We start from the raw sequence: 56146 nt of genomic DNA on the forward strand, positions 1-56146 counted from the left end.
CCAGCATGACAGCCATGCCCGCATCGCCTGCACCATGGCAGCTTCTCACCACCAATAGCGCTGCGAAAAGGGGTAAGACGGCATGACCCTGTTTGAGCGCTGGCTGAGCCTGTGGGTCGCGCTGTCCATCCTGGCCGGGCTTGCGCTTGGCGCGCTGGCGCCGGACCTCTTTGCCGTGCTGGCCGGGCTTGAATACGCCTCGGTCAACCTGGTCGTGGCGGCGCTGATCTGGTCGATGGTCTATCCGATGATGATCGCCATCGACTTCGCCTCGATCCGGGATATCGGCAAGAGACCGCGCGGCCTGATCATCACGCTTGTCGTGAACTGGCTGATCAAGCCCTTCACCATGGCCGCGCTGGCGGTGCTGTTCTTCGACCACGTCTATGCCGGGCTGATCGACCCCGCCCGCGCGCCCGAATACATCGCGGGCCTGATCCTTCTGGGGGCCGCACCCTGCACCGCGATGGTCTTCGTCTGGTCTCAACTGACCCGAGGCGATCCGAACTACACGCTGGTGCAGGTCTCGGTGAACGATCTTGTCATGATCGTGGCCTTCGCGCCCATCGTGGCCTTTCTTCTGGGCGTGACGCAGATCAACGTGCCGTGGCAGACGCTGATCCTGTCGGTGGTGCTGTATGTCGTCATCCCGCTGATCGCGGGTGCGCTAACGCGGCGGACGCTGATGGCCAGGGGCGGTGCGCAAGCGGTCGAGACCTTCACCGCGCGCATCAAGCCTGCCTCGATGGCGGGGCTGCTTGTGACGGTGGCGCTGCTCTTCGGGTTTCAGGGACAGGTGATCCTGGGACAACCGCTGCTGATCGCGCTGATTGCAGTGCCGATCCTGCTGCAATCCTATGGCATCTTCGCGCTGGCCTATGCCTGGGCCTGGGCCTGGCGCGTGCCGCACAAGATCGCTGCCCCCTGCGCGCTGATCGGCACCTCGAACTTCTTCGAGATGGCGGTGGCCGTAGCAATCGGCCTTTTCGGCCTGAATTCGGGTGCGGCGCTGGCCACGGTGGTCGGCGTGCTGGTCGAGGTGCCGGTGATGCTGTCGCTGGTGGCTTTCGCCAACCGCACCCGGGCGCGCTTTCCCGCCTGAGCCGCCCGCAAGGCCGCCCCTTGCGATACGTCCAGACGAGAAAACGTTAAAACGCTTGCCAGCCCGCCCCGCGGTGACGTGATGCCTCCCGCCACGGCACAGGGTCCGGTTTCGCCCGATCCTCTTGCCCTTGGCCCGGCCATCATCGCGCCCGGCGCGCCCGCCCCAAGGACATGCACAAGGGTGCCGCCGTCCTTGCGACCTCCAACCTGACGGAAGCCATGAGCGAGGTGGCCGAGCGATGACCGATCACCTCGGCGGGCACAGGGCCAGCCTGCTACCGGCGGGCGGTTTGTCACACTCGCTCTGGCCATGCCCTGGGATCAGGGCATGGCGCCCGATGCGCGTCTGCGCTAGGTCTGCGCCTGGATTGTCGGCGAGGAAGGCATGAAGGACGATCTGGACCGGGCCGAACAGGCCGCGCGTGCGGCGGGTGCCGCCCTGATGACGCATTGGCGTGCCCGCGACCGGCTGGATGTGCGGGCCAAGCGGCGGGGCGATTATGTCTCGCAGGCCGATGCCCAGGCCGAACGGATCCTGCGCCAGCACCTGCTGCGCCCCGGCGAGGGATGGCTGGGCGAGGAAAGCGGCGCCCTGCCCGGCGCGCGGCGCTGGATCGTCGATCCGCTGGACGGGACCACGAATTTCCTGCGTGGGATCGGACATTGGGCGGTCTCGGTCGCGCTGGAGGATCGGGGCCGGCTGGTTCTGGGCGTGGTGCTCGACCCGGTCAGGGACGAGATCTTCACCGCGCATCTGGGCGGGGGGGCGTATCTGAACGGCCAAAGACTGGACCCCGCCCCGCCTGCGGGCTTCGACACGGCGCTGTTCGGCACCGGGCTGCCCTTTGGCGACATGGATCATATCGACGACCATGCCGACGACCTGCGCTGCGTGCTGCCGCAATCGGCGGGTGTGCGTCGGATGGGTGCGGCGGCGCTGGATCTGGCTTATGTCGCGGCAGGGCGGCTGGACGGGTTCTGGGAACGCCGCCTGCGCCCTTGGGACATCGCCGCGGGGCTGGTCCTGCTGCGCGAGGCCGGTTGCCGGGTCGAGGGCTGGACCGCCGAAGATCGCCCCGAGGACAGCGGCAACGTCATCGCGGCGCCCGCGCCCCTGTTCACGGCCCTGGCCGGGGCGCTCAGACGCTGACAAGGCGCGCGTAAAGATCGCCCGACCGGGCATCCGGCGCCAGCCCTGCCAGAAAGGCCCGCGCTGCGGCCGCGTCCTGCCATTCCGGCCACAGAAAATCCGCCCGCTCACCCAGAACCGGGTTGAAACGGTATGCGCCCAAGGCCTCGAGCCGGTCGATCACCGCCAGCGTGCGGTGACGAAAGCCCGGCAGATATTCGACAGACAACATCGGCAGCGGCTGGCTGAGACCTGCCAGAACGTCCAGTTCAAACCCCTCGACATCAATCTTGACGTAATCGGGCAGACCATGATCCGCGATCAGCCGGTCCAATGTGGTCATGCGAACCTGCTGGCTGCGATCCCACCGGACATGCCCGAAACCGGGCGCCAAGGGCGCCTCGCCGGTGAAACTGGCGCTGAGCGAGGACACCGTCGGGTGCAGCGACGAAACCGCCATCCGCGCCATTGTCTCGACCGGGCCCACGGCCTCGCGGCGCAGCACGATGTCGCGCGGCAGGCTCAGCGCCAGGAATGCGGCGAAAGGCTCTTGCGGCTCGCAGGCCACGACCCGCGCACCCGCTGCCCGCATCGCCCGCGACCGGCTGCCGACATGAGCCCCGATGTCAAAGACCAGGTCGCCGGGCCGCAGAAGCCTTGCGTGGAAACGGTTGCTCGCGATGCGGCGCAGCGGATTGTAATAGATCACAAGGGACCGCATCAGTCCCAGACAGGCGCGCAATCCCATGATTTCTTCCCGCTCTCACCACGTCCAGAGCCTAAGGCACGCATCGCAGCAAGATCCAGTGCGCAGGCCACCGCCAGCCCGTGTGACATCCTGTCACGCATCACGCCCTTGAGAGGAACCGCCGCCTGTGCGGAAGTGTTGAATGCTGCGACCTTTTCGTTCCGCAGGTGGGGGGGCCTTGGAAATGATGGCTGGGCAATCAGAGGTTCAGATTGCGGGACAGGTGGCGGAAAGCAGTAGGGCAAGGAAGGCGCAGGGCGATCCTTTCGCCCCTGACGGCGGCCAGAAAATTGCCCGCGCCTTGACTGACCTGCGCCTCGGCCTGCCGGTCCTGCTGAGCGAGGCGGCGGGCGCGGCCATCGTCCTGCCCCTGGAGACCGTGCAGCCCGACCGTCTCGCGGCGTTGCAAGTGTCAGCTCTGCTGGTGCTGACCGCCCGCCGGGCCGAGGCGCTGCGCCTGCCCGCCAAAGGGTTCGATGTGGCCGCCCTGCCCGTGCCCGCCGATGCACGGCTGGACTGGCTACTGGCGTTGGCGGACCCTTCGCGGACGCCGCCCCCCTCGGCCGCCATTCCGCAAGCCGCGACGCAGAAAACCGGCAATCTGCACCGCGCAGCGATTCGGCTGGTCAAGGCCGCGGAACTGCTGCCCGCCGCGCTTGTCACAAGCGACGCGGCAATGGTCTCGGCCGCGCTGCGGTCGGGGCTTCAGCCTCTGGCGGCCGATGAGGCCCTGTCGCAGACCATTCTGCCGCGCGACCCGCGCCCGGTCTCGAATGCGCGCGTCCCGATGCTGGCCTCGCCCAATGGGCGGCTGCATGTCTTCCGCGATCCTGGCGGGGCCGAGCATTACGCCGTCGAGATCGGTCAGCCTGACCGCGCCACGCCGGTTCTGGTGCGCCTGCATTCGGCCTGTTTCACCGGCGACGTTCTCGGCAGCCTGAAATGCGATTGCGGCCCGCAACTGCGCGCGGCCCTTGCCGCGATGGAGGATCACGGTTCTGGCGTCCTGCTGTATCTGAACCAGGAAGGACGAGGCATCGGGCTGGCCAACAAGATGCGCGCCTATAGTCTGCAGGATCAGGGGCTGGACACGGTCGAGGCCAACCACCGCTTGGGTTTCGAGGATGACGAGCGTGATTTCCGCACCGGCGCGGCGCTGCTGCGGCGGATGGGCATTTCCCGCGTGCGTCTGATGACGAACAATCCTGCCAAGATCGCGTGGCTGGACCGCGACGGGATCGAAGTCGTCGAACGCGTGCCCCTGCGCGTCGGACGCGGCCCGGAAAACAGCGCCTATCTGGACACCAAGGCCCGGAAATCGGGGCATCTTCTGGCATGACGCCCCGCGCTCTGTGGTGCATCGGCCCAGACCGGGCCGAACTGCGTCCCGCCTCGGAAGGCGAAGGGGTCGGGGTGCGTGCGCTGTTTTCGGGCATCAGCCGGGGCACGGAACGTCTGGTCCTGGCAGGCCGCGTCCCTGCGGGCGAACGGACCCGGATGCGTGCACCCTTCCAGGAGGGCGACTTCCCCTTTCCGGTGAAATACGGCTATGCCTCGGTCGGGCTTGCAACCGAGGGCGAACTGGCGGGACGCCCGGTCTTTGCGCTGTTTCCGCATCAGGACGCCTATCGCCTGCCCGAGGACGCCCTGATCCCCCTGCCCAAGGGCCTGCCACCCGAACGCGGGGTGCTGGCCGCGAACATGGAGACCGCGCTGACCATCCTGTGGGACAGCGGCGCGGGGCCGGGCGACCGGATCGCGGTCGTCGGCGGCGGGTTGGTCGGGCTTCTGACCGCCAGCCTGGCCGCGCGCCTGCCGGGGGCCGAGGTCGTCGTGATCGACCTGCTGGACCGCGCCGCGCTGGCACGCAGTCTCGGCTGCGGCTTTGCCCATCCCGGTGACGCGCCCGGCGGACAGGATGCGGTGATCCATACCAGCGCCTCGCAGGCCGGGCTGGCACTTGCCCTGTCTCTGGCCGGCCCGCAGGCGACCATCACCGAGGCCAGCTGGCACGGCGAGGGCAGCGTCGCCCTGCCCCTCGGCGCGGCCTTTCACAGTCAGCGCCTGCGGATCGTCAGCAGCCAGGTCGGCGCGATACCGCCTGATCGCGCACCGCGCTGGACCTATCGCCGCCGCCTGACCAAGGCGCTCGACCTCTTGCGCGACGACCGGCTGGACGCGCTGATCTCGGGCGAGACCGCCTTTGCCGACCTGCCCGACGCCTATGCCGCGATCCTGTCGGACCCGGCCACCCTTTGCCACCGCATCCGCTACTGAGGAGCCAGCATGTTCGCCGTCGAAGTCCGGGACCATATCATGATCGCCCATTCCTTTCCCTCACCCACCTTCGGGCCGGCGCAGGGGATGCATGGCGCCACCTTCACCGTCGATGCGGCCTTCTTCGCGACCGAGATGGACCACGAAAGCCTCGTCGTCGATATCGGCCTTGCAACCGAGGAACTGGCGCGGACGCTGGCGCCGCTGCGCTACAAGAACCTCGACGAAATCCCTGAATTCGCAGGGAAAATGACGACGACGGAATTCCTGTGCAAACATATCTTCGACCAGATGGCCGCGACCGTCCGGGCGGGCGGCCTGAAGGATGGCGGGCGCGTTCGCAAGCTGCGGATCACGCTGCATGAAAGCCACATGGCCCGCGCCTGGTTCGAGGGGGACATCTGACATGGGCTTCTCCGCCGCCTGGCTGGCCCTGCGCGAACCGGCCGACCGGGCGGCGCGCGATGCGGGGCTTCTGGCCCGCGCGGCGGCGCTGGCCGGGCCGCGCCCGGTGATCCTGGACCTTGGCTGCGGCACCGGCTCGACCCTCAGGGCGATGCGCCCGCATCTACCCGGTCAGACGCTGTGGCGCCTTGCCGATCTGGACGCGGACCTCCTGGCACGTGCCGCGACCGAGGCGCCGGGCCGCGCGACCACGCACAGGCTGGACCTGCGCGATCTGAACGCCCTGCCCCTGGGGGAGGTGACACTGGTCACGGCCTCGGCGCTCCTGGACCTGATGCCCGCCTATTGGGTCGAGGCGCTCGCCGCCCATCTCATGGCCGCGCGGCTGCCGTTTTACGCGGCCCTGTCCTATGACGGGATAATGGAATGGCAACCGCCCTTGCCCGACGACGACGCAATCACGCGCGCCTTCAATGATCACCAGAGACGCGACAAGGGACTTGGCCCCGCCCTCGGCCCCGCCGCCGCGTCCCGCGCGCCCGCAATCTTCGCCGCCGCGGGGTTTGCGGTCACGACAGCCAACAGCCCTTGGCGCATCGGCGCCGATCAGCAGGATCTGCACAATGCCCTGGTCCAAGGCATCGCGTCGGCTGCCGCCGAACAGGGTGCATCCAATGCCGAGGCCTGGGCGACGCGCCGCGCTCCTCTTGCCGCGTCCGAGCGCTGCGTCATCGGGCATGGCGACATGCTGGCCGTGCCGCCCGCCTCTGCCCATCCCGAACCCAACTGAGGAAAGACCATCATGCACGCCATCGACCTCACCCCTCGGGTCTGGGACAGGATCCTGGCGGTGCGCAAGGGCACCGCCTGCGCCTGCTGCGGCCGCTTCACCCCTGCGGAACGGGCAGCACTGGAACTTTACGGTCCTGTCGCGCGCCGCGACCTGGGGCCGGTCACGGTCGCTCAGATCGGGCAGTCGCTGGACGGGCGGGTTGCGACATGTTCGGGAGATGCCCGCGACGTGTCGGGCCCCGAGGGCCTTGCGCATCTGCATCGCCTGCGCGCGCTGGTCGATGGGGTTGTGATCGGCGTCCGCACCGCGCTGCACGACCATCCAAGGTTGACCGTGCGCCTGTGCAGCGGGCACGATCCGGCGCGCATCGTTATCGACCCGCAGGGGCGTTTGCCTGATGATGCGATGTTGCTTCGGCCCGGTGGTGCCCGCAGGGTGATCGTGACCGCCTCTGACCGCGCCCGCGCTCCGGGCGTCGAGGTTCTGCGACTGCCTACCTATGGGGGCCGCCTCGACCCGGCACAGATCCTTTCGGGACTGCGCGAGATCGGCCTCGGCTCGTTGCTGATCGAAGGTGGGGGCCTGACGATCACAAGCTTCCTCGAGGCGGGTCTGCTGGACCTTCTGCAGGTCTCCATCGCGCCGCTGATCATCGGGTCCGGCCCGCAGGGCCTGACCACGCGCAATCCGGTCGCGAGGCTCGCCGACGCACTGCGTCCCGACACGCGCGTCTATGGCCTGGGCACCGACATCGTTTTCGATTGCGGCCTGGGCGCCCATGCCGAACTGGCGCGGCGACCCCTGCACGACCGACCGGCGACCCGATACGCCCATTAACACCGGGCGTTCAGTGCACTTGTAGGGATGCAGCGCGCAGCAGGTCATCAACCGCAGCAAGCAGTTCGGTCAGCGTGAAAGGCTTTGGCAGGAAGGCCGAATTGGCCATCGGCTGATGCCCTTCGGCAAAGATGTCCTCGGTATAGCCGGACATGAAGATCACCGCCGCATCCGGCCGGGTCTCGCGGGCTTTGGCAACCCAACCAGGCCCGTCCATGCCCGGCATGACGACATCGGTCAGGAACAGATCGACGCGCAAGGCCGGATCGGCCAGGATTGCCAGAGCGGCCTCGGCGCTGTCGGCTTCGATCACGTCATATCCCTTGAGCTTGAGCGCGCGGGCGGCGAAGGCCCGAACCGGAGCCTCGTCCTCGACAAGCAGAAGGCGCGGCTGACGCTGCCGCTCCAGGCGCGGTGCGATCACGTTGCGGGCTTCGGACCGAGGCGCAACGGCGGATAGCGCCTGGTGCTGAAGGGCGGGCAGGTAGATCGTGAAGCTCGTTCCCGCACCTGGATGGCTATCGCAGAAGATATAGCCACCCGTCTGCTTCACGATGCCATAGGCCGTTGATAGGCCCAGTCCGGTCCCTTCACCCGTGCGCTTCGTCGTGAAGAATGGCTCGAATATCTTGGACAGATGCTCGGGCGCGATCCCGCAGCCCTGATCGCTGACCGCGATGCGCACGTAATCCCCTGCCGGCAACGCGACACGATCGCGTCGAAGCGGCCGATCCAGGAGGGCGTTCTCGGTCCGGATGGTGATTTCACCGCCCGAGGGCATGGCATCACGCGCATTCACGACAAGATTCATGATCACCTGCTCAAGCTGGCGCTTGTCGGCCCGGATAGGACGCAGCGCGGGGTCGTGGCTGACGGTGAGGGTGATCCGCTCACCCACGAGACGATTCAGCAGATGGGTCAGATCGGCAACCGTGTCACGCAGGTCCAGCGTCTCCATCCGCAAGTTCTGCTTGCGCGAGAAGGCCAGCAACTGCCCGACCAACGCGGCGGCACGATTGGTGTTCTGGCTGATCTGGTCCAGATCCGAATAATCCGGATCGCCCTTGTCGCGACGCAGCATCAGCAGATCGCAATGACCACGAATTGCGGTCAGAAGGTTGTTGAAATCATGCGCGACCCCGCCCGCAAGTTGACCGATGGCCTGCATCTTCTGGCTCTGGACGAATTGCGCCTCGAGTGTCTTCATGGCGCTGATATCGGTCAGAACGGCCACCAGGCCGCCGCGCTCGGCAGGGTCCGGCGCCAGCGCCACCTGGAAATGCCGATCCTGGTCGCCACGCGCCTGGCCCCGCAGACGCAGGATCTCGGTCGAGTTGTCGAGGTTGCCGGCGCTGACCTCCTTCAGCCACTGGATCAGCGGGCGGCCCGGCCCCTCGAACAGGGTCGCAAGGTTCAGACACTGCCCGTTTGAAAAGGCCATGTCACGGTCCAGAAGACGTCGCGCTGCAAGATTGGCCTGACGCACGCGGCCATCGGGGGCAATCCGCAGCATGGCGACGGGTAGCGCCTCGATATCGCGGCTGCTGTCTGACTGATCCATCGCGGCTGCGATCTCGAACTGGTCGGGTGCGGCACCGGCCGCGTGATAGGCCCAGATCTGCAAGGGCGCGTCGGGCGCACCGCTGAGCGACAGTGCATCGCCGTTGCCAAGTTCGATTTCGGCCGAGCCAAGGCGCATGGCCCGCGCCGAAAGCTGCGCCATCTCGGCTGCTGCATCCGCGCGCAGCCGCGACAGCACATCCAGGACCGAGGCTGCATCGCCTTCATGCATCTCGCGCGCCGCGCTGTTCTGAAACAGGATCCGACCCTCTGCATCGCAGACCCAGACGGGTTCAGGCGCCGCCGCGACCTCTCCCCTGATTGCAGACAGCGCCCGCCTGGCACGGTGATCGCGCAGGATATGGGCCAGCGCTACCGCGCCCCCCAGCAGATACCACGCAACCGCGATCGTCGCCACGATCACAGCCGCTTGCCCAGCCACCGCCCCCGGCATCACCAGAAGCGCCGCCGAGCCCAGCACCATCGGCAAAACCAGCAACGGCACCGCCGAGACCGCACCACGCGGCAGCCCAACACGTTCGTCCCAATAAGCCATGCGAATCGCCCTTCTGGCCCCTCGATCCGACAGGCGTAGCCGATCCAATCTTAAAAGAGCGTTAAGTCGGGTCTTTCGCCTCATCCATCCTCATGCCGCAGCAAGGAGAGAAAGAAGCCATCGCCCGCCTCAAGCGGGGTCCAGAGGCGCTGCGTGACCACATGGAATTCTGGACGTTCAGAAATCAATCCACTGACTTGGCTATTGTTTTCATCATCAAGAAGTGAGCAGGTCATATAGGCGAGGTGTCCGCCCGGCACGACCCTGCCGGCTGCGTCGCGCAGAATCTGCGCCTGCGTCGCACGCAGCCGGTCCAGATCCCGCGGCGTCATGCGCCAACGCGCATCCGGGCTGCGCCGCCATGTGCCGCTGCCCGAACAGGGCACATCCGCCACGACCAGATCGAAACGCCCCGTGACCCGCGGCAGGATCGACACGCGCGCCCCTGCGCGCGCGGCGCGCGCATTCAGATCCTTGAGCCGCTGCGGAGCCGCGTCATGCGCGAAGAATATGGCGCCAGGTTGCCGCGCGGCCAGCGCCAGCACCTTGCCGCCCCCGCCCGCGCAATAATCCAGAACGCGCATCCCCGGACCCAGCGGAAGCGCCTCGCAGGCCAGTTGCGGCGACAGATCCTGCAACTCGACCAGCCCCTCGCGATAGGCGCTGCTGGCGGCCAGGCGCCTTTCGCCCTGGGTCACGCGCAGGGAGGCCGTGCCCTCGCCCGGCTCGGTCAGCACGCCGTCCCGGGCCAGGGCCGCGGCAGCGGCCTCGCGCGGGCCGCGAGCCAGGTTCGCGCGCAGCCAGACCGGCGCGCGCTGCGCCATCCTTGCCGCGACCGCCTCGGCCCTCTCGCCGAGCGAGGCTTGCCAAGCCGGATGCAGCCATTCGGGCAGATCGGCCAGCGCACCGAGAGGCGCGGCGGTGTGGGAGGCCTCGGCCTCGGTCAGAGGCGCGGGGGCGTGGCCGGCGCCGGTGAACAGCGCCCGCGGATCGCGGCCTTCGGCGCGGGCCAGACCGATCATCAGGCCGCGGCCCGTCAGCGCCCCGCCCAGGGCCGCCAGCGTGTTGCGCTGCCGCAGCGCGCCAAAGACCAGATCGCGCACTGCCGCCCGATCACCCGAGCCCGCAAAGCGCGAGGCCCGCGACCAGCGCAGCAGCGCGGCCTCGGCCGGGTCGCCGGCAAGGATCCTGTCCAGAACCTCGATGGCGGCGGCGATCCGGGCGCCCGGCGTCACCAACCCCCCCCATCACAATGTCTCATTCGGCAGCCTTCCAGATCGTTGCAAAGGTGCAGAATGCTACAGGCAGGTCGAGGTCGCAATGACCGGGAACAGCGTGAACAGGGTCGAGCCCAGCCCGATCCAAGCCCCTGCCACGATCAGCCAACGCGACCGCCCCGGCGGCACGCCCTGCGGCATCGTGCGCAGCAGGATGACGTGCAGCACCAGGCCCACGCCCCAGACCAGCCACATCGCCAGGTGGTGCCAGTCCGTGAACAGGACCGGCACGCGCCGCCAGCCCAGGGCACAGCCCGCCCCATGCAGCCCATAGACCGCCGAGAACAGCACCGCCCACAGGATGAGCCCCGCCAGCGCACGCCAGAGCCAGTTCATGTCAGCACCTCCTGCGCGAGGATCAGGATGAACGACGCGGCCGATGTGCCCAGCCAGAACAGCTGGAACAGCTGCCAGATGGGCGAGGCGCCGACGCGGGCGGCGCTGACCCGGCCCTGACGGTGATCGGCCAGGCTGCGCAGCGCCAGAAGCGATGCGACAACGCCGTGAAAGACCGCAAAGCCCAGCACGACTCCGCGCAGCGCGTCGCGCGCGTGGCGTGTCGGATCGTCAAGGCCATAGGCCAGCACGGCCAGCGCCGCCAGCGCCAGCACGCCCGTGCCAAGCCCCACCATCGCCCAGGTGGCACCCATCGGCGTGGTCCGGGTGGTCTCGGCCCGGAACGAGGCAACAAGGCCCAGAGCCATTGCCCCAAGCGCCACAAGCGCGGCGAGCAGATTGGGCAGCGTGGCGATGCCGCTTTCCGGGGCGGGCCAGTTGGGCGCCACCACGGTCAGGAAGCCCACCCCGAACATCAGCGAGGCATAAAGCGTCCCATCCGCCAGAAGCAGCGCCAGCGTGCCGGTCCGGGCCAGCGTGTTACGGCGCTGAAAGTGCAAGGGTAGCGCCAGGCCGGGCGCCACCTGGGCAGGCGGATGGTCGCGATCCGTGCCCATGATGTCGCCCCATTTCCACCCCGCCCAGATCGTCAGCAGGATACCGACCGGCGCCAGCCAGTAGAACCCCGACAGCATCGCCGCAAAGAAGCTGCCGATCGCGGCCGAGGTCTGCAATGGCAACAAGGTGCTGTGGGCCAGCACCGCCACATGGTCGGGCTTGCCGCTGCCCGGCTCGACCACCAGCGTCTCGCGCCAGCCGCGCGGGGCGCCGGGCAGCAGCCCCTCGCCGCGGGCCAGAGGCAGAAGCGCGGTTGCATCGCTATGCCGCGGACCGGGCAATGAGGCGAAGTTGTAGGACGGCGCGGGCAACGGCATCGCCCAGTCCAGCGTCGGCGCGCGCCAGGGATTGCGCCAGCTGCGTCGCCCGAACAGCCATTGCATCACCACATCAAAGGCAAAGAGCGCAAAGCCCGCCGCCATGACCATGCCGAAGATCGACGAGATCAGGTTAAGCCATTCCCATTCCGGATTGGCCGGATAGATCGCGATGCGGCGCGGCATCCCCAGAAGCCCGGTCAGGTGCATCAGGAAAAAGGTTCCATGAAAACCGATCAGGATCAGCCAGAACGCAGCTTCGCCCAAGCCCCTCACGCGCCAGCGCCCGCAGATCAGCGGCATCCAGTAGCTTACGGCGGCCAGCATCGGAAAGACGAAGCCACCGATCAGGACATAATGCAGATGGGCCACCACGAAATGCGTGTCATGCGCCTGCCAGTTGAAGGGCACCATGGCCAGCATCACGCCCGTCAGCCCGCCCATGACGAAGGTCGCGAAAAAACCCATGATATAAAGCATGGGCAGCCGGAACTGCACCTGTCCCATCCACATCGTGCCGATCCAGGCAAAGATCTGGATCGCCGTCGGCACGGCCACCAGCGCCGAGGCCGCCGAAAAGAAGGCCAGCGCCATATGCGGGATGCCCACGGTGAACATATGGTGGACCCAGAGCCCAAAGGACAGAAAGACCAGCCCCGCCACTGCCGCCACGATGGCACCATAGCCCAGGATCGTGGTCCGCGACAGGATCGGGATGATCGTGGACAGCGCGCCTGCGGCGGGCAGGAAGATGATATAGACCTCTGGGTGGCCGAACAGCCAGAAAAGATGTTGCCACAGAAGCGGGTCGCCCCCCCGCGCGACCTCGAAAAAGGGCCAGTCGAAGGCGCGCTGCACCTCAAGCAGGATCGAGCCCAGGATCAGCGGTGGAAAGCCTACCAGCATCATCACCGCCGTCCCCAGAAGATACCACCCCATCAGCGGCATCCGGGTCAGGGCCATGCCCCCCGCGCGGCAACGCAGAATCGTCACGGTGATTTCGATGGCGGCGGCTATGGCGCTGATCTCGACGAAGGTGACGCCCAGAAGCCAGACATCCGCGTTCACGCCGGGGCTATGGGTGCGGTCCGACAGGGGCGTGTACATGAACCAGCCGTCATCGGGCGCGACCCCGAAGACCAGCGACAGCACGATCACGCTGCCGCCGAAGAAATAGCACCAATAGCCCAGCGCGCTCAGGCGCGGAAAGGCCATGTCCCGCGCGCCGAGGATCTTGGGCAGAAGCCACAGCGCCAACCCCTCCAGCATGGGGATGGCGAAAAGGAACATCATGATCGTGCCATGCATGGTGAAGATCTGGTTGTAGAGGTCCAGATCCAGGAACGCGCCCTGCTGCGTGGCCAGCTGCGCGCGGATCAGCATGGCCAGAACGCCGCCGATGGCGAAGAAGACGAAGGCCGTCACCATGAAGCGCAGCCCGATCGTGCCGTGATTGACCGAGGTGAAGAACCCTCTCCAGCCCGGCTCGTCGCGCCAGACCGCGTCCAGTTCACGATGTAGCGCCAGCGCGCGGCGCGGCGGGTTGGCGGCGATGTCCAGCGCATCGACCATCGGCTCGGAGGGGGCGATGGCACGGGGATCGGCGGGTGACGTGACGGTCATGGAAGCATCTCTGCCTGATTGTCTGCGAAGGGGGCCATCGCCTCGGACATGTCCGGCATGGGCAGGGCGGGGTCATAGGCAATGACGGTAAAGCGCATGAAATTATGGCCGATGCCGCAGAATTCGGCACAAAGCCCCTCATAGACGCCCGGAGCGTCGGCGCGCAGGCGGTGGCGATTCACATGGCCCGGAATGGCATCCATCTTGCCGCCAAGCTGCGGCACCCAGAAACTGTGGATCACGTCCTCGGAGGTGATGACGACATCGAAACTGGTGCCGGCGGGGACATAGAGCGTGTCCAGCGTTGCGACCGGCTGACCGTCGGGACCAGGCTGGATGAAGCGCCATTCCCATTGCGCCGCATGGGCCGAGACCTCAAGCGCGTCATCGGCCCGCGCCAGCATCCGCTCGCCCAGCCATAGCGAAAAACCGACCAGCACGGTCAGCACGCTCAGCGTGAAGCCCAGACCCCAGCCCCAGATCCAGTGCCGTTCCGAGGCTCGCCCGCCCTTGTTGCGGATCGCCAGGACCAGCATCGCGCCGACCATCAGCGTGATCAGCGTGGAACCCGCCAGCATCGCCCACCACAGGATCGCCACATCCCGCGCCGCCGGCCCCGAAGGTTCGAGCGTGCTCAGGGGCCCATCGCAAGCAGCCAGCAGCGGAACCGGCAGCATGGCCGCCTTGTTCCCCAATCGCCGACCCCAAAGGAGAGACCGAAGATGCGCCAGAAAAGAAGCTGGAAACAGCGCCGCCGCCTTGCCGACCCGATCGAGGAGCACGCGGCCTTTGACGATACCGAGACCAAGATCGCCGTGTCGGGTCATCCGCTTCACGCGATGATGGTCGCCTTTCCCATCGCGCTGGCCTTCTCGACCCTCGGGGCGGATGCGCTCTACTGGTGGACGGGCGACGCCTTCTGGCCGCGCGTCGCGCTCTGGGCCTCGGGAATAGCGTTCTGGCTGGGCGTTGCGGCGGGCGTGACCGGCACGATCGAACTTCTGATCGTGCCAGGCATCCGCATCCGGTCGGCTAGCTGGACTCATTTCATTCTCGCAGTGATGCTTTTGTCGCTTCTGGGCCTGAACTGGGGCTTCCGCTTGCCAGACCCCGAGGGCGCTGTCCTGCCCTTCGGCATTCTGCTGTCGGCGCTGGCGGGCCTGATGACCGGGATCACCGGCTGGCACGGCGGCAAGCTGGTCTTTGACTATCAGATCGGCACGCAGCGCCGGCCTGGGGTCGGGGACCAGGACAGGGCCTAGCCGCCTCATGGCTGGTCTCCGATTCCGCGGGGGGACAGCATGAATTCGGGCATCAGATTGACGGTCCAGGCCAGATCGGGCTTGGCCAGGACCAGCCATAAGACCGCCGCCATCAGCGGTATCCCCAGAACCAGAGCCCAGAGAGGCGAGGGCAGGTCATACAGCCCCCTCTGTTCGCCCGAGGACAGGATCAGGTGCCCGATCCAGGCGTGGACCAGGCTCATGCCCGCGACCAGCGCCAACTTGGCCACGAACCACAGGTCAAAGACCTGATCGGCAAAAATCAGTCCTGTTCCCGCCGCGATGGCGATGATCGCCGCCGGGGTCGCAAAACCGATGTAGCCGTAATGCGTGATCAGCCGGAATTCGGCATAGCGGGCCTGCGTCTGTTCAGACCCGGTCCGGCGGCGCCAGATGCTACCGTAAAGCCACAGCATCATCGGCAAGGCGATCATCGCCGCACACCAGGCGACCATGGCAGCGATGTGCAGGAATTTCAGCCCCGCGACCATCATGCGGCAAAGCCCCGGCGCCAGCCTTGCCACAACATGCCCGCCGCGATCACCGCAACCGGCAGGAAGCCCGGCACCCACATGACCAGGCCGGCAAGTTGCTGATCGACCAGCGGGTCCAGGCCCCAGGCAACCGCCCCTTCGACATGCTGGAAATAAAGGATCGAGGGCGCAAAGGTCAGGATCGCTCCCAGGAAACCCATCACCCCGGCCAGCCCGCCGATCAGGACGGCACGGCGCAGGGCCTCGTCCCCGGCCGGGGCGGGGGCCAGAACCGCCGACCAGAAGGCCCAGGCCGGCAGCAGCATCGCCGCCTGCATCAGCCAATAAAGCCCGTCCGACCGCCAGATCGCATCATAGATCGCAGGGACGTGCCAAGCCACCATCGCACCGGACAGAACCGCCAGGGACAGGCCCGCAGGCAGACGGCGCGCAAGGATCGGCCAAGCCACCGCCAGGGCGGGCGCGGCCAGCGTGATAAGCAGCAGGTGATGGGCCGAGCGCACCGAAAACAGCGCTACCGTCATCGCGCAAAGCGGCGAGACGAAGGCCACGAACAGCGCCGCCACCGCGATCAGACCCGCGCCCTTCTGCGTTCGTCCCGCCCGCCACAAGAGCAGTGCCGAGAACAGCGCAAGTCCTGCCAGAAGCGGCGGATCGAAATTCCAGCTTTGCCACAGCGTGCCCGGAGCCGGGGCCGGTCCGCAATAAGGGTCAAACCTGTCGCTCATGAGATGCCTCGTCCTGCCTTGATCCTGCCTTGATCCGCCCCGCCCGGCGGACAGGGTTGCATCAGAGGCACAACCGCGCCCGCGCCCCCCGGTTCCCCCCGCCCGCGCCCGTTCCCCACGCCCGCGCCCGCGCCCGCGCCCGCGATGCTGGACGCTGCCGCTACCGATGCCACCACCCCGCCCTATGATCGCGGCATACCTTCGGCTTCCGGTTTCCCCACGCCTGCGCCCACCCCCGCGACAGGCACCCGGAACCGCCCCGACCTCAAGGCGTTGCCCTGGCATGAGCGCCTCTCGCACTGCCCTGCCTCAGGACCATGTCCGGCCCGCCGATCGCCCCGCCGTGATCCTGGCCGAGGCCGCGGCCTGGATTCTGGCCGCAGCCCTGCTGTTGGCGCTGCCCTTCGTCGTGATCCTTGCCGGAGACCCGCCGCGCGGCGCGCCCTTCACCCGCAATCTGGCCTATGCCCTGGGCTTCGGGGCGCTGGCGCTGGCGGGGCTGCAATTTGCGCTGACGGGGCGGCTGAAGCCGCTGCTGCGGCCTTTCGGGGCCGATATCGTGCCGGTCTTTCACCGCTTTCTCAGCTGGGCGGCGCTGGCCTTCATGCTGGGCCATTTCGGAATGCTTTACGTCTGGCATCAGGATGACTTGGGCAGTCTCAGCCCGCTTCAGGCGCAACCGCACATGACGGCAGGCCGCGTTGCTCTGGCGGCCTTTCTGGTGCTGATCGTCAGTTCCGAGTTCCGCAAGAGGATCGGACTGGATTATCTCTGGTGGCGCAGGCTGCACGTCGTCATGGCGCTGCTGGGCTTCGGAGCGGCCATCTGGCATGTGCTGGGCGCGGGATACTTCACCGCCCAGGACGGCACACGCGGATTGTGGCTGGCGGTGACGCTGGCCTGGCTTGGCCTGATCCTCTACACGCGGCTTATCCGGCCCTGGTGGCAATCGCGCAACCCCTGGCGGGTGATCGAGAACCGCGACGAAGGCGACGGTATCCGCCTGCTGCGCCTGCGTCCCGAAGGCCGCCCGCTGCGCGACTGGCGGCCAGGGCAATTTGCCTGGCTTGCTATCGGCAATTCGCCCTATTCCCTGCGCGAGCATCCCTTTACCATCGCCACCGCACCCGACAAGGGGCACGAGATCAGCTTTGCCATCAAGGAACTGGGCGATGACAGCCGCCGCCTGGCCAGCGCCGAGATCGGCAGCAAAGCCTGGATCGACGGTCCCTATGGCGTTTTCACCATCGACCGCGAGGCCGAGGCAAAAGGGTTCGTGATGATCGCGGGCGGGGTGGGCATCACGCCGGTCATCGCCAATCTGCACGCACTTCAGGAACGCAAAGATCCGCGCCCGGTCCATCTGCTTTATGCGAATACGGATTGGGACAGCATCGCCTTCCGCGCCGAACTGGACCGGATTGCCCGCCATATCGACCTGCATGTAACGCATGTGCTTGAAACCGCGCCCGACAACCCGCCCCAAGGTCAGCGCATTGTCGAAGGCCGCATCGACGCAGACCTGATTGCGACAATTCTGCCCGACGAAAGCCGCGACTGGCCTCATATGATGTGCGGCCCCGCGCCGATGCTGGACGCGCTGCGAAAGGCGCTGCGGCATCGCGGCGTGCCGGCGCACCGCATCCACAGCGAAATCTTCGAGATGGTCTGACCCATGCGCCCGTTTCTGGCCCGCCTTCTGGCGCTGATCCTCGCCATGCTGACGCTTGGCTACGCCGTCGGGCTGGCCCTGCTGGTCAGCTAGCATCGCTTGCATCCGGGCCCGCGCTGGTCGATCAATCGGCAACCGAGACACGGCCTGCGGAGCCTGAGATGAGCCTGCCCCTGCTGGGCGTTGCCCTGACCCACCCCGATTTCGACGGCCTGCGTGACTGGATCTGCGCGCCGGGCCGCGCAGTCGAGATCCAGGATTTCTGCGCGCTGGATGCGATCCGTGACGTGCGCGACGACCTCATTGCCGCTTGGGCCGCGCTGCGCGACGACCTGACGGGGCCGGTGGGTATTCATGGACCGTTTCTTGGCCTTGATATCGGCAATCCCGATGGCGAAATCCGCGCCATCGTGCAGAAACGCCTGCTGGAAGGGATCGAGATCGCACTGGCCCTGCGCGCCGATCAGATGGTCGTCCACAGCCCCTTTACCTATTGGCAGCACCTGAACCGCGAGAATTACCCCATGATCCGGCCCGCGATCTTCGAGGCGGCGGCGGATTGCCTGGCCCCCGTCCTGGCCCGCGCGACCGAGGCGGGCTGCCAGATCGTGCTGGAAAACATCGACGACGCCGATCCGACGGTGCGTGTCGATCTGGTCGCCGCGATCGACCACCCGCTGCTGGCCGTCTCGCTGGATACGGGCCATGCAGAACTGGCGCATGGCCGCTATGGCGCGCCGCCGGTGGTCGATTACATCGCCGCCGCGCGGGGGCGATTGGCCCATGTGCATCTGCAGGACGCGGATGGCTACGCGGATCGCCACTGGCATCCGGGAGACGGGCGCATCCCCTGGCGCCCGGTCCTTGACGCGATCGCCGCCCTGCCCGACCGGCCGCGCCTGATTCTTGAGGTCAATGACGACCTGCCGCGCCTGCCCGACACGGTGGCCCGGCTGGAGGCGCTTGGTCTCGCACGCTGACCGCTGGGCAAGGCTGTGTCGCAAGGGGCCGTATCGTTCCGCCTGCCCCGCCCTGCCCGGACCGATTGATGCAGCCCTGACGTCCCTTGTGCCCGATCCGTTTCGGGCCCCCGGTGCAGGACAGATGATGCATCAAGGGTCGAACCGCGCCGGCCGCGCCCCGGCGAAAGCCTCGTGCAGGATTTCGGCCAGTTCGGGCAGCGTCGCGTCGCCGACGCCAAGGGCAACCGCATGGGCCAGGGCCTGCCGCAGGCCATCGGCCGCCATGCGGGCAGCGCCCGCCTCGGTGGCCATCTGGACATAATAATCCAGATCCTTGGCGGCATTGGCGATGGAAAAGGGCATCGCCTGGCGATCCCCGCGGGTCAGGAAGGGCTCGATCCTGTCCAGCGCCACGCTGGCGCCTCCGCCTGCCCGAAGCACCGCGATCAGATCGCCGGGCGCGATCCCGGCCTCGCGTGCCTGAGCCGCGGCCTCTGCCAGGATGGTCAGAAACCCGACCGAGACGTAATTGTGCAAAAGCTTCATCCGGTGGCCCGCACCGATGGGGCCGACATGCGTGACGGCCTCGGCGAAGGCATCCAGAACCGGGCGCATCGCCGCCAACACCCCGGCCTCGCCGCCGACCAGCAGGTTCAGGCGGCCCTCATGGGCGGCCTGCGCCGTCCGCGTCATCGGCGCATCAAGGTAATGGCCGCCCGCCTCGGCCACCAGCACCGCCATGCGCTGCGTGGAATGGGGCAGCGAGGTCGAGCAGTCGATCACCGTCGCCCCCGTCGCCAGCGAGGACAGGACGCCGTCGGGGGCTGTCAGCACGGCCTCGACCTGGGGCGAGCCGGTCACACAGAGAATCACCGCATCCGCCCCGCCCGCCACGGCGGCGGGCGACAGGGCCGGGCGACCGCCCAGCGACAGGATCTCGCCGGCGGGGCGATTGCCGGGATGATCCAGAAAGACCAGCCGATGCCCCTTGATCAGCAGGTTGCGCGCGATGCCGTGGCCCATATGGCCCAGTCCGATCAGTCCGACTTGCGCCATCGCGCGCCCCTTTCAGTCCGTGTTGATCCAGATGGCCTTGGTGTCGAGAAACTCGTCCAGGTGCTCGGTCCCGCCCTCGCGGCCATGGCCCGACATCCGCACCCCGCCAAAGGGAACGGCCGGGTCGATGGCGTGATACATGTTGACCCAGACCGTCCCCGCCCGCAGCCGTTGCGCCAGCTTGTGCGCGGTGCCCAGATCGCGGGTGAAGACGCCGGCAGCCAGCCCATAGGGGGTGGCGTTGGCACGGCGCAGCGCGTCTTCCGGATCGTCGAAGGGCAGCACCGACAGGACCGGGCCGAAGATTTCCTCGCGCGCGATGGTCATGTCGTCCGAAACCCCGGCAAAGATCGTGGGCTGGATGAAATGCCCCGCCAGCCCCTCGGGCGTGACGCGCGCGCCGCCGGTCAGCAGCCGCGCGCCCTCGTCCTGGCCGCGCTGCAAATAGCTTTCGACCCGCGCGGCCTGGCGAGCCGAGATCAGCGGACCCAGATCGACCTCGGGGTCGATGCCGTGGCCAAGGCGCAGGCCACGCGCGTGATCGGCCAGATGGGACAACACCTCGTCCTCGATCTCGCGCGCGACGAAGAGGCGCGATCCGGCGATGCAGATCTGGCCGGAATTGGCAAAGACCGCCATTGCCGCGACCGGGATGGCCCGGTCCAGATCGGCATCGCGGCACAGGATCACCGGCGACTTGCCGCCCAGTTCCAGCGAGACGCGCTTGATGTTGCCGCCCGCCGCCCGCGCGATGGCGCGCCCCGTCTCGGTCGAGCCGGTAAAGGCGATGCGGTCGATCCCCGGATGGGCGGCCAGCGCCGCCCCCGCATCCGCGCCAAGCCCGGTGACGACGTTCAGCACGCCATCCGGCAGGCCGCATTCCTGCATGATCCGCGCAAGCCGCAGCACCGTCAGCGAGGCTTCCTCGGAGGGCTTCAGCACCACGGTGCAACCCGTCGCCAAGGCGGGCGCGATCTTCCAGACCGAGCCCGCGATGGGTGCGTTCCACGGGATGATCGCACCGACCACGCCAAGCGGTTCGCGCACCGTCATCGAGACGATCTCGCCCGGAAAGGAATTCGCGATCGTGTGGCCGTGGATCGCCACCGCCTGCCCGGCATAGAAGCGCAGCATTCCCAGCACGCGGCGGCTGTTGGCCAGGCTGCGCTGGATCGGCATACCCATGTCCAGCGTGTCCGACAGGCACAGATCCTGCCATTCGGCCTCGACCCGCTCGGCGATCCGCAGCAGCAGGGCCTGCCGTTCAAAGGGGGTGAACCGCGACCACGGCCCCTCGAAGGCGCGGCGTGCGGCGGTCACGGCGGCGTCGATATCGGCGGCGCCCCCCTTGGGGATCGTGGCCAGCAGGCGGCCATCGGCGGGGTCGCGGGCCTCGATCACCTCGCCCGAGGCGGCGTCGCGCCATTCTCCGTCGATCAGCATTCGGCGGTGGCGGCCGTCATAAAGCTCCGCCGCGCGGGCCGCCCAGCCGGTCATGCGGGCACCCTTTGGGCCATCGGCCAGGGGCGCGGCGCTGGGGCGATGGCCTCCCATGCGCGGGCGGCGCGCAGGACGCCCAGATCGTCGAAGCGCCGCCCCGCGATCTGCAGACCGATGGGCACACCCGCCGCATCATGGCCGCAGGGAACCGAGATCGCGGGCTGTTCGCCCAGGTTGAAGGGCATGGTGAAGCCGATATGGGCCATCGTGCGCGCCATGTCGTTCTCGCAGGGGCAGGCCCAATCCGCCGGAAAGGCCGTGTTGGGCGAGACCGGCGACAGGATCAGGTCGTAACGCTGGCTGACTTCGGTCGTGCGGCGGCGGACCTCGATCGTGGCGGCATAGTCGCGATAGACCGCCTCGCCGCTGCGGCCCAGCCCGGCTTCGGCCCATTCAAGGATCTTGGGCAGGATCTTCGCGCGCCGTTCGGCGGGCAGGCCGCCCGTTTCGACGGCCGCGCGGGTGCGCCAGAAGTCATCAACATGCTTCAACAGATCGGGCGTCATCCAGGGGTCAAGGGTCTTGACCAGCGCGCCGGCCTCGCGGAAGCGGTCGGCGGCGGCCTGAACGGCGGCCATCACTTCGGGGGCGACGGGCATCCCGCAGCCCGCATCCAGCAGCAGGCCCACGCGCAGCCCGCGAAGCGTGCCGTCCAGATCCTGCCAGTCCAGCGCGGCGGGGGGCAGGCTCATGTGGTCGCGCCCATCTGGCCCCGACAGCACCGCCATCGCAAGCGCCGCATCCGCGACATTGCGCGTCATCGGCCCCGCGACGCGGCCCATGAAGGGCGGGTCGATCGGCACGCGGCCAAGGCTGGGCTTCAACCCGACCAGCCCGCACCACGCCGCAGGCAGCCGGATCGAGCCGCCGATATCCGTGCCCAGATGGATCGGCCCATAACCCGCTGCCCCCGCGACCCCCGCCCCCGCGCTTGATCCGCCTGGATTCATCGCCGTGTTCCACGGATTGCGCGCCAGCCGGTGAAAGCTGGACAGGCCCGAGGACAGCATCCCCAGATCGGGCATTGTCGTGCGACCGACAAAGACCGCCCCTGCCTCGCGCAGGCGGGCGGCGGGGGGCGCGTCCTCGCTGCGGGGGGTCAGGTCGGTGGCTGCAGTGCCAAGCGGCATCGGCACCCCGCGCGTGGCGATGTTTTCCTTGATCGTGACCGGCACGCCGTCCAGCACCGCACCATTCACCAAAAGCGGCGCCCCCGCCCGCCAGCGCGCCTCGGAGGCGCGGGCCTGCGCCATCGCCTCGTCGCGGTCCAGATGCCAGATCGCGTTCAGCACCGGGTCGCAGCGGTCGATCTGCGCCAGCACGTCCGACAGCACCTCGACCGGAGAAAAACGCCCGGCCCGATAACCTTCGACCAGTTCCGTGGCCGCCAGTTCGTTCAATCCGGTCATCGGGAGCCCCTTGCAAAAGTATCGCAAAGCGATACGGTAGTATCGTTACGATGATATGCCCCGCTTTTGCGGCCCGTCAAGGCGAACCCGCATGACCGACATCACCCGCCCCGTCCTGCCCCCCCTGCCCGTCCCCGCGCCGCAGGATGACGCGCTGTTCGTCGATTCCATCGCGCGGGGCTTCCGCGTCCTGTCGGCCTTTCACGGCGCCTCTGGGCCGCTGTCCCTGGGCGAGATCGCGGCGCAGAGCGGGCTGACCAAAAGCGCGGTGCAGCGGATCGTCCACACGCTGCGCCAGCAGGGCTATCTGCGCCGCGACCCTGCCGACCGGGGCTATCTGCCGGGGCTGCGGCTGCTGGATCACGCGCTGGATTACCAGCGCCTGAACCCCGAGATCGCGCGCGTCCTGCCCGTGCTGATGGAGCTTCGCGCCGCCACCGGAGAACGGGTCGATTTCAGCCTGCGCGACGATCTGCGGCTGGTCTATGCGCTGCGCTTCCAGTCCAAGCGCGGCTTCTACGCAGCCTCGCTGATCGGGACCAGCGTGCCGCTCTACTGCACTGCGGGCGGGCGCGCGATCCTGAGCCGACTGCCCGAGGACGAAGCCAGGTCCGTCATCGCAAGATCCCCGCTGGTTCCCTATTCCAGCCGCACGCTGACCGACCCCGCGGCCATCATGGCGCGCGTGGCCGAGGCGCGCGAAGCCGGTTACGCCATTGCCGAGGAACAGATCGTCGCGGGTGAGATCGCGCTTGGTGTCCCGGTTCTGGACGAGGCCGGGCACCCCATCGGCGCGATCCACGTCGCCGGATCGCTGGCCGAATGGGATGCGGACAGCTTCGCGCGCAATTTCGCGCCTCTGGCGATGACCGCCGCCGGATCGCTGAACCGGGGTTAGCGAATCTCGGTCAGCAGCCCTGCGGCCAGACGGGCGCGCTCGGTCAGGCTGGCCACCTCGATATGCTCGTCCAGCGTATGCAGGCCGCGGCCCCGGACGCCGATGGAATCCAGCGTGGGCACGCCCATCGCCCCGGTGAAGTTCCCGTCCGACCCCCCGCCCGACCGGTCCGAGGTCAGGTCGAAGCCGATCCGGCCCGCGATGCTTCGCGCCAGATCGTAAAGCGCCATCGTGCCGGGCTGCGGTTCCCAGACCGGGCGGGTGACGCCGCGGGTGACGGTGAATTCGACGCCGTTCTCTTCGCCCTGAAGGGCCATCATCGCGGCAACGCAACGGTCCAGATCGTCCTGCGTCTTGGCCATCGACAAGGCCTCGGCCCGGCATTCCGAGGCCACGCAATTAACCCATTGTCCGGCATGGATGACGCCCACCGAAAATGTGCAATCCTCGGTCGTCATCGCCTCGATCTGCAGGATGCGGCGGGCCATGGCGGCGATGGCGGATCGCCCGTCCTTGAGCGCCCAGCCCGCATGACTGGGCCGCCCACGCGTCAACAGGTCGAAACGCGCGATGGCGTAGCGGCCGATCACCGCGCCGCCATCGGGCAGCGCCGGTTCGGGAACCAGCACGGCACGCTGACCGCGTGCGGCATCCTCGATCAGGCTGCGCGTGGCGGGGGTGCCGGCCTCCTCGTCGGGGGTAAAGAGAAACGTGACCGGCAATGGCGTCGTCAAACCGGCGCGGACGATCTGGCGCATCGCCTCAAGAAAGACGAAGTTCCCGCCCTTCATGTCCATGATGCCCGGCCCCCACGCCTTGCCGTCCTCGACGCGGAAGGGCAGTTTTTCCAGCGTTCCGACCGGATGGACCGTGTCCATGTGCCCCGAGACAAGAATGCCCGGCTGACCCTGATCGGGATGCGGAAAACGCGCGCGGATCGAGGTGCCGAAGCCCTTGGTCCCCGCCACGGTCTCGACCGTCGCGCCAATGGCCGACAGGTCGCGCGCGGCCAGATCCATCATCCGGCTGACGGCGGCGGCGTCCCAGGTGGGGCTTTCGCATTCGATCCAGGGGCGCAGGCCCGCCAGCATCGCATCCGCGTCAAAGGGCAGGTCAAGCGCGCTCATGCCGCCACCGGCAGGCGGCGTTCGATCAGGCGGGCATAGATGGACGCGCCGACCGGCAGGGTTCCTTCGTCCAGCACGAAGCCCGGATTGTGCAGCGGCACGGTGCCCGCATGGCCCAGATTGCCGTAAGCGCCCGGCACCTGTTGCAGCATGTCGGCGAAATCCTCGGAGCCGGTGAAGGGCTGGGCGTCGTCGCGCACATTTTCTGCGCCCAGGATATCGGCGGCAGCCTGGGTCCAGGCGTCGGACAGGTCGGCATCGTTCACCAGCACGTCGAAGATCTCGCGGAACTCGCAGGTGATCGACAGATCAAAGGCCTGCGCGGCGCCCTCGCAGATGGCGCGCATCCGCGCCTGCATCAGGTCGCGCACCTCGGGTTTGAAGAAGCGGATCGTGCCGGCCAGCGTCGCGGATTCCGGCACCACGTTATAGGCGCTGCCCGCATGGATCTGCGTCACCGACAGGACCGCCTGATCCAGCGGCGCGACGTTGCGGCCCAGGATCGTCTGGAACTGCCCGACCAGCCCCGAGGCCGCGACCAGTGCGTCGCGCGATTGCTGGGGTATCGCGGCGTGGCTGCCCTTGCCCGTCACGGTGATGTCGAAAAACGACGCGCCCGCCATGGCCGGACCCTTGCACAGGCTCGCGCGGCCCGGCTGACCATTGGGCTGATTGTGCATCCCGTAGATCTCGTCCACGGGAAAGCGGCGGAACAGCCCATCCACGATCATGGCGCGGGCGCCTCCCAGACCTTCCTCGGCAGGCTGGAAGATCAGAACCGCCGTGCCGTCGAAATTGCGCGTCCGCGCCAGATATTGCGCCGCGCCCAGCAGCATCGTCGTATGCCCGTCATGGCCGCAGGCATGCATCTTGCCGGGGTTGGTCGAGGCATGGGGCAGGCCCGTCGTCTCGTGGATCGGCAGCGCGTCCATGTCTGCGCGCAGGCCGATGCGGCGGTTGCCCTGCCCCCGCCCGCGCAGGATGCCGACCACGCCGGTCTTGCCGACGCCCTCATGCACCTCGTCCACGCCCCATTCGCGCAGCTTCGCGGCCACGACCGAGGCGGTGCGAACCTCTTCCATCCCGATCTCGGGATGGGCGTGGAGGTCGCGGAAGATCGCTGTCAGGTCAGACGCAGCGGCGTCGATTTCAGGCAGGTTCGGCATGGATCACCTCTGGCATCTCGCGGAAATTCTGAAAGTCCCAGGCCCGGCCGGGGGCGGCTTCGATCAGGGCGCGGGTATAAGGATGGGCGGGGGCGGCCAGGACCTGGCCAGCGGGGCCGTGTTCGACCACCGCGCCGCGCTGCATGACGATCACCTCGTCGCAGATCTGGGCTGCGACACGCAGATCGTGGGTGATGAAGACGATGGCGATGCCCAGATCGCGCTGGAGCTGGTCCAGAAGGTCCAGCACCTGAGCCTGAACGGACACGTCCAGCGCCGAGACCGCCTCGTCCGCGACCAGCACGTCGGGGCGCATCATCACCGCGCGGGCGATGGCGATGCGCTGGCGCTGCCCGCCGGAAAACTGATGCGGATATCGGCGCAGCGCATCCTCGGGCAAGCCCACGACGCCCATCAGGCGGGCGGCCTCGGCCATGGCCTCGCGGCGGGGCGTGCCATAGTTCAGCGGCCCTTCGATCAGGCTTTCGCCCACCGTCCAGCGCGGGTTCAGCGACCGCATCGGGTCCTGGAACACCACCTGCAGCTTGCGGCGATGCGGGCGCAGGGCGGCGCGGGACAGGGGCGCGATATCGGCCCCGTCCAGCATGATCCGCCCCGAGGAGGGCTCGATCAGCCGCATGATGCAGCGCGCCACGGTGGACTTGCCCGACCCCGATTCCCCCACGATCCCCAAGGTCCGGCCCCGCGACAGGGCGAAGGTTACATCCTTGGCCGCATGGGCCACCGGCAGCTTGCGAAAGAGACCGCCGCCGCCATAGACCTTGTTCAGACCCTCGACCCGCAGGACCGGATCGCCGCCCATCGCGCGTGCGGGGCGCGGCGCAAGGCTTGGCACGGCGCGCAGCAATTTCTGCGTGTAATCGGCCTTGGGCGCACGCAGCAGGGACTCGACCGCGCCATGCTCGACGATCTCGCCCTGCTTCATCACATAGACCGTATCCGCGATCTCGGCGACCACGCCCATGTCATGGGTGATGAACAGGACGGCGGTCCCGTGCTTCTGCTGCAATTCGTCGATCAGCGACAGGATCTGGCGTTGGGTCGTCACGTCCAGCGCGGTCGTGGGCTCGTCCGCGATCAGCAGCGCGGGCTCCAGCACCAGCGCCATGGCGATCATGATGCGCTGGCGCTGCCCGCCCGACAGCTGGTGCGGATAGGACCGGAAGATGCGGTCAACATCGGGCAGATGGACCTGCTCCATGATGGCGATGGCGCGGCGGCGGCGTTCGGCGGCGGAAAGCTGGGTGTGAAGCTCCATCACCTCCATGATCTGGTCGCCCACGCGCAGGACGGGGTTCAGCGCGGTCATGGGTTCCTGAAAGATCATGGCGACGCGGGCCGCACGCAGATCGCGCATCTGCGCCCGGCTCAGCGCCAGAAGGTCACGTCCCTGCAGATGGATGCTGCCGCCCGCCACGCGCAGCGCCTGCGGCAGAAGCCCCATCACAGCCAGCGAGGTCACGGATTTTCCCGACCCGGATTCGCCGACCAGACAGACGGTTTCCCCCGCCCGGATGGTCACGTCGATGGATTTCAGCACCGCCGGATTGCCTGGCGTCTCGGGCAGGGTCACGGACAGGTCGCGGACGGTCAGGACCACCTCGGCCGCGTCGAAAGTGCCGGTCTTGAAGCGCATCAGCCTGCCCTCTTCTTCAGCCGTGGGTCCAGCATGTCGCGCGCGGCGTCCCCCAGCAGGTTGATCGACAGGATGCAGAGCGACAGCGCGATGCCGGGATAGAGGATCAGCTCCGGCTTGATGCGGAAGAACTGCCGCCCCTCGGCCATGATGTTGCCCCAGGTGGGGGTCTCGGTGCTGACGCCCGCGCCCAGAAAGGACAGGATCGCCTCGGTCAGGATGGCGGAGGCCAGGATATAGGTGCCCTGCACGATCAGGGGCGCCGTGGTGTTCGGGACCAGATGGCGGACCAGGATCTTGCGCATGGGGGTGCCAAGCGCGATGGCAGCCTCGACATAGGGTTCCTCGCGCGCGGACAGGATCACGGCGCGGACGAGACGGACCACGCGCGGGATCTCGGGGATGGTGATGGCGGCGATCACCGACCCGACGGACGGCCCGTTCAGCGCCACAAGCGCGATGGCCAGAAGGATCGAGGGGATCGCCATCAGCGCATCCATCGCCCGCATGATGATCGCATCCGCGGTGCGGAAGAACCCCGCCACCAGTCCGATCACCAGGCCCAGGGTCACGGCCACCACCGCCGTGGCGATGCCGATGATCAGCGATAACTGGCCGCCGATCAGCACCCGGCTGAAGATGTCGCGCCCGAAATTGTCGGTGCCGAGCGGATGGCCCGGTTGCGATCCCTGCAGGCGCACCATCGGGTTCATGGCCAGCGGATCATGCGGCGCGATCCAGCCCGCCAGCAGCGTCAGCAGGACGATGACCGCCAGGATCAGCGCCGCCAGTTTCGCGCCCAGACCGAATTGCGGCAGGCGCAGCGCGCGCAGCACGGGCTGCATCGCGGAAGTGGGTTGCGGGATCGGTGCCATCAGTAGCGGATCCTTGGATCAAAGAGGCTGTAGCTGAGGTCGATCAGAAGGTTCACCAGCACATAGAGAAAGCTGGTCAGCAGGATCATCGCCTGGATCACCGGATAGTCCCGCGCAAGGATCGCATCGACCGTCAGCCGCCCCAATCCGGGGATGTTGAAGACGGTTTCCGTGACCACCACGCCCCCGATCAGCAGCGCAAATCCGGTGCCGATCACCGTCAGGATCGGCACGGCGGCATTCCTCAGCGCATGGCGGAACAGGACGCGCCGTTCGGGCGCGCCCTTGGCGCGGGCGGTGCGGATGTAATCCTCGCCCAGCACGTCCAGCATGTTGGCCCGCGTCATCCGCGCAATCAGGGCGACATAGATCGTGGACAATGTCAGCGCGGGCAGGAAGGCGCTGGACAAAAATGGGCGCAGGCCGGCCGAGATCGGCTGAAAGCCCTGCACCGGAAACCAGCCCAGTCTCAGCGAAAAGATCAGGATGAACAGATATCCGATCACGAAGACCGGCACCGAAAAGCCCAGGACCGAAAAGGTCATCACCGCGTAATCCACGCCGCTGCGATGTTTCCACGCGGCCAGCACACCCATCGGCACGGAAATGACAACCGACATCAGGATGGTCAGCACTGCGATCGAGATCGTCGGCCCGATACGCTCGGCCACCATTATCGAAACCGGCGTGTTCGAGATCAGCGACACGCCCAGATCGCCCTGCATGAGCTGCCCGATCCAGGTCGCGAACTGAACGGGGATAGGGTCGTTCAGGCCCATCGCCTCGCGGATACGCTCCAGCTGGGCGGGGGTGGCCATGTCGCCCGCGATGATCGCGGCCGGATCGCCCGGCGTCAGGCGCAGCAGCAGGAAGACGAAGACCGCGACCAGCAGCATGACGGGAATGACGGCAAGACAGCGCCGCAGGATATAGCCGGACATCTGGCTCCTCCGGGAATGGGCCGAAAGATGTGGCAAGGGCGGAACGCGCCGCCCTCGCCGGTTGACGGGCGTCGATCACTCGGTCTTGTTGATGCCCCAGAAGACCGGGACCGGGCTGTCGATCATGTCGGTGATCGTCGTGCGGCGCGCCTGCGGCAGGGTGTATTGCCCAAGCGGCACCAGCAACACGTTGTCGAGGGCGTGATCCTGGATGCGGGCAGCGACCTCGGCCTGCGCCTCGGGATCGGCGGCGTCGATGAACTCTTCCTTCAGCGCCTCGATGGTCTCGTCGGTGGGCCAGCCGAACCAGGCATCGTTGCCGCGCCCGTTCAGCATCGGGTTCGAGATCGGGTTCGAGATCTCGGGCACCATCCAGTTGGTGATGAAGATGTTCCAGCCGCCATCGGCAGGGGCCGCCTGGCTGGCACGACGCGTCACCAGCGTCTGCCAGTCCATCGGCTGCATGTCCACATTGAAGCCGACCTCGCGCAGCGCCTGCGAGACCACGACCGGCTGCGTGACCAGCGCGACCAGATCGGTCGGCGCCATGATGACGACTGGCGTGCCGTCATAGCCCGCCTCTTCCAGCAGAGCGCGCGCCGCGTCCTGCCCGCCGCCTTCGGTCAGCGTCTCGGACCCGCCGGTGCTTTCCAGAGGTGTGCCGCAGCCCAGGACCGCACCGCAGATCTGATAATATTCGGGATTGCCGACCATCGCGGCCAGGACCGGTTCCTGCGTGATCGCCTTCAGCGCCGCCTGCCGGACCTGCTGATTGTCAAAGGGCGGGTGCAGGAAGTTCATCCGCACCATGGTCTGCATCCCGGTCGGCTCGCGCTTTTCGACCACGACATTCGGATCGCCCTCTAGCAGCGGGATCAGATCGACCTGCATCGCCTCGATATAGTCGATTTCGCCACTGGACAGCGCGTTCACCGCCGTCTGCACATCGGGCATGTTGACCCATTCGACGCGATCCACATTCACCACCTTGCCGCCCGCCATCCAGTCGGCCGGTTCGTCACGCGGCACATAATCGTCGAACTTCTCATAGACGACCTTCAGGCCCGGCTGAAACTCGGCCTCTAGGAAGCGGAACGGCCCCGAGCCGATATATTCGGTGATTGCCTCGTCGGCGGGCGTCTCGGCCACGCGGGCAGGCATGATGAAGGGCGGGATGGCGGATTGCTTGGACAGCACGTCCAGCATCGGCACGAAGGGCTCGGTCAGGGTCCAGGTGATCGTGCGGTCGTCTGTGGCCTCAAGGCTTTCGGTGCGGTCCATGATGACCTGGCCGCCCGCATCGCGCTGCGCCCACCGCTTCAGCGAGGCAACCGCATCGGCCGCCGTCACCGGCGCGCCATCGTGAAAGACCAGCCCTTCGCGCAGGGTGAAGGTCCAGGTCAGCCCGTCATCCGATGTGGTCCAGTCGGCCATCTGCGGCTGCGGCTGGAACTGGCTGTCCTGCGCGACCAGCACGTCATAGATCATGTAGGCGTGATTGCGGGTGATATGGGCCGTGGTGATGATCGGGTCCAGAACGCGCAGGCCCGAATGCATCACGGCGGTGATCGTGGTTTCGGCAAAGGCCGTGCCGGCCAGCATGGTCGAGGCCAGAAGCCCCGCGGTCAGTCGGTTGAACATGATGTCCTCTCTGTATGGCGATGGTGCTGGCCGGTCTTGGCGCCGGCTTGCGCGGTTGCGGAAAAGGGCCGGGTGACGACCAGAAGCCTGAGGCCGGGGGCAAAATGCAGAAAGGGCCGCGTCGCTGCCGGACCAAGGGGCATCAGGCCGGGTGCTGCGCAGCTCAGGATGCGCGCCGCACAGAGCGCGAAATCGGCGCGAAGATGATTGTAGCCCGCCTCCAGGCGGATTTTCTGCGCCCGAGGCTCGCCGCCCGGAAAACAGGAATCCGCCGATCGGCCATCTGCGCCTTTCCCCGACTGACGGCCATCCGGGCGCAGGCGATCCGCAGCAGCGCCGCAAGGCCAGGCCGCCGATGCACGCCGCCGAAACCGGGACCGGTCGCACGATGATGCCCGTCCGACAGGGGCTCGACCGCGAAGCCGCCCGCCGAAGGTCTGCGACACCTGCGCGCGAGGCGCCGCCTCCGCCGAGACCTGCAGCAGCAGCGTCAAGCCCGCCTGGCCTGGATGGTCGATCATCCCCGCAACCGGCAGGTTCGGGCGCAGCGGCAGATGGTCCCCGCCCTGTTCAAAGGCCGCCATCTCGCCCCGGCTTGGCGCAGGGGAATCGCCCCCTTGCACAAAACCGGCAAGAGCGATGCGCGCGGTCTGGGCAGGTCGGGACATCTGTATTGCTATCCGATACGGCTGCATTGCATAATGAGATTAGAAGTCTGGTTTTCCACCTGTCAACGCCAGAGACACGCCAGTGACCGAAAACGATCATTCTGATCCGTCCAGAGGCGCGGACGGGCTATTCAACCGATCTCTTGCCCGCGGACTGAGCGTTCTTGAATCCTTTCGCGATGCCGACCGGCCCCTGTCGCTGGCGGAGATCGCGTCGCGGACCGGCCTGACGCGCAGCGCGGCGCAAAGACTGGTCCACACGTTGCGAAAGCTGGGCTATCTGACGCTGGCCGATGACGGCCGGGGGTTTCTGCTGAATCTGCCGATTCTGGATCTGACGCATGATTACCTGCGCATGAACCCGGTTTTACGGCGCGCCAGCCCGGTGCTGCTGGAATTGCGACGGCAGGTGCAGGAACGGGTGGACCTGTCGCTGTTCGACGGGGTGAGGATGGTCTATGCGACCCGCCTGCAAAGCAAGCGCGAGGCGTTTTTTGCCACGCTGGTCGGCCATAGCGTGCCAGTGACCGGTTCTTCGGGCGGATGGGCGGCGCTGGCCTTGCTGCCGGATGCCGAGATCGACGCGATCCTGGCCCGCGCGCCCCTGCGCGCGCTGACGCCGCGCAGCCTGACCGACCCCGACGCGATCCGCGCCCAGATCGCCGCGGTTCGCCGCGACGGTCACGCGCTGGCGCTGGAGCAGGTGCTGATGGGCGAGGTGGCCATCGCCATGGCAATCTCCGACCCACAGGGGCGACCGGTCGGTGCGGTCCATATCGCCGGATCGCTGGCCGAGTGGCAACCCGAGGACTTCCGCCGCCGCATGGCCCCTCCTCTGGCTGCGGCGATCCGAAGCCTTCGCGCAGCCTGACTGCGATCAGTCCGCCAGACCGATACGGCGCCGGATATCGGGATCGCGCAGAGAGATCTCGTCGCCCAGCCAGGGATCGGCCTCGGATCCGCACATCCAGACCAGCGCGCGGGCAGGCCATTCGGGCGGGATGTGCAAGGACCAGTCCAGCCTGCTGACCGGGCCCACCCCGCTATCGCGAATCGCGCGCTGCATGTCGGTCGCAACCGTGCCCGGCGACAGGCTGATCGCGCGAATACCATCGCCCCGCGCCTCGAGGTCAAGCGACCGGGTCAGCATCAGCGCCCCGGCCTTGCTGGCGCAATAGGCGCTCCAGCCCTCTTGCGGGCGATGGGCCGCGCCCGAGCCGATGGTCAGGACCGTGCCGCCCCCCGCCGCACGCATCAGCGGCAGCACCGCCCGGATGCCGTGAAAGACGCCCTTGATGTTCACGTCGATGCACGCGCCCCAGTCCTTGGCATCGGCCAGATCCATGCGGCTCAACGGCCCGATCAGTCCCGCATTGTTCACCAGCACGTCCAGCCGCCCGGCCCGGTCGTGCAGGGCGGTCACGACCCGCTCCATGTCCCCGGCCACAGCCACATCGCCCACCAGCGGCAAGCCGCCGATCTCGTCTGCCAGCGCCTCGACGGCCTCGGCACTCCGAGCCATCACGCCGACGAGTGCGCCGGCCGCAGCAAAGGCCCGCGCCGCCGCCGCGCCGATGCCGCGCGACGCCCCTGTCACCAGAACCGCCTTGCCCGTCAGATCGACCATATCGCGCTCTCCTGTTTGTCAGATCCCCGTTGTGCGGGCGGGCGCCAGCGCGCGTCAAGGGGCGGGTTTCGGGCAAGGAACCCGCATGGGCTCCGCAGCCCCGCTCTGACGACCCTCATCCGGGTGATATGCCGGCAAAGGCCGGGCGAAGAGGCCGAGCCATGAACCAAGGCGGCTACGCCCCGTCGCGGCGTTCTACCTTGATGTGCGGTCAGCCCGTCCAGCGCGCCCGGCTTGTCGTGGATCGTCAGCCGGTCCATCAGCGTCGCAGAGGCTTCGTTCAAGCCGATGACCTGTGGTGGGATCAAGGCCGGATATCTTCGCGCGCAAGGCGCAGATCCGCGCCCGCCTCGAAAGAGCAGAGGCCGTCACGCTCGTCCTCGATCCTGCGATACGCCTCTGCGTCGATCGGCACCCGAGGATCGGCCGCCGGGCGAAGCGTGGGACCAGTCCAGAAGACCAGGCCCCGCAGGAAGCCAGGCCTGAGACGGCTGTTCGGATGGTCAGCCCGCATCCCGTCCGGCAGCACCGCGATGCTGCGGCGCCACATATTCCTGGCCGTCCCGTGACGGCGCGTCACAAAGACCCGGCGAACCGGCCTTGATGGAGGGATGGCGCAGAGTGGGTCAGACAGTGTCGAGATACAGTTCGACCGTTTCCTCGTCGGACAATTCCGCCATGTAGTGCAATTCCTGCCGCTTGGTCATCAGATAATTCTCGACCAGGTGATCGGGGAAAATGCGTCGGATCTCGGGGCAGGCAGCGAAAGCCTCGATCGCTGCACCCCAGTCGCCGGGCAACTGCGCAAGGTTCTGGTCATAGGCGTTGCCCTTGAAGGCAGGGGGCGGCTCGATCCCGTCCTGGATGCCGTTCAGCGCCGCGCCCAGAATGGCCGCGATGGTCAGATAGGGGTTCACGTCGCCCCCCGCCACACGATGCTCGATCCGGCGCGACCGCGGGGGGCCTGAGGGGATGCGGATGGCGGCGGTGCGATTCTCGTAGGCCCAGCCGATCCCGGTCGGCGCATGGGCGTTCGGGACCAGCCGGTCATAGCTGTTCTCGTGCGGGGCGAACAACAGGGTCGAGCCGGGCATGGCGCGCAGGCAGCCGCCGACGGCATGGCGCAGCGCCTCGGTTCCCTCTTCGCCGCCATTGTCGAAGATGTTGCGCCCGTCCTCGGTCAGGATCGAGAAATGCATGTGCAGCCCGTTGCCCGAGAAAGCCTCGTAGGGCTTGGCCATGAAGCTGCCCGCAAAGCCGTATTGGCGAGCTATGCCCTTGACCAGCATCTTGAACAGCCATGTGTCATCGGCCGCCTTCAGCGGATCGGCCTGATGCATCAGGTTGATCTCGAACTGACCCGGCCCGGCCTCTGATATGGCAGTGTCGGCGGGAATATCCATCGACTCGCAGGCATCATAGAGCGTGGTGAAGAACTGGTCGAACGCATCCAGCGCGCGCAGCGACAGCACCTCGCCGCCGGTGCGGCGCTTGCCGGAACGAGGGCTGGGCGGCACGCGCAGCTGCTTGCCGCTGTCGTCGATCAGGAAGAACTCCAGCTCGGTCGCGACAACGGGGACCAGGCCTGCGGCCTTGTAGCGTTCCACCACCCGCGCCAGCGCCTGACGCGGATCGCCCTCATAGGGGCGGCCGTCGGGGTGGAACATCCACAGCGGCAGCAGCGCGGTCGGGGCATCCAGCCAGGGCATGGGCAGAAAGCCGCGTTCCGTGGGCAGAAGCAGCCCGTCGGGATCGCCGGATTCAAAGACCAGCGGGCTGTCCTCGACATCCTCGCCCCAGATATCCAGGTTCAATACCGAATAGGGAAACTTGGTCCCCTCATCCAGAAGCTTGCTGGCATAGCGCGCCGGGATACGCTTGCCGCGCGCGACGCCGTTCAGATCGGCGGCGGCCACGCGGATCGTCTTGACCTCGGGATGCTCTTTCAGCCAGTCCATGATCTCATCTCAACAGCAGGGGGCGGTAACGCAGGCGCCTGGCGGGGCCCGGAAGATGGCGGTTCAACCGCCGGTTCACCCTGCCAAACAGCCAGATCAAAGCCAAGGTCGCCAGCACGAAATAAAGCGCCGCAATGGGATAGGCGACAAAGGGGTTGAAGGTGCGGTCCGCGAAATAGCGCGCGTAATACAGCGCGTCGCCCTGTTGCTGGAAGGCCGGAAAGCCCGAGAAGAAGACCAGCGTCGTGGCGTGGAACAGAAAGATCGCCTCGTTCGTGTAGCTGGGCCAGGCCAGCCGCATCATCGAGGGCCAGATCACCCTGCGGAACCGGGTCCAGCCTGTCATGCCATAGGCGTCCGCGGCCTCGACATCGCCGCGCGGCACCGCCATCAGCGCGCCGTGGAAGATGTTGGCCGAATAGGCGGCGGTGTTCAGGATCAGGACGATCAGCGCGCCCGCCCAGGCACGGGTCAACCAGCTTGTCTGGACCGTGAAGCCGAAGATCTCGATCCCCGCGCGCGGCAGCAGGACCAGCAGTTCGTAGGCCAGAAAGAACTGGATGAACAGCGGACTGCCCCGAAAGACAAAGATGAACGCATCCGAGGGGCGGTTCAGCCAGGGGTTCCGGCTGGCCTTGCCAAGCGCCAGCAGGTTGGCCAGCACAAAGCCGAAGGCCAGCGCCAGGACCGCGAAATAGAGGTTCCAGATCAGCCCCGACCCGATCAGCGTGAACTGCTGGCACAGCGTGTAATCGGCGCGCGGCAAGAGCCTTTCGCCAATGCCGATCGAGCGCAGGCCATAGTCGATGATGGTCTGCGCGCAACTCATGCGGCGGCCTCCCTGCGCAGAGCCTCGCCGCCAAGCGTCGCCTGACCACGCGACAGGCGGCGCGTGACGCGCGCCAGCACGCGTTCCGATATCGCCGTCATCAGCAGGTAAAAGACCAGCAGCGCAAGAAAGTAGTAAAGCCGCCAGTCGGGATGCGGATAGCTGAAGGCCGAGGTCTTGGCCCCGCCCAGTTCGCGCGCCCAATAGACCACGTCCTCGATCCCCAGGATGAACAGCAGCGGCGTCGCCTTGATCAGGATCATCCACAGATTCGACAGGCCGGGCAGCGCATAAATCCACATCTGCGGCACGAGGATGCGGCGCATCACCTGACGGGGGGTCATGCCGTAGGCCTCGGCGGTTTCAAGCTGGGCGCGCGGGACAGCCTGCATCGCGCCGTAAAGCACATTGGCCGCGAAGGCGCCGAAGACCACGGCAAAGGCGATGATCGCCAAGGTCAGGTTGTAGGTGTTGTGGACCCATTCGGCGGCATTGTTCAGCGGCAGCTTGGCGGCCGGGCAAACAACGAAGTCGTTTCCCTGCCTGACGGGGGTACCGCTGTCGCAAAGGAACTGGTGGCGGACCCATTCCAGCCCCTGATCCAAGGCAATCGGCACGAACAGGAAGAACAGGATGTCGGGAATGCCCCGCACCATCGAGGTGTAGGTCTTGCCGAACCAGCGCAGCGGCGCGATCTGTGACCGCGAGGCCAGCGCCCCGGCATAGCCAAGCGCCAGCGCGGCGGGCGCGGTCAGCGCCAGCAGCAGGAAAACCGTCCCGAAACTGGCATAGAACAGCAGATGCGTCCCCGAGGTCAGGTAGCATGACATCCAGACCAGGCCCTCGAGTTGCGAGGGATCAGAGCAATAGGAAAACATCGGCCATCCCGAACGGGCCGCCGCACGTCAGCACGCGCGGCGGCAGGTCAGATCAATGGATCACTCGAAGACCAGCGCGTCTTCGCCGAACCATTTGCGGATCAGCTCGTTCAGACTGCCGTCCTCTTTCATTGCGGTGATCTGGGCGTCGAAGGTCTCGCGCAGTTCGTTGTCGGACTGGCGCAGACCCATGCCGATCCCCTCGCCCATGGGAACGGTGTCGAAGCCCTCGACCCAGACCAGCTGTCCATTCGATTCGGCCACGATCGGCGCCAGGAAGTCCTTGTCGGCAAAAACCGCATCGGCCTCGCCGTTGCGGACGGCGGCGATGGTCTCGTCGGGGGTGGGGAACTCCAGCAGCGTGGCGCCGGTCTGAGCCACATGACCCGCCTGGATGGTGTTCGTCTGCGCCGCGACCACGCCATTCTCGACATCGACATCGGGGGACAGGGCAGCATAGGCCGAGGGCATGGGCGGGGTATAGGGCTGGGTGAACTGGATGACCTGCTTGCGATCCTCGTTGATGTTCATGCCGGCCATGATCGTGTCGTAGTTGCCCGAAACAAGGTTCGGGATGATCGAATCCCAGTCATTGCGGACCCAGGTGCATTCCAGTCCGGCGCGCTCGCACAGCGCATTGCCCAGCTCGATCTCGAAGCCCGTGACCTGCCCCGTCGCGTCATCGATGAAGTTATACGGAGGATAGGCGCCCTCGGTCCCCATGCGGATGGTCTGGGCCGAGCTCAGCCCGGCAGTCAACGCAAGAGCGGCAGCGGCAAGCGTCAGAGTTTTCATTCGGTTCTCTCCTGTTGGTGATTATTCGACCATCGAGGCTGACAGGAATTGCCGCAGACGATCGGTCTGCGGGTTCCCGAACAGCCTTTCAGGCGGGCCTTCTTCGCAGATCACGCCCTGATGCAGGAACAGGACATGATCGCTGACATCGGCGGCCAGGCGCATGTCATGGGTGACAATGATCATGGTCCGGTGCTCGGCGGCCAGATCCTTGATGACGCGCACGACCTCCTGCTGAAGCTCGGGGTCCAGCGCGCTGGTCGGCTCGTCGAAAAGCAGCGCGGCGGGCTGCATGCACAAGGCGCGCGCGATCGCGGCCCGCTGCTGCTGGCCGCCCGATAGCTGGGCCGGCCAGGCGTCGACCTTGTCCCCGATCCCGACCTTGGCCAGAAGCGCGCGCGCGCGGTCCTCGACCTCGGCGCGGTCCTGGCGCAGCACGCTGACCGGAGCCTCCATGACGTTTTGCAGGACCGTCATGTGCGACCACAGGTTGAACTGCTGGAACACCATGGACAGATTCGTGCGCATTCGGGTGACCTGGTCGCGGTCGGCAGGCACCCGCGAGGCGCCTTGTCCCTTCCAGCGCACGGCCTCTCCCTGGAACAGGATCTGGCCAGACTGGCTGTTTTCCAGCAGGTTGCAGCAGCGCAGCAGCGTGGATTTACCCGACCCGGATGAGCCGATCAGGCTGATCACATGGCCGCGCGGGGCGGTCATCGACACGCCCTTGAGCACCTCGAGCGGGCCATAGGCCTTGCGCAGGTCGCGGATCTCTATGACCGGCGCCGCGCCGGGCTGGCCGGGTTGCGAAGGAACGGTGTCTGTCTGCATCATCCGCACATTGGGCGACAATCGCGCGCCTTTTGCAACGGGGTCGCATGGACAACCTGACGATAAAGGCAGGTTGCCGCAGCGTCAGCCCAAGGGTCAGGCAATCTCGATCGCGTATTTCTCGATCACGGTATTGGCCAGAAGCCCTTCGCACATGCGGGCGACCTCGGCGCGGGCGGCCTCGGGATCGGTAGCGTCCAGGTCCAGCTCGATCAGCTTGCCTTGCCGGACCCCGGTGACACCCTTGTGACCCAGCCCGCCAAGCGCGTGTCGGATCGCTTCGCCCTGCGGATCGAGGACGCCATCCTTCAACATGATGGTGACGCGTGCTTTCATGGCGGGCTCCCTAGTTGATCGCGGTCGGCTTGAGGCTGGTCGTGTTGGCGGGCATCAGGCCCAGACGGCGCGCCACCTCGGTATAGGCATCGGTCAGGTTGCCCAGATCGCGGCGGAACACGTCCTTGTCCAGCTTCTGGCCGGTCTTGATATCCCACAGGCGGCAGCTGTCGGGGCTGATCTCGTCGGCGACGATCAGGCGCATGAAATCGTTGTCCCAGACGCGACCGATCTCGATCTTGAAGTCGATCAGCTTGATGCCGACACCATAGAACACCCCCGACAGGAAATCGTTGACGCGCAGCGCCAGCGACACGATGTCGTCCAGATCCTGCTGCGTGGCCCAGCCGAAGGCGATGATATATTCCTCGCTGACCATCGGGTCGCCCAGCTCGTCGTTCTTGAAGCTGTATTCGACGATGGGGCGCGGCAGCATCGTGCCTTCCTCCAGCCCCAGCCGCCTGGACAGCGAGCCGGCGGCGAAGTTGCGCACGATCACCTCCAGCGGAATGATTTCGACCTGGCGGATCAGCTGCTCGCGCATGTTCACGCGGCGGATGAAGTGGTTGGGCACGCCGATATTCGTCAGGCCCTGCATGAAGAACTCGGACAGGCGGTTGTTCAGCACCCCCTTGCCTTCGATCGTGGCCTTTTTCTGCGCGTTGAAGGCAGTAGCGTCATCCTTGAAATACTGGATGAGCGTGCCCGGCTCGGTGCCTTCGTAAAGGATCTTGGCCTTGCCTTCGTAAATCTTCTTGCGCCGCGGTGCCATCAGCCGACCGTCCTTTCGCGTGTCCCCAAAGTGGCGCCTTATCCCAGAACACCCTGCCGGGGCAATACACGAGGCTTGAAGGCGTCGCTGCGCGGGGGCATATCCTTTGCAGAACACAAGCAGGAGGGTTCAGATGTCCACGTTCGACGACCGCGAACGCGCCTACGAGGCGAAATTCGCCCATGACGCCGACTTGCGCTTCAAGGCCGAGGCCCGCCGGAACCGCCTGCTGGGCGAATGGGCCGCCGGGCTACTGGGCAAGACGGGCGACGATGCGCGCGCCTATGCCATGAGCGTGGTCAACGCCGATTTCGAGGAACCGGGCGAAGAGGACGTGTTCCGCAAGGTCGAGGCCGACCTGACCGGCCATGCCGATGCCGCAACCATCCGCGCCAAGATGGCCGAATTGATGGACGAGGCCCGCCGTCAGGTGATCGAGGAAAGCTGAGGCGGGCGCGACCCTCATCAGGAAAGGGGCCCGTCGCGGCCCCTTTTGCATGGCGGCATGGCGTCACCCTTGCCCACGACGCGCAAACGGCCACGGGGCAAACGCATACAGGGCAGACGCATATCGGCCGCGATCCTGCTTCCCTTTTCAGCGGGCTGCTTCTAACCTGCCGACAGGACAATGTTCCAACTGGGAGACTACAGAATGAAAAAACTTCTCCTCGCAACCGCCGCCGGGGCGCTGATCGCCGGTGCGGCCGGAGCGGAAGACATCAAGCTGGGCATCTCGCTCGGTTTCACCGGGCCTCTGGAATCGATGTCGCCCGCGATGGCGGCAGGCGCCGAGCTGGCGATGAAGGAAGTGTCGGATTCGGGTCTGCTGCTGGGCGGCGCCACCGTCGTTCCGGTTCGCGGCGATTCGACCTGCATCGACGCGGCCGCCGCCACCGCCACGGTCGAGCGTCTGATCACGGCCGAAGGCGTGCGCGGCATTGTCGGCGGCATGTGCTCGGGCGAGACCATCGCCTCATTGGAGAATGTCGCCAGGGCGAACGGGATCGTGATGATCTCGCCTTCGGCCACCTCGCCCGCCCTGTCCACGATCGAGGATGACGGCCTGTTCTTCCGCACGGCGCCCTCGGATGCGCGTCAGGGCCAGGTCATGGCCGAAATCATCATGGAACGCGGCCTGAACAGCGTCGCCGTGACCTATACCAACAACGATTACGGCAAGGGGCTGGCGGACAGCTTCGCGGCGGCCTTCCAGGAGGCGGGCGGCACCGTCACCGTGAACGCACCCCATGACGACGGCAAGGCCGATTATTCGGCCGAAGTCGCGGCACTGGCCGCAGCGGGCGGCGATGCGCTGGTCGTGGCGGGCTATGTCGATCAGGGCGGCTCGGGCGTGGTGCGCGCTGCGCTGGATACGGGCGCCTTTGACACCTTTGTCTTCCCCGACGGCATGGTCGGCAGCGCTCTGGAAAGCAATTTCGGCTCTGAAATCGACGGCAGCTTCGGCCAGAACCCCGCCGCCGAAGGCGAGGGCCGCGACCTGTTCCTGGCCCTGGCCGAGGAAGCGGGCTTCGACGGCGCCGGCGTCTATTCGGGCGAGTCTTATGACGCGGCGGCCCTGATCCTTCTGGCGATGGCCAAGGCGGGCAGCAGCGACCCGGCCGAATACAAGAACCACATCATGGACGTGGCCAACGCCCCCGGCGAGCCGATCCTGCCCGGCGAACTGGCCAAGGCGCTGGAAATCATCGCGGATGGCGGCGAGGTCGATTATGTCGGCGCGACCGCGGTCGAGCTGATCGGCTCGGGCGAGGCGGGCGGCAGCTTCCGCGAGATCGAGATCCGGGACGGCAGGATCGAGACGATCGGCTTCCGCTGATCCTGCAGGAGACTGACAGGCCCGGCACCCTTCGCGGTGCCGGGCCATTTTGCAATCATACGAGCCACGAACACGGCCGGCTTTCTCCCGCATGGGACAACAGGGAAGCGCAACATGATCAGGGTCGAGAACCTTCACAGACATTTCGGCGGCTTTCGCGCCGTGGACGGTGCCAGCCTGACGATCGAGACCGGCTCGATCACCGGGCTGATCGGGCCGAACGGGGCGGGAAAATCGACCTTGTTCAACGTCATCGCGGGCGTCTTGCCCCCCACCTCGGGCCGCGTCCTGATGGATGGCGAGGACATCACCGGCCTGCCTCCGCACGAATTGTTCCACAAGGGCCTGTTGCGGACCTTCCAGCTGGCGCATGAATTCGCCTCGATGACGGTGCGCGAGAACCTGATGATGGTTCCGGGCGGCCAGTCGGGCGAGACGATCTGGAAGACCTGGCTGCAACGCGGCCGCATCAGGGCCGAGGAACGCGCCTTGCGGAAAAAGGCCGACGAAGTGCTGGAGTTTCTGACCATCCGCCATCTGGCGGACGAACTGGCGGGAAATCTGTCGGGCGGACAGAAGAAGCTGCTGGAACTGGGTCGCACGATGATGGTGGACGCCAAGATCGTGTTCCTGGACGAGGTCGGCGCAGGCGTGAACCGCACGCTGCTGATGACCATCGCCGACGCAATCATCCGGCTGAACAAGGAACGCGGCTACACCTTCTGCGTGATCGAACACGACATGGACTTCATCGGCAAGCTCTGCGACCCGGTCATCGTCATGGCCGAAGGCAAGGTTCTGGCCCAGGGCAGCGCCGCCGACATCATGCAGAACGAGGCCGTGATCGAGGCCTATCTGGGCACCGGTCTCAAGAACAAGGACATGGTCGGATGAGCGATCAGGACGCAGTTTTCGGCAATCGCGGCAACCGCGACCTGTCGGTGGTCAATCCCCAGGGGCGCGGCACGACCGACGGCACCCGTCGTTCCGGCCCCGTGGGCGAGGGGCGCCCCGGCGATCCTTTCCTGATCGGCGAGAACATGACCGGCGGCTACGGCAAGGGCGCGGACATCCTGCACAACTGCACCATCGCCGTGGAAAAGGGCCAGATCGCCGTGATCGTCGGCCCGAACGGCGCGGGCAAGTCCACCGCCATGAAGGCCATCTTCGGCATGTTGAACCTGCGCCAGGGCAGCGTGCGGCTGGACGGGCGAGACATCACCGCGCTGAACCCGCAGGACCGGGTCAGGGCGGGGATGGGCTTCGTGCCGCAGGTCAACAACATCTTTCCCTCGATGAGCGTCGAAGAGAACCTGGAAATGGGCGCCTATATCCGCAAGGACGACATCCGCGCCACGATGGAACAGGTCTATGAACTGTTCCCCGCCATCGCCGCCAAGCGCCGCCAGGCGGCGGGCGAATTGTCGGGCGGCCAGCGCCAGCAGGTCGCGGTGGGACGGGCGCTGATGACCCGACCTTCGGTCCTGATGCTCGACGAGCCGACTGCGGGCGTCAGCCCCATCGTGATGGACGAGCTTTTCGACCGCATCATCGCCATCGCACGCGGCGGCCTGCCCGTGCTGATGGTCGAGCAGAATGCACGCCAGGCCATGATGATCGCCGACAAGGCCTATGTGCTGGTGCAGGGGGCGAATGCGCATACCGGCACCGGAAAGGAACTGATGCAGAACGACGAGGTGCGCCGCACCTTCCTGGGGGGCTGAGCCATGGATATCCTGAACGGCCTCGTGGTCTTTCTGAACTTCGTGTTCATCCCCGCCGCCGCCTATGGCGCGCAGCTTGCGCTCGGGGCGCTTGGCGTGACGCTGATCTATGGCATCCTGCGCTTTTCGAACTTCGCGCATGGCGACACGATGGCCTTCGGCACGGCCATCGTGATCCTGCTGACCTGGGGGTTGCAGGCGCTTGGCGTCTCGATCTTCCCGCTGCCGACCGCGCTGCTGGCGCTGCCGCTGGCCATCGCACTGACGGCGCTGCTGGTCCTGGGCACGGACCGCGCGGTCTATCGCTTCTACCGCCGCCAGAAGGCCGCACCGATCATCTTCGTGATGGCCTCGGTGGGCGTGATGTTCGTGATGAACGGCCTGACGCGCCTGCTGATCGGAGTGAACGAACAGCGCTTCGACGACGGCGCGCGCTTCCTGATCGATGTCCGCACCTTCCGCGAGGTGACTGGCCTGGCCGAGGGCTTGGCGCTGCGCTCGACCCAGGCGCTGACGGTGGTGCTGGCCTTCGCGGTGATGGTGGCGCTGTTCTGGTTCCTGAACCGCACCCGGTCGGGCAAGGCGATGCGCGCCTATTCCGACAACGAGGATCTTGCGCTGCTGTCGGGGATCGACCCCGAACGCGTCGTGCGCCTGACCTGGATCATCGCGGCGGGGCTGATGGTGATTGCGGGCACGCTTTATGGTCTGGACAAGTCCTTCCGGCCCTTCAACTACTTCCAGATCCTGCTGCCGATCTTCGCGGCTGCCATCGTGGGGGGCCTGGGCAATCCGCTCGGCGCCATTGCGGGCGGGTTTCTGGTCGCCTTTTCCGAGGTCGCAGTCACCTATCCCTGGGTGCGCGTGGTCAGCTATATCGCGCCCTGGTATGATCCGGGGCCGGGCAACCTGATGCAGCTTCTGGGCACCGAATACAAATTCGCCGTCAGCTTCGTGATCCTGATCGTGGTGCTGCTGTTCCGGCCCACGGGCCTGTTCCGCGGCAAGTCGGTCTAAGGAGGGGTTCATCATGGCAACAAACCGACAAGCCGCAGCCTCCAGCCCCTGGCGGGCGCCCATCGTGCTGGCGATCCTGGCCGTGCTGTTTCTGCTGGAGGGCACGGTCAGGAACGCGATGTTCTCGGGCAGTTGGAACACGGCGCTGGCAATCCTGAACATGGGGCTGATCTCGGCCATCGTGGCGCTTGGGGTGAACATGCAATGGGGCTATGCGGGCCTCTTCAACGTAGGGGTCGTGGGCTTTCTGGCCCTGGGTGGACTGGCCCCGGTGCTGGTCTCGCTTCCGCCGGTCGAAGGCGCATGGGAAGCGGGCGGGCCGCGACTGATCCTGTCGCTTCTGGTAGGGCTGGGGGTGCTGGCGGCAGCCAGCCTTGTCTGGCGGCGGTGGCGCAAGGGCTGGGCGGTGGCGCTGGTGCTCATCGCGGGCTTCTTTCTCTTTCGCCACCTGTTCGATCCGGCCGTCGCGGCCATCGAGGCCAACAACCCCGCGCGGCACGGCAATATCGGCGGGCTGGGCCTGCCGGTGCTGGTCTCGTGGCTGGTGGGCGGGCTGTTTGCCGCCGCCGCGGCCTGGGCGATCGGCAAGGTCGCGCTTGGCCTGCGGTCGGATTATCTGGCCATCGCCACGCTCGGCATCGGCGAAATCATCGTGGCGGTGCTGCGCAACGAGGAATGGCTGGCGCGCGGCGTGATGAACGTCACCTCGATCCCGCGCCCCGTCGCGTATGAGATCGACCTGCAGCGCAACCCCGACTTTGTCGCGTTCGCCCAAGGCTGGGGCCTGCCCGTGGCCGAGGCGTCGGGGATCTGGGTCAAGCTGTCCTACATGTCGCTGTTTCTCGTGGTGCTGCTGGTCATCATCCTGCTGGCCGAACTGGCGCTGAAATCGCCCTGGGGGCGGATGATGCGCGCCATCCGCGACAACGAGACCGCGGCCGGGGCGATGGGCAAGAACGTCACCGGGCGGCACCTTCAGGTGTTCATCCTGGGCTCGGCCGTCATCGGCATCGCCGGGGCGATGATGGTGACGCTGGACGGGCTTCTGGCGCCGACCAGCTACAACCCGCTGCGCTACACCTTTCTCATCTGGGTCATGGTGATCGTCGGCGGCTCGGGCAACAACTGGGGCGCGGTTCTGGGCGCGGTGCTGATCTGGTTCCTCTGGATCAAGGCCGAGGTCTGGGGCCCTGCCCTGATCGCGCTTCTGACCGGGCCGATGGCCGATGGCCCGCTCAAGGCGCATCTGCTGGAAAGCGCGCCGCATATGCGCTTCATCGCGATGGGGGCGGTCCTGCTGCTGGTCCTGCGCTTCGCGCCGCGCGGGCTGGTGCCCGAACGCTGACCACAACGCGGATCGAAAAAGGGGGCGCCACGGCGCCCCCTTTTATTTGCGGACCTTGACCTTTCAGGCCGGGCGGATGCGCTCTACCCTGCCCCGCCGGTCCAGCAGCAGCACCTCGCGCACATCCCCCAGCAGGGTGGCCACGGCCGCGATCTCTTCCGTGCTCATCAGGCAGGCCGCCGTCGAGAACCCGTCGGCCATGGCCGCACTGTCCGCCACCACCGCCACGCTGGACCATGGCGGTTCCTCGCCGCCAAGCGGGTTCAGGATATGGAAGATGCCGGGCGCCACGCTCAGCGCACCGGGGCTGGACACGGCCAGAGCCGTATCCTGCAAGACCACGCGGCCAAAGCGACCCTTCTGGGGGTCCAGAACACCCATCCGCCAAGGCCCTCCTGCCGTCGCCGTCTCGCCCATATCGACGCAGAGCCGCGTCAGACCCGCCTCGCGCAGGACTTGCCGCACCGCGTCGCTGGCCGCCCCCTGCGCGATCCCGTTCAGGCTGAGCGCCTGCCCCGCGTCCAGATGCAGGCCGCGCCGCCCCGGCGCGGGCAAGGCGACGCGGCCCCAGCCGACCAGCGCCCGTGCCGCGCTGATGTCGCCGCCCGTCGCATGGGCCAGCCACAGCGGCTGGATCGTCGGATCGAACCGCCCCCCGGTCGCACGGTGCAGTCGGTCGCAAAGGTCCAGCATCGCCCGCCAGCGCGCATCCAGATCGGGCAGATGCCCCGCCGCATTCAGGCGCGACAGGTCGGAGGCGGCGCGGAACAGGCTGAACCGGGCCTCGTAGGCCTCGATCTCGTGGCGGGCGCGGGCCAGGGCGGGGCGCGTCACCTCGGGCGGGCCATCCAGCGTGATGCTGACCTCTGCCCCAAGCGCCACGCCCCGCCATGTCAGGCGCGGGGCAGGTGCGGCACCGGCCGAGCCCGTCAGCCCGGTCGCGGCCGAGATCGCCAGAAAGCGGCGGCGCGACAGCCCGCTCATGCGCCGGCCTCCTGCGGTTGCGGCACAAGGGCCGGAGGCCGCGAGCCGGTCCGCCCGGCGCGTCTTGCCGCCAGGACCAGCGGCACGCAGCGGCTTTGATCATCATGGATCGCGACACAATCGAGGCATTGGAAACACTCGGAATAATCAATCCGACCGCTTTTCTCGATGGCACCATACCTGCATTTGACGCGGCACAGATGACAGGGACTGCCGCATTCGACGCGCCGCGCGATCCAGTCGCGCCCGCGCAGCAGCCCGCCCAGGGCCATGAAGGCGCCCAGCGGGCAGAGATAGCGGCAAAAGCCCTTGAACAGCACCATGCCCAGGGCCAGCCAGAACAGCGCGTAGGCCACGAAATACCATTCGCGCTGGAAATGGACGGTGATCGCGGTCTTGAAGGGCTCGATCTCGGCGGCCTTGTCCACATGCTGCGGCGCCAGAAAGACCAGCGCGACCAGCCCGGCCAGCGCGACGTATTTCAGCGATTTCAGCCGCCGGTCCCACCGGGCCGAGGGGGTGATCTGCGGCAGACGCAGCGCCCGGCCCAGATGATGCGCGAATTCCTGAAGCGCCCCGAACGGACACAGCCAGCCGCAGAAAAGCCCCCTGCCCCACAGCACGAAGCCCAGGATCGCCGCCGCCCAGACCAGCAGCGAAAACGGATCGTAAAGCAGAAAGGCATAGCTGCCCCCCTCGACGGCGCTGCGCAGCACCGCAAGGGGCGTGACGATCGACAATTGCCCCTGCCCCCAGAAGCCCACGAAGCCCGTCATCACAGCCAGGATCAGCAACCGCGCGGGCGTGAAATGGCGCCAGCCCGCCAGCCGGTTCATCCGCGCGCCAAGCGCCCAGACCAACGCCCCCAGCCCCGTTGCCAGAAGGATCAGATCGACCTGCCGGTTCTGAAGCGCCTCAAGCCAGGGCGGCACAGGGACGGGCGGCACCTCGCGGAGGAAGAACCGCTCGTCGGTCTGGTGGTCCAGCGACAGTTCGACCCGGCCGACCTCGGGGGTGATATAGCCATGCTCGCGCACGGCCTCGATCAGCAGGGTGAAGGGCTCGGCGGGGTTGAAGCCCAGCCTGCGGTCGGTGCGCAGGATCAGCGCCGTCCCCTGGGGCACGCCGGGGGCCAGATCGACCAGGAAATCGGCATCGCGCAGCGCGATGGGCAGACCGCCCTGTTCGGCCTTGATCAGGTCGGGGGCGGTGTTGCGGACGAAATCCTCGCTGACCAGCCCATGCCGCCCTGCATCGATCAGCAGCAGGAACTCGTCCGTCGGTGCCACGCCGCGAAACCGGTCCATCTGGTCGATGGTGGACTGGTCCAGCGCCGCGCGGGCCAGTGCGGGCGGCGTCACATCGACCAGCCACAGGTCCAGATAGGGATCGTCCGGCCGGGCCCGGGCTTCGGGGTCGGATTGCGCCCAGATCGTGCCTGCAAAGGCCGCGTCGATCTGGGCATTGCTGACCTGAAGGCGGCTGACCAGCCCCTGCGCCACCAGATCGCCCCATGTCAGCGCCTCGTCATGGTCGAAATCGGGGCGTGCGGCGGGGGCGGCAACGCGGCCTTGCAGATGCTCGCGCGCGACGGTATGGGCGGCCGCCATGATCGATTCATGCGCGATCCGGACCGAGGCCGTGGCCTTCGTCACCCCGTCCAGATGCACCAGCGCCGAGCCGCTGTCGGCGCCGCCATAGGGCGTGCCGATGGTCATGGGCGACCAGATCGACTTGCCCGCATATTGTTCGAAGAACTCGCGGAACGGCCCCTCTCCCATGCCCGAGACGAAGATCGGCTCGTTGTGGTGGACCAGCCGCACGGTGACGATGGTCCCCTCGCGGTCCAGCACCACGACCACGTTGACCGGCGCACCGGCAAAGCCCGGCAGCGGCGCATAGGGCTGTGTGGTAAAAGCATAACCCGCCGGCGCGCCGCCCGAGTTCAGCACCTGATACAGGCCCTTGTCGTTCAGCGCCTCGCCCAGGGCGAAGGGCGGCGGGACATAGGCCAGCATCTCGTCGGCCGACAGTGCCTGGGCCCGCGCCTGCAAGGGCAGAAGGCCGATCAGCAACACGAGGACAAGACGAAGCAGCGACATCATGGGCCAAGGCTATGCCTGCGGGCCGGGCCTGCCTATTCGACTTTCGGCAGGGGCGGGGACGTGAAAAACCCGGCCGCAGGGGCCGGGCTTCGCAGTGTCGCGGATGACGCGATCAGTTGGCCGAGGCCAGAAGCTGGTCGGGGATGCGGAAGGTCCAGACCGAACCGCCCTGGTTCAGATAGGACACCTCCTGCGCCACCTCGCCACCCCAGAGCGGCACGGCCCCGCCCCAGCCCGAGACGACCGACAGCCATTGCACGCCATCTTCGTCTTCCCAGGTGACAGGCTGGCCGGTCACACCCGACCCGGTCTGGAACTGCCAGAGAATCTCGCCCGTCTCGTCGTTGATCGCCTGGATATAGCCTTCGGGCGTGCCGTAGAAGACCAGCCCCCCCGCCGTTGCCATGGTCGAACCCCAGAGCGGCGCGCCATTGGGAACCTCGAACTTGATCTCCATCGTGTTCGGGTCGATCGCCTTCAGCGCGCCGATATGATCCTCGAACAGCGGCTTGATGGTGAAGCCCGCACCCAGATAGGCCGCGCCCTGACGATAGGTGATCGGCTCGTTCCAGATATCCATGCCCCATTCGTTCGAGGGCACGTAGAAATAGCCCGTGCGCTGCGAATAGGACATGTGCTGCCAGTTCTTGCCGCCCAGGAAGCCCGGCACGGCCCAGACGACCTCGCCCTTTTGCCCGTCGGCTGCGTCCGCAGGGTTGCCCGGACGGTTCTCGGGATTGTAGATCGGGCGGCCGTTCTCGTCGATGCCGCTGGCCCAGGTGATATCCTTCACGAAGGGCATGGCGTCCACGAAGCTGCCATCCTCGCGGTTGAGCACATAGAAGAAGCCGTTGCGATCCGCCGTGGCCAGGCGGCCATTGCCGTTGGCGTCGGTGAAGGGGATCACCTCGTTCACACCATCATAATCCCAACCCTCCCAGGGCGTGGTCTGGAAATACCACTTGATCTCGCCCGTGGCGGGGTCGAGGCCGATGCGGCTGGCGGCATAGAGGTTGTCGCCCTCGCGCAGGTGGCTGTTCCAGGGCGCGGGGTTGCCGGTGCCGAAGATCAGCGTGTCGGTCTGGGCGTCATAGGTGCCGCCCAGCCAGGGCGCGCCGCCGCCGGTTTTCCACATGTCGCCCGGCCAGCTGGCATTCAGCGTGCCGGTCATGGTGCTTTCCTCGCCGTTCAGCTCGCCCATGTGCCCCTCGATCACGGGGCGGCGCCAGACCAGTTCGCCATTCTCGGCGTCGCGGGCCTCGATGGCGCCGACGATGCCGAACTCACCGCCGGAATTGCCGGTGATGACCAGTCCGTTCACGATCAGGGGCGCGGCGGTGTAGCTGTAACCCTCGCGGTAATCGGCGATGCGCTTGTTCCAGACGACCGCGCCGGTCTTGCGGTCCAGCGCGACGATGCGCGCGTCCAGCGTGCCGAAATAAATGTTGTCGCCATAGATCGCCGCGCCGCGGTTGATCACGTCGCAGCAAGGCAGGATGCCTTCGGGCAGGCGGGCGTCGTATTGCCAGATCTTGCGGCCGGTCTTGGCGTCCAGCGCGAAGACGCGGCTATACGAGCCGGTCACATACATCACACCGTCATAGATCAGCGGCTGCGATTGCTGGCCGCGCTGGCGTTCGCCGCCGAAGCTGAAGGACCAGGCCGGGAACAGGTTCTTCACTGTCTCGCGGTTGATCTGGTCCAGCGGGCTATAGCGCTGCCAGTCCCGGCCCATGCCGTTGGTCACAACCTGAGTCGTGATGGTCTGGTCGTTCAGAAGATCCTCCTCGGTCACCTGTGCGAACGCGCCAGGCGTCGCCATCATGCCGATGCAGGCGGCCATTACGAACTTGTTCATCCTCTCTCCTCCCAAGGGGCCGGGCTGGACCGGGCGACGGTGACGGCACGGCAGAACAGACATGCCCGCAGTATCAGCAGTGCGAGAGAGGCTTGAAAATTGCACATTGGTCTTAGGTCCGCCTTGGCCATGACGCATTGCGCGGCGATGGGCCTCGGGGGGCTTGCGCGAGGCGGGTGGCGCGCTTAAAGGCGGGCCATGACACAGCATCAGCGCCTTCTGATCATCGACTTCGGCAGCCAGGTGACCCAGCTTATCGCGCGGCGTCTGCGCGAGCTGAACGTCTATTGCGAAATCCGCCCCTTCAACCTGCTGACCGATGCGGCGCTGCGCGAGATGGCGCCGCAGGCGATCATCCTGTCCGGCGGACCGGCCAGCGTGACCGATCCGGGCAGCCCCCGCGCACCTCAGGCGGTGTTCGAGATGGGCGTTCCGGTCTTCGGCATCTGCTACGGCCAGCAGGTGATGATGGCGCAGCTTGGCGGTGCCGTCGAGGCGGGCCATCATGCCGAATACGGCCGCGCCTTCATCACCCCCGCCGCGGGGCACAAGGGCGATGGCATCTTTGCCGGCTTGTTCCAGACGGGCCGCGAAGAGGTCTGGATGAGCCATGGCGACCGCGTCACGCGGCTTGCCCCCGGCTTCGAGGTGATCGGCACTTCGCCCAACGCCCCCCTTGCGATGATCGCGGACGAGGCGCGGCGCTTCTATGGCGTGCAGTTCCACCCCGAGGTGCATCACACCCCCAATGGTCGCCGGATGCTGGAAAACTTCGTCCGGCTGGCGGGCTTCACCGGCGACTGGACCATGGCCTCTTACAAGGACGAGGCGATCCGCAAGATCCGCGAGCAGGTCGGCGACCGCAAGGTGATCTGCGGCCTCTCGGGCGGGGTGGACAGCTCGGTCGCGGCGGTTCTGATCCATCAGGCGATCGGCGACCAACTGACCTGCGTCTTTGTCGATCACGGCCTTCTGCGCCTGAACGAGGCCGAGCAGGTCGTGGCCATGTTCCGCGACAATTACAACATCCCGCTGATCCACGCGAATGAAAGCGAGCTGTTCCTGGGCGCGCTGGAAGGCGTCAGCGATCCCGAGGTCAAGCGCAAGACCATCGGGCGGCTGTTCATCGACGTGTTCCAGAAATACGCAAGCCAGATCGAGGGCGCGGATTTCCTGGCCCAAGGCACGCTTTACCCGGACGTGATCGAAAGCGTCAGCTTCTCGGGCGGGCCTTCGGTCACGATCAAGTCGCACCACAATGTCGGCGGCCTGCCCGAGAAGATGGGCCTGAAGCTGGTGGAACCCCTGCGCGAGCTGTTCAAGGACGAGGTCCGCGCGCTTGGCCGCGAACTGGGCCTGCCCGAAAGCTTCATCGGCCGCCACCCCTTCCCCGGCCCGGGCCTGGCGATCCGCTGCCCCGGCGAGATCACCCGCGAAAAGCTGGAGATCCTGCGCAAGGCCGATGCGATCTTCATCGACCAGATCCGCAAGCATGGTTTGTATGACGAGATCTGGCAGGCCTTCGTGGCCATCCTGCCGGTCCGCACCGTCGGCGTGATGGGCGACGGGCGGACCTACGACTATGCCTGCGCATTGCGGGCCGTGACCTCGGTTGACGGGATGACAGCGGATTACTACCCGTTCACCCACGACTTCCTGGGCGAGACCGCGACGCGGATCATCAACGAGGTCAAGGGCATCAACCGCTGCACTTATGACATCACCTCGAAGCCCCCGGGCACGATCGAGTGGGAATGAAGGCCGCGCGCCCCTCTCACCGCAAGCCCGCCCCGAGGCGGGCTTTTTCATGCGCCGTTCACGGCGCGTCGGGTGTCCAGCGATGAAAGAGGTCGTTGCCCAGACGCCGCGTCTCGACCAGCCGGAAACGCGGGGCGGCAGCAAGACTGGGCCAGTCGGTCGCGCCGATGGCAGGACGGGCCGCCGCGCCCAGCGCCAGTCCGGCGGTGTAGCCCATCACCTGATCGACCAGCCCCGCCCGCAGCAGATCCGCGGCCAGAACGCCGCCCCCCTCGCAGAAAAGCCGCGTGATACCGCGCTGCGAGAGTTCGCCCATGATTTCGGGCAATTCACCCTGCATGAACCACAGCGGACCATGGGTTTCGTCCTCGGGCGGCATCGGCGGCGGCGAGCCGCGCGTCAGCACCACGCGCACCGGCTGGCGGGGCGTGGCGATGCCGCGCACGTTCAGATGCGGCAGATCGGTCCGCGCCGTCCGGGCACCCACCATTACCGCATCGTGGCTGGCGCGCATCGCATGGACATGCAGCCGCGCCTCGGGGCCGGTGATCCAGCGGCTTTCACCATCCGGCATGGCGATGCGTCCGTCGAAACTGGTCGCCAGCTTCAGCGTCACGAAGGGCCGCCCCCGCATCAGGCGGCTGAGAAAACCGGCCTGCAACCGCGCGGCCTCGGGCGCCAGCACGTTCTCGGTCAGGGTCACGCCGCCCTCGCGCAGGATCGCATGGCCCGCACCACAGACGCGCGGGTCAGGATCGGTCATGGCCGAGACGACGCGCGCGATGCCCGCCGTGACCAGCCCGCTGGCGCAGGGCGGCGTGCGGCCATGATGGGCGCAGGGCTCCAGCGTCACATAGGCCGTGGCGCCGCGCGCGGCCTCGCCCGCCATGTCCAGCGCCATGCGTTCGGCATGGGGGCGCCCGCCGGGCTGGGTCCAGCCGCGCCCCACGACGCGGCCATCCCTGACGATGACGCAGCCCACCGCCGGGTTCGGCCAGACATTGCCCAGACCCCGCGCGGCAAGGCGCAGGGCATGGCGCATGTGGCGGATGTCGTCCTCGGGGGCGGTCACGCCGCAGATTACTCGGACGCGGCGCCGGGGCGCAGTTCCGAGACGAACTTGTCGAAATCGTCCGCGTCCTGGAAGTTCTTGTAAACGCTTGCGAACCGCACATAGCCGACATTGTCGATGCGCGACAGCGCCTCCATCACGATCTCGCCGATCATCTTCGAGGGGATATCGGTCTCGCCCGTGCTTTCCAGCCGCCGCACGATGCCGCTGATCATCTGCTCGATCCGCTCGGGCTCGACGGGGCGCTTCTGCATGGCGATGCGGATGGACCGGGCCATCTTGTCGCGGTCGAAATCTTCGCGCCGCCCGTTCGACTTGACCACGACCAGATCGCGCAACTGCACGCGCTCATAGGTGGTGAAACGGCCCCCGCAACCGGGGCAGAGGCGGCGGCGGCGGATGGCCACGTTGTCCTCGGCCGGGCGCGAGTCCTTGACCTGCGTATCGGCATGTCCACAGAATGGGCAGCGCATGGATGGTCCCTCTGGTCCGGCAATCCACCGTCACTATAGGCAGAGCCGCAAGGATTGGGTAGCCTAATCCACGACCTACCAGATCCGCCCCGCCTTCTGTGTCCCGATTGTCGCGTTTGCCCCCTTGCGCACCAGACGCGGCCGGTCTAGCGTGACGCAAGACCGTTGGGGTGCCTGGAAACAGGCTGAGAGGCCGTGCGCCAACCCATCGAACCTGATCCGGGTCATACCGGCGGAGGGAACGGTGCATCATGACGCAGCCCGCGCGCTGCCCCTGCGTATCGCCCCCTTGCCGATATCCCGACCGACAGCAAGGAGGAGGCGTGTGACCGCCATCGCCCTGACCATCGCAGGCTCGGATTCCGGCGGCGGCGCTGGGATACAGGCCGATCTCAAGACCTTTTCGGCGCTCGGCGTCTATGGCGCCAGCGTGATCACCGCGCTGACCGCGCAGAACACCCGCGCCGTGACCATGGTGGAACCGGCAAGCCCCGCGATGATCGCGGCGCAGATGCGGGCGGTGTTCGACGATCTGGACATTCGCGCCGTCAAGCTGGGGATGCTGGGCGACGCGCAGGCCATCCGCATCGTGGCCGAGGGGCTGGACGGGCAAGCGGTGCCGGTCGTGCTGGACCCGGTGATGGTGGCGAAATCAGGCGACGCGCTGCTACCCGAAGCCGCCATCGGCGCGCTGCGCGATCTGATGCTGCCCCGCGCGCGCCTTGCGACCCCGAACCTGCCCGAGGCCGCGCGGCTTCTGGGCTGCGCCCCCGCCTGTGACGCGGCCGAGATGGCGCGTCAGGGGCGCGCGCTGCTGGATCTGGGGCCGCAGGCGGTGCTGATGAAGGGCGGCCATGCCGAGGGGTCGGTTTGCACCGATCTTCTGATCACAGCCCAAGGCATCACCGAGTTCACCGCGCCGCGTCAGGCCACCCGCAACACCCATGGCACGGGCTGCACCCTGTCGGCGGCGATCGCCGCCGGGCTGGCGCAGGGGCTTGACCTGCCGCTGGCCGTGGGGGTCGCGCATCGCTATCTGCAGGGTGCCATCGCGGCGGCGGACGGGCTGGCCATAGGCTCGGGTCACGGGCCGGTGCATCACTTCCACGCGGTCTGGGCCGATGGCTGACATCACGATCATCGGCGCGGGCGTCGCGGGCCTTTTCGCCGCGCATGAACTGGCGCGGCGCGGCCTGCGCCCCCGCATCCTGGATCGGAACGGCCCGCCGGGGCCGCATGGCTGTTCCTGGTGGGCGGGGGGCATGTTGGCGCCCCATTGCGAGGGCGTGACCGCCGAGCCCGTCATCACCCGCCTCGGGGCCCAGGCCGCCGATGCCTGGGCGGCGATCACCCCCGTCGCCCGCCGCGGCACGCTGGTCGTCGCGCTGGACCGCGACCGGGCCGAGCTGACACGCTTTGCCCGCCGCTGCCCCGCGCATCAGCCCTGCGCGCCGGGCGATCTGGAACCGGGCCTTGCCCATCACCGCGCCGGCCTGCATGTCCCGTCCGAGGCGCATCTGGACCCCCGCCGCGCGCTGGCCGACCTGATCGCCGCCCTGTCCGCCCAAGGCATCGCCATCGAACGCGCCGAGGCCGAGCCGGACGGCATCCAAGGCCCGGTCATCGACGCCCGCGGCTTGGCCAGCCCCCTGCCCGGCCTGCGCGGCGTGCGGGGCGAGATGGCGGTCCTTCACGCCCCCGACATCACGCTGTCGCGCCCGGTGCGGCTGCTGCATCCGCGCCATCCCCTCTATATCGTGCCGCGCGAGGGGGGGCTGTTCATGCTGGGCGCGACCCAGATCGAAAGCGCCAGCCGCGCCCCCGCCACCGCCCGCTCGGCGCTGGAGCTGCTGTCAGCCGCCTATGCGCTGGACTCGCGCTTTGCCGAAGGCTCCATCGTCGAACTGGGCGCCGACCTGCGCCCGGCCTTTGCCGACAACATCCCCCGCGTGGTGGTGCGGGGCCGGGTGCTGCACCTGAACGGCCTTTTCCGCCACGGCTATCTGATGGCCCCGGCGCTGGCGCGCCAGGCGGCCGATTACCTGACCGACCGAATCAAGGGAGAACTGATCCATGAGGATTGAGGTCAACGGCACCGCCCGCGACATCACCGCCACCACGCTTGCCGAGGCACTGGTCGAACTGGGCTGGGCCGAGGCCCGCGTCGCCACCGCGCTGAACGGGGAATTCGTCCCCTCATCCGCCCGGGCCGGACAGGCGCTACGCGACGGCGACCGGCTCGAGGTGCTGGCCCCGATGCAGGGCGGCTGAGATGCGCGATTTCTACGGG

The 56146-nt window shown here is 67.2% G+C and carries 55 protein-coding genes and 1 riboswitch (1 of these 56 cut by a window edge); of the genes, 23 read left to right on the plus strand and 32 right to left on the minus strand.

Annotated elements, in window-relative coordinates:
* Positions 1 to 82: 82 nt before the first annotated feature.
* Both arsB and KY389_RS04815 read left to right on the plus strand, forming a co-directional pair.
* Positions 83 to 1102 (plus strand): ACR3 family arsenite efflux transporter, encoded by a 1020-nt coding sequence (gene arsB / locus KY389_RS04810; RefSeq protein ID WP_219829700.1) that lies wholly within the window; start codon positions 83 to 85, stop codon positions 1100 to 1102.
* A 387-nt stretch (positions 1103 to 1489) separates the two neighbouring features.
* A complete protein-coding gene (locus KY389_RS04815; RefSeq protein WP_219829703.1) occupies positions 1490 to 2254 on the plus strand; it encodes an inositol monophosphatase family protein in 765 nt (254 codons plus the stop codon).
* Here the strand turns inward: KY389_RS04815 and KY389_RS04820 are convergent.
* Positions 2244 to 2981 carry an FkbM family methyltransferase gene (locus KY389_RS04820; protein WP_246587956.1) on the minus strand — a complete coding sequence of 246 codons (738 nt, stop codon included), beginning with the start codon at positions 2979 to 2981 and terminating at the stop codon, positions 2244 to 2246. The genes KY389_RS04815 and KY389_RS04820 overlap by 11 nt on opposite strands.
* A gap of 301 nt (positions 2982 to 3282) precedes the next feature.
* Here KY389_RS04820 and ribA point away from each other — a divergent pair, with 301 nt between their 5' ends.
* From ribA to KY389_RS04845, 5 genes are read left to right on the plus strand one after another with little or no spacing between them, the layout of a single operon-like run.
* Positions 3283 to 4320: a GTP cyclohydrolase II gene (gene ribA / locus KY389_RS04825; protein ID WP_246587957.1), complete on the plus strand. Its 1038-nt coding sequence runs from the start codon at positions 3283 to 3285 to the stop codon at positions 4318 to 4320.
* Positions 4317 to 5258, plus strand: a complete 942-nt coding sequence (locus KY389_RS04830; protein WP_219829705.1) for a zinc-dependent alcohol dehydrogenase — start codon at positions 4317 to 4319, stop codon at positions 5256 to 5258. Before ribA ends, KY389_RS04830 begins: the two co-directional genes overlap by 4 nt.
* A 9-nt stretch (positions 5259 to 5267) precedes the next feature.
* Positions 5268 to 5663: a 6-pyruvoyl trahydropterin synthase family protein gene (locus KY389_RS04835; protein WP_219829707.1), complete on the plus strand. Its 396-nt coding sequence runs from the start codon at positions 5268 to 5270 to the stop codon at positions 5661 to 5663.
* Position 5664: 1 nt separating this feature from the next.
* Positions 5665 to 6453 (plus strand): methyltransferase domain-containing protein, encoded by a 789-nt coding sequence (locus KY389_RS04840; RefSeq protein WP_219829709.1) that lies wholly within the window; start codon positions 5665 to 5667, stop codon positions 6451 to 6453.
* Between the two features lie 12 nt (positions 6454 to 6465).
* Entirely contained in the window at positions 6466 to 7293 is an 828-nt protein-coding gene (locus tag KY389_RS04845; protein ID WP_219829711.1) for a RibD family protein, read from the plus strand.
* A gap of 10 nt (positions 7294 to 7303) precedes the next feature.
* On the opposite strand, the gene KY389_RS04850 is transcribed toward KY389_RS04845, so the two are convergent.
* The 5 genes from KY389_RS04850 to coxB all read right to left on the minus strand — a co-directional run bounded on the left by KY389_RS04850 (position 7304) and on the right by coxB (position 14257).
* Positions 7304 to 9409: a hybrid sensor histidine kinase/response regulator gene (locus tag KY389_RS04850; RefSeq protein ID WP_246587958.1), complete on the minus strand. Its 2106-nt coding sequence runs from the start codon at positions 9407 to 9409 to the stop codon at positions 7304 to 7306.
* An 80-nt stretch (positions 9410 to 9489) separates the two neighbouring features.
* Positions 9490 to 10644: an RsmB/NOP family class I SAM-dependent RNA methyltransferase gene (locus KY389_RS04855; RefSeq protein WP_219829714.1), complete on the minus strand. Its 1155-nt coding sequence runs from the start codon at positions 10642 to 10644 to the stop codon at positions 9490 to 9492.
* 63 nt (positions 10645 to 10707) lie between these two features.
* Positions 10708 to 11022, minus strand: a complete 315-nt coding sequence (locus KY389_RS04860) for a hypothetical protein (RefSeq protein ID WP_219829715.1) — start codon at positions 11020 to 11022, stop codon at positions 10708 to 10710.
* Entirely contained in the window at positions 11019 to 13580 is a 2562-nt protein-coding gene (ctaD, locus tag KY389_RS04865; protein WP_246587959.1) for a cytochrome c oxidase subunit I, read from the minus strand. Before ctaD ends, KY389_RS04860 begins: the two co-directional genes overlap by 4 nt.
* Positions 13577 to 14257 carry a cytochrome c oxidase subunit II gene (coxB, locus tag KY389_RS04870; RefSeq protein WP_219829716.1) on the minus strand — a complete coding sequence of 227 codons (681 nt, stop codon included), beginning with the start codon at positions 14255 to 14257 and terminating at the stop codon, positions 13577 to 13579. Before coxB ends, ctaD begins: the two co-directional genes overlap by 4 nt.
* 45 nt (positions 14258 to 14302) lie before the next feature.
* Here coxB and KY389_RS04875 point away from each other — a divergent pair, with 45 nt between their 5' ends.
* Positions 14303 to 14842 (plus strand): DUF2231 domain-containing protein, encoded by a 540-nt coding sequence (locus KY389_RS04875; protein WP_246587960.1) that lies wholly within the window; start codon positions 14303 to 14305, stop codon positions 14840 to 14842.
* 5 nt (positions 14843 to 14847) lie between these two features.
* Here the strand turns inward: KY389_RS04875 and KY389_RS04880 are convergent, their stop codons facing one another.
* Positions 14848 to 15357 (minus strand): CopD family protein, encoded by a 510-nt coding sequence (locus tag KY389_RS04880; RefSeq protein ID WP_246587961.1) that lies wholly within the window; start codon positions 15355 to 15357, stop codon positions 14848 to 14850.
* Positions 15354 to 16085, minus strand: a complete 732-nt coding sequence (locus tag KY389_RS04885; RefSeq protein ID WP_219829718.1) for a cytochrome c oxidase assembly protein — start codon at positions 16083 to 16085, stop codon at positions 15354 to 15356. Before KY389_RS04885 ends, KY389_RS04880 begins: the two co-directional genes overlap by 4 nt.
* A 283-nt stretch (positions 16086 to 16368) precedes the next feature.
* Between KY389_RS04885 and KY389_RS04890 the strand changes: the two genes are divergently transcribed.
* The gene (locus KY389_RS04890) at positions 16369 to 17757 is read left to right on the plus strand and encodes a ferredoxin reductase family protein (RefSeq protein WP_219829719.1); all 1389 of its coding nucleotides are present in this window, start codon (positions 16369 to 16371) and stop codon (positions 17755 to 17757) included.
* Between the two features lie 161 nt (positions 17758 to 17918).
* Entirely contained in the window at positions 17919 to 18737 is an 819-nt protein-coding gene (locus KY389_RS04895; RefSeq protein WP_219829721.1) for a sugar phosphate isomerase/epimerase family protein, read from the plus strand.
* Between the two features lie 132 nt (positions 18738 to 18869).
* On the opposite strand, the gene KY389_RS04900 is transcribed toward KY389_RS04895, so the two are convergent.
* From KY389_RS04900 to KY389_RS04910, 3 genes are read right to left on the minus strand one after another with little or no spacing between them, the layout of a single operon-like run.
* Positions 18870 to 19775, minus strand: coding sequence for an NAD(P)-dependent oxidoreductase (locus KY389_RS04900; RefSeq protein WP_219829723.1), 906 nt, complete (start codon positions 19773 to 19775; stop codon positions 18870 to 18872).
* Positions 19776 to 19787: 12 nt separating this feature from the next.
* On the minus strand, positions 19788 to 21272 hold the full coding sequence (locus tag KY389_RS04905) for an aldehyde dehydrogenase family protein (RefSeq protein ID WP_219829725.1): 1485 nt from the start codon (positions 21270 to 21272) through the stop codon (positions 19788 to 19790).
* Positions 21269 to 22684, minus strand: a complete 1416-nt coding sequence (locus KY389_RS04910) for an amidase (protein WP_219829726.1) — start codon at positions 22682 to 22684, stop codon at positions 21269 to 21271. The genes KY389_RS04905 and KY389_RS04910 overlap by 4 nt, the downstream gene beginning before the upstream one ends.
* Before the next feature lie 91 nt (positions 22685 to 22775).
* Here KY389_RS04910 and KY389_RS04915 point away from each other — a divergent pair, with 91 nt between their 5' ends.
* Positions 22776 to 23582, plus strand: coding sequence for an IclR family transcriptional regulator (locus tag KY389_RS04915; protein ID WP_219829728.1), 807 nt, complete (start codon positions 22776 to 22778; stop codon positions 23580 to 23582).
* Here KY389_RS04915 and KY389_RS04920 read toward each other — a convergent pair.
* The 7 genes from KY389_RS04920 to KY389_RS04950 all read right to left on the minus strand — a co-directional run bounded on the left by KY389_RS04920 (position 23579) and on the right by KY389_RS04950 (position 31483).
* Positions 23579 to 24709, minus strand: coding sequence for a M20/M25/M40 family metallo-hydrolase (locus KY389_RS04920; RefSeq protein WP_219829730.1), 1131 nt, complete (start codon positions 24707 to 24709; stop codon positions 23579 to 23581). The genes KY389_RS04915 and KY389_RS04920 overlap by 4 nt on opposite strands.
* A complete protein-coding gene (locus KY389_RS04925) occupies positions 24706 to 25875 on the minus strand; it encodes a M20 aminoacylase family protein (protein ID WP_219829732.1) in 1170 nt (389 codons plus the stop codon). Before KY389_RS04925 ends, KY389_RS04920 begins: the two co-directional genes overlap by 4 nt.
* On the minus strand, positions 25859 to 27532 hold the full coding sequence (locus KY389_RS04930) for an ABC transporter ATP-binding protein (RefSeq protein WP_219829734.1): 1674 nt from the start codon (positions 27530 to 27532) through the stop codon (positions 25859 to 25861). Before KY389_RS04930 ends, KY389_RS04925 begins: the two co-directional genes overlap by 17 nt.
* Positions 27532 to 28407: an ABC transporter permease gene (locus tag KY389_RS04935; protein WP_219829735.1), complete on the minus strand. Its 876-nt coding sequence runs from the start codon at positions 28405 to 28407 to the stop codon at positions 27532 to 27534. The genes KY389_RS04930 and KY389_RS04935 overlap by 1 nt, the downstream gene beginning before the upstream one ends.
* Positions 28407 to 29348 (minus strand): ABC transporter permease, encoded by a 942-nt coding sequence (locus KY389_RS04940; protein WP_219829736.1) that lies wholly within the window; start codon positions 29346 to 29348, stop codon positions 28407 to 28409. The genes KY389_RS04935 and KY389_RS04940 overlap by 1 nt, the downstream gene beginning before the upstream one ends.
* Positions 29349 to 29423: 75 nt before the next feature.
* Positions 29424 to 30989 carry an ABC transporter substrate-binding protein gene (locus KY389_RS04945; protein WP_219829737.1) on the minus strand — a complete coding sequence of 522 codons (1566 nt, stop codon included), beginning with the start codon at positions 30987 to 30989 and terminating at the stop codon, positions 29424 to 29426.
* Positions 30974 to 31483, minus strand: a complete 510-nt coding sequence (locus KY389_RS04950) for a hypothetical protein (RefSeq protein ID WP_219829738.1) — start codon at positions 31481 to 31483, stop codon at positions 30974 to 30976. The genes KY389_RS04945 and KY389_RS04950 overlap by 16 nt, the downstream gene beginning before the upstream one ends.
* Before the next feature lie 256 nt (positions 31484 to 31739).
* Here KY389_RS04950 and KY389_RS15710 point away from each other — a divergent pair, with 256 nt between their 5' ends.
* Complete coding sequence (locus KY389_RS15710; protein ID WP_219829739.1) at positions 31740 to 32528, plus strand: IclR family transcriptional regulator; 789 nt, start codon at positions 31740 to 31742, stop codon at positions 32526 to 32528.
* Positions 32529 to 32534: 6 nt separating this feature from the next.
* Here the strand turns inward: KY389_RS15710 and KY389_RS04960 are convergent, their stop codons facing one another.
* From KY389_RS04960 to purC, 9 genes are all read right to left on the minus strand, one after another.
* On the minus strand, positions 32535 to 33284 hold the full coding sequence (locus tag KY389_RS04960) for an SDR family oxidoreductase (RefSeq protein ID WP_219829740.1): 750 nt from the start codon (positions 33282 to 33284) through the stop codon (positions 32535 to 32537).
* A 304-nt stretch (positions 33285 to 33588) separates the two neighbouring features.
* Positions 33589 to 33834, minus strand: coding sequence for a hypothetical protein (locus KY389_RS04965; RefSeq protein WP_219829741.1), 246 nt, complete (start codon positions 33832 to 33834; stop codon positions 33589 to 33591).
* Positions 33835 to 33910: 76 nt separating this feature from the next.
* Entirely contained in the window at positions 33911 to 35242 is a 1332-nt protein-coding gene (locus KY389_RS04970; protein ID WP_219829742.1) for a glutamine synthetase family protein, read from the minus strand.
* Between the two features lie 4 nt (positions 35243 to 35246).
* The gene (locus tag KY389_RS04975; protein ID WP_219829743.1) at positions 35247 to 36071 is read right to left on the minus strand and encodes an ABC transporter permease; all 825 of its coding nucleotides are present in this window, start codon (positions 36069 to 36071) and stop codon (positions 35247 to 35249) included.
* Positions 36068 to 36949 (minus strand): ABC transporter permease, encoded by an 882-nt coding sequence (locus KY389_RS04980; RefSeq protein WP_219829744.1) that lies wholly within the window; start codon positions 36947 to 36949, stop codon positions 36068 to 36070. Before KY389_RS04980 ends, KY389_RS04975 begins: the two co-directional genes overlap by 4 nt.
* Before the next feature lie 60 nt (positions 36950 to 37009).
* Complete coding sequence (locus tag KY389_RS04985) at positions 37010 to 37744, minus strand: transporter substrate-binding domain-containing protein (protein WP_219829745.1); 735 nt, start codon at positions 37742 to 37744, stop codon at positions 37010 to 37012.
* 21 nt (positions 37745 to 37765) lie between these two features.
* The gene (locus KY389_RS04990) at positions 37766 to 38575 is read right to left on the minus strand and encodes an ABC transporter ATP-binding protein (RefSeq protein WP_425517144.1); all 810 of its coding nucleotides are present in this window, start codon (positions 38573 to 38575) and stop codon (positions 37766 to 37768) included.
* A gap of 96 nt (positions 38576 to 38671) precedes the next feature.
* On the minus strand, positions 38672 to 38911 hold the full coding sequence (gene purS, locus KY389_RS04995) for a phosphoribosylformylglycinamidine synthase subunit PurS (RefSeq protein ID WP_219829747.1): 240 nt from the start codon (positions 38909 to 38911) through the stop codon (positions 38672 to 38674).
* Positions 38912 to 38921: 10 nt separating this feature from the next.
* Entirely contained in the window at positions 38922 to 39683 is a 762-nt protein-coding gene (gene purC / locus KY389_RS05000) for a phosphoribosylaminoimidazolesuccinocarboxamide synthase (RefSeq protein WP_219829748.1), read from the minus strand.
* Positions 39684 to 39816: 133 nt separating this feature from the next.
* Here purC and KY389_RS05005 point away from each other — a divergent pair, with 133 nt between their 5' ends.
* The 6 genes from KY389_RS05005 (at position 39817) to KY389_RS05030 (ending at position 45606) form a co-directional block, all read left to right on the plus strand.
* Positions 39817 to 40131: a DUF1476 domain-containing protein gene (locus tag KY389_RS05005; RefSeq protein WP_219829749.1), complete on the plus strand. Its 315-nt coding sequence runs from the start codon at positions 39817 to 39819 to the stop codon at positions 40129 to 40131.
* 204 nt (positions 40132 to 40335) lie between these two features.
* Positions 40336 to 41520 (plus strand): ABC transporter substrate-binding protein, encoded by a 1185-nt coding sequence (locus KY389_RS05010; protein ID WP_219829750.1) that lies wholly within the window; start codon positions 40336 to 40338, stop codon positions 41518 to 41520.
* A gap of 114 nt (positions 41521 to 41634) precedes the next feature.
* The gene (locus tag KY389_RS05015; RefSeq protein WP_219829751.1) at positions 41635 to 42414 is read left to right on the plus strand and encodes an ABC transporter ATP-binding protein; all 780 of its coding nucleotides are present in this window, start codon (positions 41635 to 41637) and stop codon (positions 42412 to 42414) included.
* Positions 42411 to 43244, plus strand: a complete 834-nt coding sequence (locus KY389_RS05020; RefSeq protein WP_219829752.1) for an ABC transporter ATP-binding protein — start codon at positions 42411 to 42413, stop codon at positions 43242 to 43244. Before KY389_RS05015 ends, KY389_RS05020 begins: the two co-directional genes overlap by 4 nt.
* A gap of 3 nt (positions 43245 to 43247) precedes the next feature.
* Positions 43248 to 44261, plus strand: a complete 1014-nt coding sequence (locus KY389_RS05025) for a branched-chain amino acid ABC transporter permease (RefSeq protein WP_219829753.1) — start codon at positions 43248 to 43250, stop codon at positions 44259 to 44261.
* A gap of 13 nt (positions 44262 to 44274) precedes the next feature.
* On the plus strand, positions 44275 to 45606 hold the full coding sequence (locus tag KY389_RS05030) for a branched-chain amino acid ABC transporter permease (RefSeq protein ID WP_219829754.1): 1332 nt from the start codon (positions 44275 to 44277) through the stop codon (positions 45604 to 45606).
* Positions 45607 to 45669: 63 nt separating this feature from the next.
* Here KY389_RS05030 and KY389_RS05035 read toward each other — a convergent pair whose 3' ends face one another.
* The 3 genes from KY389_RS05035 to KY389_RS05045 all read right to left on the minus strand — a co-directional run bounded on the left by KY389_RS05035 (position 45670) and on the right by KY389_RS05045 (position 50553).
* The gene (locus KY389_RS05035) at positions 45670 to 46590 is read right to left on the minus strand and encodes an FAD:protein FMN transferase (protein WP_246587962.1); all 921 of its coding nucleotides are present in this window, start codon (positions 46588 to 46590) and stop codon (positions 45670 to 45672) included.
* Complete coding sequence (locus KY389_RS05040; RefSeq protein WP_219829755.1) at positions 46587 to 48695, minus strand: 4Fe-4S binding protein; 2109 nt, start codon at positions 48693 to 48695, stop codon at positions 46587 to 46589. Before KY389_RS05040 ends, KY389_RS05035 begins: the two co-directional genes overlap by 4 nt.
* A gap of 112 nt (positions 48696 to 48807) precedes the next feature.
* Positions 48808 to 50553 (minus strand): PQQ-dependent methanol/ethanol family dehydrogenase, encoded by a 1746-nt coding sequence (locus KY389_RS05045; protein WP_219829756.1) that lies wholly within the window; start codon positions 50551 to 50553, stop codon positions 48808 to 48810.
* A 198-nt stretch (positions 50554 to 50751) separates the two neighbouring features.
* On the opposite strand from KY389_RS05045, the gene guaA reads away from it, so the two are divergent.
* On the plus strand, positions 50752 to 52311 hold the full coding sequence (gene guaA / locus KY389_RS05050; RefSeq protein ID WP_219829757.1) for a glutamine-hydrolyzing GMP synthase: 1560 nt from the start codon (positions 50752 to 50754) through the stop codon (positions 52309 to 52311).
* Positions 52312 to 52369: 58 nt separating this feature from the next.
* Here guaA and ribD read toward each other — a convergent pair whose 3' ends face one another.
* Together ribD and nrdR are read right to left on the minus strand one after the other, a co-directional pair.
* Positions 52370 to 53383, minus strand: coding sequence for a bifunctional diaminohydroxyphosphoribosylaminopyrimidine deaminase/5-amino-6-(5-phosphoribosylamino)uracil reductase RibD (gene ribD / locus KY389_RS05055; RefSeq protein WP_343222903.1), 1014 nt, complete (start codon positions 53381 to 53383; stop codon positions 52370 to 52372).
* Between the two features lie 8 nt (positions 53384 to 53391).
* Positions 53392 to 53856: a transcriptional regulator NrdR gene (nrdR, locus tag KY389_RS05060; protein ID WP_219829758.1), complete on the minus strand. Its 465-nt coding sequence runs from the start codon at positions 53854 to 53856 to the stop codon at positions 53392 to 53394.
* Between the two features lie 156 nt (positions 53857 to 54012).
* A riboswitch (TPP riboswitch) is annotated at positions 54013 to 54114 on the plus strand.
* Positions 54115 to 54181: 67 nt separating this feature from the next.
* On the opposite strand from nrdR, the gene thiD reads away from it, so the two are divergent.
* The 4 genes in view from thiD to KY389_RS05080 are tightly spaced (at most 1 nt apart) and all read left to right on the plus strand, a layout consistent with a single transcriptional unit that may run on beyond the window.
* Positions 54182 to 54985, plus strand: a complete 804-nt coding sequence (gene thiD / locus KY389_RS05065; RefSeq protein ID WP_219829759.1) for a bifunctional hydroxymethylpyrimidine kinase/phosphomethylpyrimidine kinase — start codon at positions 54182 to 54184, stop codon at positions 54983 to 54985.
* Positions 54978 to 55940 carry an FAD-dependent oxidoreductase gene (locus KY389_RS05070; protein WP_219829760.1) on the plus strand — a complete coding sequence of 321 codons (963 nt, stop codon included), beginning with the start codon at positions 54978 to 54980 and terminating at the stop codon, positions 55938 to 55940. The genes thiD and KY389_RS05070 overlap by 8 nt, the downstream gene beginning before the upstream one ends.
* Entirely contained in the window at positions 55930 to 56127 is a 198-nt protein-coding gene (gene thiS, locus KY389_RS05075; protein WP_219829761.1) for a sulfur carrier protein ThiS, read from the plus strand. The genes KY389_RS05070 and thiS overlap by 11 nt, the downstream gene beginning before the upstream one ends.
* A 1-nt stretch (position 56128) precedes the next feature.
* Positions 56129 to 56146 carry the start of a thiazole synthase gene (locus tag KY389_RS05080; protein WP_219829762.1) on the plus strand. 744 nt of this gene lie beyond the right edge of the window, so only the first 18 of its 762 coding nucleotides appear in the window; the start codon lies at positions 56129 to 56131; its stop codon lies off the right edge, out of view.

Source organism: Paracoccus bogoriensis, from assembly GCF_019431455.1.
In the GTDB taxonomy this organism is placed as follows: domain Bacteria; phylum Pseudomonadota; class Alphaproteobacteria; order Rhodobacterales; family Rhodobacteraceae; genus Paracoccus; species Paracoccus bogoriensis.

Coding starts and splice junctions, on each gene's coding strand:
- KY389_RS04815 (WP_219829703.1), top strand. CDS start 1,490: ATGAAGGACGATCTGGACCGGGCCGAACAGGCCGCGCGTGCGGCGGGT.
- KY389_RS04940 (WP_219829736.1), bottom strand. CDS start 29,348: ATGTCCGGCTATATCCTGCGGCGCTGTCTTGCCGTCATTCCCGTCATG.
- guaA (WP_219829757.1), top strand. CDS start 50,752: ATGACACAGCATCAGCGCCTTCTGATCATCGACTTCGGCAGCCAGGTG.
- coxB (WP_219829716.1), bottom strand. CDS start 14,257: ATGCTGCCGGTTCCGCTGCTGGCTGCTTGCGATGGGCCCCTGAGCACG.
- purS (WP_219829747.1), bottom strand. CDS start 38,911: ATGAAAGCACGCGTCACCATCATGTTGAAGGATGGCGTCCTCGATCCG.
- KY389_RS04895 (WP_219829721.1), top strand. CDS start 17,919: ATGAGCCTGCCCCTGCTGGGCGTTGCCCTGACCCACCCCGATTTCGAC.
- KY389_RS04935 (WP_219829735.1), bottom strand. CDS start 28,407: ATGGCACCGATCCCGCAACCCACTTCCGCGATGCAGCCCGTGCTGCGC.
- KY389_RS04990 (WP_425517144.1), bottom strand. CDS start 38,575: ATGCAGACAGACACCGTTCCTTCGCAACCCGGCCAGCCCGGCGCGGCG.
- KY389_RS05045 (WP_219829756.1), bottom strand. CDS start 50,553: ATGAACAAGTTCGTAATGGCCGCCTGCATCGGCATGATGGCGACGCCT.
- KY389_RS04905 (WP_219829725.1), bottom strand. CDS start 21,272: ATGACCGGCTGGGCGGCCCGCGCGGCGGAGCTTTATGACGGCCGCCAC.
- KY389_RS04840 (WP_219829709.1), top strand. CDS start 5,665: ATGGGCTTCTCCGCCGCCTGGCTGGCCCTGCGCGAACCGGCCGACCGG.
- KY389_RS04820 (WP_246587956.1), bottom strand. CDS start 2,981: ATGGGATTGCGCGCCTGTCTGGGACTGATGCGGTCCCTTGTGATCTAT.
- KY389_RS04965 (WP_219829741.1), bottom strand. CDS start 33,834: ATGTGGCGCCGCAGCATCGCGGTGCTGCCGGACGGGATGCGGGCTGAC.
- KY389_RS04925 (WP_219829732.1), bottom strand. CDS start 25,875: ATGCCGAACCTGCCTGAAATCGACGCCGCTGCGTCTGACCTGACAGCG.
- KY389_RS05005 (WP_219829749.1), top strand. CDS start 39,817: ATGTCCACGTTCGACGACCGCGAACGCGCCTACGAGGCGAAATTCGCC.
- arsB (WP_219829700.1), top strand. CDS start 83: ATGACCCTGTTTGAGCGCTGGCTGAGCCTGTGGGTCGCGCTGTCCATC.
- KY389_RS05070 (WP_219829760.1), top strand. CDS start 54,978: ATGGCTGACATCACGATCATCGGCGCGGGCGTCGCGGGCCTTTTCGCC.
- thiS (WP_219829761.1), top strand. CDS start 55,930: ATGAGGATTGAGGTCAACGGCACCGCCCGCGACATCACCGCCACCACG.
- KY389_RS05015 (WP_219829751.1), top strand. CDS start 41,635: ATGATCAGGGTCGAGAACCTTCACAGACATTTCGGCGGCTTTCGCGCC.
- KY389_RS05040 (WP_219829755.1), bottom strand. CDS start 48,695: ATGATGTCGCTGCTTCGTCTTGTCCTCGTGTTGCTGATCGGCCTTCTG.
- KY389_RS04890 (WP_219829719.1), top strand. CDS start 16,369: ATGAGCGCCTCTCGCACTGCCCTGCCTCAGGACCATGTCCGGCCCGCC.
- ctaD (WP_246587959.1), bottom strand. CDS start 13,580: ATGACCGTCACGTCACCCGCCGATCCCCGTGCCATCGCCCCCTCCGAG.
- KY389_RS04860 (WP_219829715.1), bottom strand. CDS start 11,022: ATGAACTGGCTCTGGCGTGCGCTGGCGGGGCTCATCCTGTGGGCGGTG.
- KY389_RS04945 (WP_219829737.1), bottom strand. CDS start 30,989: ATGTTCAACCGACTGACCGCGGGGCTTCTGGCCTCGACCATGCTGGCC.
- purC (WP_219829748.1), bottom strand. CDS start 39,683: ATGGCACCGCGGCGCAAGAAGATTTACGAAGGCAAGGCCAAGATCCTT.
- KY389_RS04930 (WP_219829734.1), bottom strand. CDS start 27,532: ATGCGCTTCAAGACCGGCACTTTCGACGCGGCCGAGGTGGTCCTGACC.
- KY389_RS04970 (WP_219829742.1), bottom strand. CDS start 35,242: ATGGACTGGCTGAAAGAGCATCCCGAGGTCAAGACGATCCGCGTGGCC.
- KY389_RS04835 (WP_219829707.1), top strand. CDS start 5,268: ATGTTCGCCGTCGAAGTCCGGGACCATATCATGATCGCCCATTCCTTT.
- KY389_RS04830 (WP_219829705.1), top strand. CDS start 4,317: ATGACGCCCCGCGCTCTGTGGTGCATCGGCCCAGACCGGGCCGAACTG.
- KY389_RS04900 (WP_219829723.1), bottom strand. CDS start 19,775: ATGGCGCAAGTCGGACTGATCGGACTGGGCCATATGGGCCACGGCATC.
- KY389_RS04975 (WP_219829743.1), bottom strand. CDS start 36,071: ATGAGTTGCGCGCAGACCATCATCGACTATGGCCTGCGCTCGATCGGC.
- KY389_RS05010 (WP_219829750.1), top strand. CDS start 40,336: ATGAAAAAACTTCTCCTCGCAACCGCCGCCGGGGCGCTGATCGCCGGT.
- KY389_RS05025 (WP_219829753.1), top strand. CDS start 43,248: ATGGATATCCTGAACGGCCTCGTGGTCTTTCTGAACTTCGTGTTCATC.
- KY389_RS04850 (WP_246587958.1), bottom strand. CDS start 9,409: ATGGCTTATTGGGACGAACGTGTTGGGCTGCCGCGTGGTGCGGTCTCG.
- KY389_RS04880 (WP_246587961.1), bottom strand. CDS start 15,357: ATGATGGTCGCGGGGCTGAAATTCCTGCACATCGCTGCCATGGTCGCC.
- KY389_RS05030 (WP_219829754.1), top strand. CDS start 44,275: ATGGCAACAAACCGACAAGCCGCAGCCTCCAGCCCCTGGCGGGCGCCC.
- KY389_RS04915 (WP_219829728.1), top strand. CDS start 22,776: ATGACCGACATCACCCGCCCCGTCCTGCCCCCCCTGCCCGTCCCCGCG.
- KY389_RS04910 (WP_219829726.1), bottom strand. CDS start 22,684: ATGACCGGATTGAACGAACTGGCGGCCACGGAACTGGTCGAAGGTTAT.
- nrdR (WP_219829758.1), bottom strand. CDS start 53,856: ATGCGCTGCCCATTCTGTGGACATGCCGATACGCAGGTCAAGGACTCG.
- KY389_RS04980 (WP_219829744.1), bottom strand. CDS start 36,949: ATGTTTTCCTATTGCTCTGATCCCTCGCAACTCGAGGGCCTGGTCTGG.
- KY389_RS04985 (WP_219829745.1), bottom strand. CDS start 37,744: ATGAAAACTCTGACGCTTGCCGCTGCCGCTCTTGCGTTGACTGCCGGG.
- KY389_RS05035 (WP_246587962.1), bottom strand. CDS start 46,590: ATGAGCGGGCTGTCGCGCCGCCGCTTTCTGGCGATCTCGGCCGCGACC.
- KY389_RS04960 (WP_219829740.1), bottom strand. CDS start 33,284: ATGGTCGATCTGACGGGCAAGGCGGTTCTGGTGACAGGGGCGTCGCGC.
- KY389_RS04920 (WP_219829730.1), bottom strand. CDS start 24,709: ATGAGCGCGCTTGACCTGCCCTTTGACGCGGATGCGATGCTGGCGGGC.
- KY389_RS04875 (WP_246587960.1), top strand. CDS start 14,303: ATGCGCCAGAAAAGAAGCTGGAAACAGCGCCGCCGCCTTGCCGACCCG.
- KY389_RS05020 (WP_219829752.1), top strand. CDS start 42,411: ATGAGCGATCAGGACGCAGTTTTCGGCAATCGCGGCAACCGCGACCTG.
- KY389_RS04885 (WP_219829718.1), bottom strand. CDS start 16,085: ATGAGCGACAGGTTTGACCCTTATTGCGGACCGGCCCCGGCTCCGGGC.
- KY389_RS04845 (WP_219829711.1), top strand. CDS start 6,466: ATGCACGCCATCGACCTCACCCCTCGGGTCTGGGACAGGATCCTGGCG.